Raw genomic sequence first — 43,690 nt, forward strand, 5'->3', positions numbered from 1 at the left:
TATTTCATTAAGACATTATGGTGACTATTGCGAGGGTGTCCACCTCTTCCCATTCCGAACAGAGAAGTTAAGCCCCTCAGCGCCGATGGTACTCCGGTAATACGTGGGAGAGTAGGTCGTTGCCAGTTTTTATCAAAACCTTGATTACAGTGTAGTCAAGGTTTTTTTTCGTCTATACTTTTTTGATCCATAAATATTAGCTCAAAGACTGGATCAGTCGGTAAAGTTGGAGGAATAAACTCGATAGACGGGTTCGATATTTTAGTCCAATCATTCAAATTAACCTCAAGGACTTATAAGAGATGGTTATTCACGAAAAAAATAATGAATTTCGAACAATGAATCTTGAATCACGAAGTGATCTACGACCTCTCCCCATGAATACGGAGAGATCTGTTTTATGTACGTTTATTAGCTATCTCATCAATGACATTCTCCAAACCCTGTTTTCATTCTTACCCGTGTCTTTATTGAGTCATTTCCTGCATTTTACCCTCAAGTAACATGGCTTACCACGGATTGGAAAATCCTGAATCGTAATCTCATCATAAAAGCCTATGGAGGTCAACTTATCCCCTTTAAACTGTTCGGGGTGAATATTCTTTTCTCTTCTAGGTAAATGAAATATTGCTTCTCCCTTAGCTTCATCGAAACCACTTCGAAATAATCCAACATACCCTCGGCAACAACAAACTCAATAACTCCTTTTCCAATGCTCATTTTTCTGGCAAAGAAAATTAATTATAACATCCCCCCAGAGATACAGACTGATCCGATACGAGCTGTACTGTCCTCCGAGATAGAATGCTAGGTTTTGTTTTGGTGTTAATTTCTGAGGTATACTATTTCGATATTTTCCATAGTCAAATAACTGGCTGGATACGCTGAAACACTGGTTTCTAAGTCGGATACACTAAAGTAAAAACCTACACTCCAGAGCGTCATTAGAAGGAAGGTTATATTGTGTTTTTTATTTTGTATTGGTGGTGCGAACCATTTCTTAACAAGAAGATCGTGTGTTTTTGATATTATTTTGTAAGAAGAGGTGTGCTAAATTAATCACGTGTCTCTTTAAGATAATTACATCTGTAGTCATTTGATCAGTCGTAGGGTAAAGTCGTTGAGGATATTCATGTAGATATTGTAGTAGTCGTAGGGGAGAAGGTGTTGGTCTTCGTCTTTGGACATCTGTAGGAAATACTGGATGTTGCCGAGTGACGCCCAGTCGTGGAGCATGTCTGGGTCTTTGGTTTTTTTGACAGGGTCTTCGAGTTTGTAGTATTCTTTGAGGGCGCGATTTTGTAAGGCATTGCTATGGAATGACTCTAGGCTAAGTCCTCTTACACTGCCCATGACGGGGGATTTGATATTGTAGGGAGTAGTGTCTTGGGTATTGATTACTTGCTCATCTAGGGAGAGGATTTTGGCTTTCTGTCTGGCTTTTTGCACGATGCTTTTCAGTCCACCGAAGGAACTAATTGTCTGCGGATCGAACTGTAGAAAATGTGTGTGTCTATCGGGATCAGAAAAGAGACTGTCTCCTCTGTCATTGTCCAGTAGGAAAACTGACTGTTCGGGCTGGTTCGTGGCATGGAAGAGGCGCATTTCTTTATTTTTCCATAGGTACCACTCTATCGTTCCTGCAAATAACCCTTTGTAACCTAGCTCATGGAGTGTGTCAGCGATATCGTTGCAGTATATGTTTTCGGTATTGTAAAAGTAGCTGGTATGGTAATCAAAGGTAGATTTGAGTAGTTTTTGGTGTGTTTTGATATCCGAGATGAACTCTTTAAAGGAGTAGATAGAAGCGAGGCTGTGATGGTAGGTGCCTCCCAGCAGGGATAGTTTGCCTTGTTTTAAGGCGTTTTTGATCAGGGTGATGGTTTCTGGATCGAATTTAGACATCAGCGTGATGAAAGAACCTGACAAGTAGAGTGAGATCGGCGTGTCATCCTGAGTAGTTAGCTGAACTGCCTCATGGAGAGTCTCACGATGTTGCCCCTGATAGGCAATCATGAAATTCTCTTCTGACTGGATGGGTTTGAAGTAGGGCTTTTGATGCCCTATATCAAAAAGGGTAAATGACTCCAGAGAGTAGGTGAAATCAAAAATCAGTGCTAGGGATAGTGTTTTGTTCATGAGGTGGTAGACTCAATGATACGCATTATTTTTTTGTTGGAGTTATCCCATGTCAGTGTATCAAGTAGAGATTTGTTTTCGCTAGCGATATGGTGCGCTACTTTTTCGTTTTTGAGCAGGGATACGATGTGTCTGGCGAACTTGTCACTGTCGTCGAAATCTGCTGTGAGCGCGCTGGTCAGTACCTCAGACGCACCAGAGTTTTTGGACAGTACCATGGGGACTTTGGCAGCAGCGGCTTCTAGTGCTGTGAGACCAAACGGTTCGGATACCGAAGGCATGCAGTATACGTCTGCCATGGCGTAGGTCTTGATCATATCTGGTTCCTGTAGGTAGCCTGTGATGTGAAATCGACTGGCGACCGCTGAGTGTGCGCCTGCTTCGATGAGAGATTTGTATAGGTCACCTTCTCCTGCCATGATAAAGCGGCTGTTAGGGTAGAGCTCATCTACTTTCTCGGCGATTTCTAAGAATTTAGTAGGTCCTTTTTGTCCGGTCAATCGACCAACGAATAGGACGATTTTTTCTTTGAATGGACTTTTGTATGATGGGTAGTCTTGCTGTTTGCATCCATTGTGTACTACTTCTATTTTGTTCTCAGGGATCCCATAGTGGCTATTGATGATGTCTTTGGAGTAGTGACTGACGCAGATGATCTTGTCTGCTTTTTGGAAGGCTTCTTTTTCCAAGTCAAAAACCCATGATCCTGCATTTCCGCAGTTACGGTCATAGTCCAAGGAGTGTACATGTAGGATGAGAGGTTTGCCGAGTTTACGTTTTATGTCTATGGCTGCTCGGAAGGTGATCCAGTCGTGTGCATAGACCGCATCATAGTCTACTTGGCCAGCAGCCTCTGCGATTTGATTCGAAAAATCATTGAGTTGGTTTTGCAGTTTAAGGGCTTCTTGTTTGTTGGGTGTACGACTGGTGTTTTGATCACTCCAGTAGGGAGAGATAGCCGTCTCGATGTTGACTTTAGAGATTTCGGAGATGACGTTGAAATCGCTGAAGTCCGCTAGGTTTACTCTTTGTTTGGAGAGGGAAATATTGTTCTCGATAGCGTCTAACGCTTCCATGTCATCTGGCTGTATAATGGTTAGCGTGCTGTGATGCGAGAGGTATTGGGAGATTTCATGAGCGGCGATACCGAGACCGCTATTTTTAGCGCTAGGCTCGCCAGGTCCTAGCATAAGGATTTTTAGTTTATTCATGAGATGGTTTGGTTGAAGGTGGATAACCTTGGCAGAAAAGTCCGTTGATCTGCCAAGGTTAGGATTAGTTTTTAGAGCGCTAAAACACAGTTTTGTTCATTGGAGACGCCATTGTCAACATAGCGATCTGCTTCTTCTTCGTTGACCCACTGTGTCCCGTTGACCAAATAGCGGTACTCGTAGCTAACGTCTTTAGGTAGTTCCATGACGAGTTTGAAGTCGCCATTTTTCATTTTTGTAAAAGGGTTCTCTTGTAGGCTCCAATTGTTGAAACTGCCAGAGAGTGAAATGTTCTCTATGTCTTTTGCTTCTTTTTTGTTGATCGTCCAAGTGACCTTGCATAGATCCTTGGATTTGAAAAATTGCTTTTTAATACTCATGATCGAAGAGGGTTTAGTTTATAAGTATTTCGTTGAAATTGATCGAAAGTTTCAGTTCTAGCACGCCGTTTACCATTTCGCTATCTGCGAGACATTCCTTGCCATCTACCATGATGGAGTTGGGTTTGTCATCCAGTCCATGGAACCTGCCAATGTACTGGTGGTATTCCGTATCAAACTGTCCTTCGCAGGATTGTTTGATTTTCCATTTGCTCATGTCCGATGGGGTAGAAACGAATGTCTTGACAGAGCACTGTCCGTCTTTATATTCATAGCCGTCGCCTTTGTCTTCGTAGAGTTTCGATATTGTTTCTACAAAAGGTTTGTAGAAGTTGAGCGTGAGCTCCTCGACGATAATCTCACCGACATATTGCATGGTAGGTTGTTCAGGAATCATGGCACCTGCACGTACAAATAGCGGGATCTGGTTAAGAGGGGCAGATACTTTGATTTCTCGCTGTCCTTCTTCGATCGCATCTGTCCAGTAGTTGTACCAGTGACTTTTAGGTAAGTACATGAGTCTACTGACAGCTTTCTCCTCAGAGATCGGACAGATCAAAAGATGATCACCCAGCATGAATTCTTCTTCCCTGTAGAAGGTCTCAGGATCGATGTGCGCCTCCATGTGTAGTGAGCGTAACATTGGTATGCCTGAAGTACTGTACTGCCAAAAGGTCGTGTATATGTAAGGCAAGATACGGTAGCGCATCTCGATGAACTGGCGGACGATATCTACATATTGCGCATCGAATTTCCAAGGCTCTTTGTCTCCATGGTCTCCAGAAGAGTGGGTACGAAAGAAAGGGTGGAAAACCGCCATCTGTATCCATCGCGTAAAGAGCTCGCCGTTGGGTGAGCCGATGAATCCGCCTACATCTGATCCCGCAAAAGAAATCCCTGATGAACTGAGTCGCTGACATTGAATGTTGGCTAGTTTGAGCTGTTCCCAGCTGGCAGAGTTGTCTCCTGTCCAGACCGACGCATACCGTTGTACACCCGCATAGGCTGATCTAGTGATGGTAAAGGCTCTTTTGTTGTCTAGGTAGCGTTGCTGTCCTTCGCAGGTAGCCTGTGCCATCAATGACCCATAAACGTTGTGTGCCTTGCGGTGGCTACATGGGTGTCCATCAAAGTCGAAGCGAACATCATTGGGAAAGGTGCCATCCTCGAAAGTTGCAGGTTCGTTCATATCGTTCCATACCCCGTCTACTCCGTCATGGATGAGCCCTTCGTAGAGCGTACCCCACCATTTTCGCGTGAGTTTTCTCGTGAAATCTGGGAAGTGACATGGTCCAGGCCATACACTCGCTTTGAGGAGCGCGCCATCCATGCGTTTGCAAAAGTGATTGCCTTTTCTACCTTGTTGGTAGACTTTGTATTTCTTGTCGATTTTGATACCTGGATCGATGATCACGACAGTTTTGAATCCATCTTTTTTCAGGTCCGCGATCATTTTTGTTGGCTTAGGAAATTTCTGCTTATCCCAAGTAAAGCACCTGAAGCCATCCATGTAGTCTATGTCTAGGTGAATGACATCACAGGGGATTTTGCGACTTCTGAATTCCTCGCCCAGTTTTCGCACGACGGATTCTGGATAATAGCTCCATTTACTCTGGTGGTAGCCTAGCGCCCATTTAGGTGGTAATGCTGCTGTACCTGTGAGGAGAGTGTACTTCTGCGCCACATCTATGAGTTTTGGTCCATAGATGAAGTAGTATCGCATCTCCCCACCCTGTGCCCAAAAGCTACAGGCATTGTCCCTTTCCTTACCGAAATCAAAAAAGCTGCGGAATGTATTGTCCATGAATATGCCATAACCTATTTGGCTATGCTGGCCCATATAGAAAGGGATGTTCTTGTAGACAGGGTCGGTATCATTGCCATAGCCATAGCAGTCCGTACCCCATAGTTCGCGTTTGGTACCGATCAAGTTTAGCTTGCCAGTCTTGTCTCCGAGTCCGTAGAATTTTTCTCCTTTGTGGAGCACTTTCGTGCAAATATTGATGGTGCCCCCGTGGTACTTGTGATCTTGCCAGTGGTAGCCTTTTTCGTCTTGGAAGACTACGGTACCTACTAGGTTGGTGATTTTGACGGAGAGGTTTTCTTTATTGATATAGCAGCGGAGCGTGGCAGTTTTGATAAGGAAACTTGCCTTGAGTTCCTCAAATTTGTATTCGGTACTACTAGGCTCGAATGCAGGATCTATCGCATAGGAAAAGTCATCTTCGAAATAGCCGTCATTGCCATGTCGAAACTTGATGATGTCCTGATGCACTACCGTGACCTCTAACGAAGCACCCGTGCCATGGATGATGAAAGCGTCATTCTTCTTTTCCCAAGAGGCGTATTTGCCTGAGTAAAACTCCTCTGCATCCTTGCCTTTGAAATTGTCAATATAGTTGCCTGAAAAATCACTTGATTTATCTACAGGTATGGTTCCCCCTGAAATTTCTTCCATTTTCAATTCATTTAATTGAAACAAATATACTTTTTCCTCAACTCTATCTCTTTGATTTAGTTGCCGCCCAGATTAATAATGTGTGAAATTTTCACTTCTCATAAAAAGAGCTTTTCTAATCCTCCATCTTGCATTAAAAAGATAGTAGATATAGGGTAACATTATTAAAATAATAATGGAATAAACAGGGATTGACAGAATAAGAAGAAGTGTCGGTGGTATTTTGATGCTTTGAAACTGTCAAACCGCATATAAATTACAAATAGTGCCAGTGCAGGGAAAAATGTAAGGCAAAGTTTCTGCCTGTCCGGGAAGACTTATTATCTTTCCCAAATCTCAAACAAAGAAGCATGAGCGGGAGAATCCAACAAAGCAAAGAACCAAAACTAGAAGATAAAATGCTCACCGAAGTGGCTTGGGAGGTGTGTAATCAAGTCGGAGGCATATATACGGTCATCCGATCCAAAGCACCTGTGATGGTCGATAAGTGGAAGGATAACTATCTCCTGCTGGGGCCAAAGATCAACTCTAACGTTAGTTCTGATTTCGAGCCAGATCCATACTCTAATAGCCCGATAGCACAGGTAGCGCGTGAACTCAGAGAGATGGGCTGGGATGTGGAGTTCGGGACATGGCTGGTGTCAGGTAGGCCACAGACTGTTTTGTTGAATCCGCATAGTGTTATGCACGAGTTGGGAAATATCAAATATTACTATTGGCAAAACCATCACATCGAGTTTTCTCATCACGATTCTTTGATAGATGAGGTGATGGCCTTTGGGTATATGGTGCATGAGTTCCTTTCCCGTTTTGCTAGAGTATGTTTGGAGCAAGGGGTGGAGTTGCTGGCACATTTTCACGAGTGGATGGCTGGGACTGCTATTCCTGATATTCGCCGAGAGCAGATTCCTATCAAAACGATTTTCACGACTCATGCAACTCTACTGGGGCGGTATTTGGCGATGAATGATCCGTATTTTTATGATCATTTGCCATATTTGAACTGGGAGACTGAAGCACGGAACTTTAATGTAGATACTATCGCTCGGCTGGAGCGAGCCTGTGCGCATGGTGCTAATGTGCTGACGACAGTGAGTGAAGTGACTGCCAAAGAATGTGTGCATTTGCTAGGCAGGAGTCCGGAAGCTATTTTGCCGAATGGCCTCAATATAGACCGCTTCTCAGTGGTTCATGAGGTGCAAAATCTACATCACCGTTACAAGGAACAGATCAACCATTTTGTAATGGGACACTTTTTTCAGTCCTATTCTTTTGATCTGGATAATGTCATTTACTTTTTTACTTCAGGACGTTTTGAGTTTAAAAATAAGGGATATGATCTAACCTTGGAGGCACTGGCTCGCCTCAATCATAAGATGAAAGAGCAAAACGTCAACAAGACGGTGGTTATGTTCTTTGTGACCAAGCAGCCTTTTCATAGTATTAATCAGGAAGTAATGACTTCTAGAGCAGTGATGGAGGAGATCGATCACAACTGTGAGTCCATCATGCAGCAGTTGAAAGAGCGTCTGTTCGAGGCGGCAGCCGTGAATCCTGACCATAGATTGCCAGTACTCAACGAGCTGGTGGATGACTACTGGAAGCTGCGCTATAGACGTACGATACAGTCGTGGAAGTCTGATCGACTGCCCAGTGTCGTGACGCATAATCTGATCAATGATGGAGATGATCAAGTACTTAGTTATCTCCGGAGTGCCAATCTACTCAACTATGAGTCTGACAAGGTGAAAATCGTCTACCATCCAGATTTTATATCATCGACGAGTCCACTGTTTGGGATGGATTATGGTCAGTTCGTGAGAGGGTGTCATCTGGGGATTTTTCCGAGCTATTACGAGCCATGGGGCTATACACCTGTCGAGTGTCTGGCACGGGGAGTATCTGCTGTGACCTCCGACCTATCTGGGTTCGGGGACTATGTCAAGGGACTACCGATGGGGGATGAGGAACATGGCCTCTATATGATAGAGCGTGCCAATCAAGACTATGATACTGCAGCGGAGCAACTGTCCGAAAAGATGCTCACTTTCGTGATGAGTAGTAGTAGAAAACGAATAGAAACAAGAAATAAAGCAGAGGATCTTTCTGAAGCGTTTGACTGGGTCAACCTGATCAAGCACTATGAGCATGCCTATGACCTGGCATGTGAGAAATTTCCAATAGAAAACTAATAAAACCAATAACCAACAATAACAATGTTGAACGAAGAAGATAAGATATTTATAGCGGAGAGAGGGAGTGATTTGAGCAATGTCGAGCGTCAAATCGAAAATTTCAAGAAAGGGTTTCCCTATCTGGATGTCCAACGAGCAGCTGCTGTGGGGGATGGAATTATTCATCTTTCGGAGGCGCAGGTCGAGGCGTTGACTAAGGAATATCAGGAAGCAAAGGCTGATAAAAAGGTACTAAAGTTCGTGCCAGCATCAGGTGCAGCGACACGTATGTTCAAAGATCTTTTTGCATTCGTGGCGGATCAAAACCTAGCAGAAAATAAGGCCGCTCAGGTTTTTATGGAAGGGTTGGCCGATTTTGCATTTTATGATAAGCTCTCATCGTATTTTGAAGATGTCAATGCCGCGCCAGCGCACGAAGTAGTAGACAAATTACTGTCTGATGAAGGAATGGAATATGGCTCTTTGCCCAAAGCACTTTTGCAATTTCATCCATACGAAAAAGGTGCTCGCACACCACTGGAAGAACATTTCGTGGAAGGCGTGCACTATGCACAGTCAGGAGATGGAGTGGTGCATTTGCATTTCACGGTATCGCCGCAGCATTTGCCCAAGTTTGAAGATTTGGTCGGAAAGGTAAAGCCTGGGTTTGAATCAGCGTTTGGGGTTACTTTCGACATTACGTTTTCACAGCAAAAAGCATCTACTGATACCATAGCTGTAGATCATGCCAATGCGCCATTCCGTGAGGAGAACGGCACGATACTGTTTCGTCCTGCGGGGCATGGAGCCTTGCTAGAGAATCTTAATGATCTGGATGCAGATATTATTTTCATTAAAAACATAGATAATGTAGTACCTGATCGTCTCAAGGCGGATACTTATGCATATAAGCAGGCCTTGGCAGGACTACTCGTAGGCTACCAAAACGAGGTTTTTGGTCTATTGAAAGATGGTATAAATGATCCTGTAGCAGTCGCCAAACAATTGGATGAAAAATACTTCTTGAAAACAAGTGTTGGGTTTGCCGATCTGTCAAAGGATGAGCAAGTTGCTGAATTGAAGACCAGACTCAATCGGCCGATTCGGATCTGTGGAATGGTCAAGAATACGGGAGAACCAGGCGGAGGGCCATTCTGGGTCAAAGAGGCCGACGGTAGTGCATCGCTACAAATCGCGGAGACTGCACAGATTGATTTGGAAAATGCAGAAAAGTCTGCCATGCTTAAGAATTCTACACATTTCAATCCTGTAGATCTTATCTGTGCGACCAAAGATTATCAAGGGAAGAAATTTGATTTGCTACAATACCGTGATGACGAAACGGGCTTTATTACGAGCAAGTCAAAGAACGGTAAAGATCTGAAAGCGATGGAGCTACCAGGTCTATGGAATGGAGCGATGGCGAAGTGGAATACGTTGTTTGTCGAGGTTCCGATCTCTACCTTTAACCCCGTCAAAACGGTCAATGATCTACTCAAAGAAACCCATCAATAAGATTTAACAATTTTTAACCGCCAGATGGAAGGGATGGTTTTTAGCTGATTGAGCCCTGTGGAGGGCTTTTTGTCGTGTTTTGAGATGAAGTCTATTGTCGTGTAGGGTGAAAGTCCTTGGTCAAGGCCGGTGATGTATTTCAAAAAATAGCCAAGTCTTTTACATTTGTTGAGTTTTGAAGAAAATAGTGAATAGCTAAATAATGGAAACAAGCGCAAGTACAGAAGAGAAGAAAGATCTACAGCAGAAAGTAAAACAAGTTTATGATGAGGTAGGTAAGGTCGTGGTAGGACAGCAGTACATGGTCAACCGCCTAATGATAGGACTGTTTACCCAAGGGCATATTTTGCTCGAAGGTGTGCCTGGTTTGGCCAAGACTCTTACAGTCAATACCCTCGCCAATGTCCTGCATTTGGACTTCAAAAGGATACAGTTTACGCCAGACTTGTTGCCAGCGGACTTGATCGGTACGATGATTTACAATCAGAAGGCGTCTAACTTCGAAGTGAAGAAAGGGCCAATTTTCTCAAATCTGATTTTGGCAGATGAGGTGAACCGGTCTCCTGCCAAAGTGCAATCTGCACTTCTAGAGGCGATGCAAGAGAAGCAAGTAACGATAGGTGAGACTACTTTTCAGTTAGATAGACCGTTTCTAGTGCTAGCGACTCAAAACCCAGTAGATCAGGAAGGGACGTATCCACTGCCAGAGGCACAGGTCGATAGATTCATGATGAAAGTCCATGTAGATTATCCATCCAAAGAAGATGAGCTAGAAATCATGCGTCGTATGTCGAATATGAAGTTTGATAATAAAGTAAACACCGTCCTATCGAAAGAAGATATTTTTGAAATCAGAAAGGCGATTAATGAAGTTAACCTTTCAGAGTCACTAGAGAAATATATCATCGAATTGATTTTTGCGACACGTGATCCTAAAGCGTATGGCATGGAGCAGGAGGCGAACTATATCCAGTTTGGTGCTTCACCACGTGCATCGATCAATTTGAATCTAGCTGCTAAAGCGGTAGCTTTTTTGGACGGGAGAGATTTTGTATTGCCAGAGGATATCAAAGAGGTAGCAGGTGATGTGCTTAATCACCGTATCATTCTCAACTACGAAGCAGAAGCAGATGGAGTCACGACTCAGGCGTTGATAAAAACACTACTGAATAAAATCAACGTTAATCGATAAAAATAAAGCAATATGGAGAGTTGATAATACTCTCGAATGATATGAAATAACGAAGCGCCTCCTTGGAGGCGCTTTTTTTATGATCGCTTCACAAATTCTTAACACACGTAAAGAAGCCGTCACAATGCATCAACCTTCTTTAACATAAACATAACTAGTTCGTGCATCATGGTCTGGTCGTCCTGATTCAGTTTTGCGAAACAAAATTGAAACTATACAATTGGAATATTTAAAAATTAAAACAATGAAAAAGTTATTATCTCTTTTAATGATGGCAGGTGTCATGGCTTCTATGATCTCATGTTCTGAAGATGACGGTGGGTCTATTGATGGCGATGGCGATGGTGATGGTGTCGATGGAAATGTATTGGTAGAAGCAAATATTTCTGCTGATGAGACTTGGACAAGTGATAATGTTTATGAGTTAGGTGGTAGAATTACTGTATTGGATGGTGCTACTTTGACTATCGAGGCTGGAACAATCATTAAAGGACAAGCAGGTACAGGGTCAAACGCTACTGCACTTATGGTAGCACGTGGCGGAATGTTGATGGCAGAAGGTACTGCTGATGCTCCAATTATCTTCACGTCTGTTGCAGATGAGATTACTCCTGAAGATGTTGCTGCTGGTAACACTGTGAGTCCGAATTTGAACTCGGATATTAATGGTTTGTGGGGTGGTGTTCTTGTTTTAGGACGTGCGCCTATTATTGCTTCTAACTGGGAGACAGGTGACAAAGATCAAAGTGAAGTTACTATGGAAGGTATTCCTTCAAGTGATACCAATGCAATTTATGGAGGTTCTGATCCAGAAGATAACTCTGGTGTTTTGAAATACATCTCTATTCGTAACGCAGGTAGTTTAATAGCTCCTGGTAACGAGATTAATGGCCTAAGCTTAGGTGGTGTAGGTTCTGGAACTACAATCGAGAATATTGAAGTAGTTGCTAATCAAGATGATGGAATTGAAATTTTCGGAGGTACTGTAGATATTACTAATGTATTGGTTTGGAACTCTTCTGATGATGCACTTGATACTGATCAGGACTGGACTGGTACTTTAAACAACTTTATCATTATAGATCCAAGAGATGGCGGTTCAGGTTTTGAGCTTGATGGTCCAGAAGGGGAATCTGCTAGCACAGGTTGTCATACTTTCATCAACGGAACAGTTTATGCAAGCAACACTGGTTTGGCTAGTTTGGTGGATTGGGATGATAATACCAATGCTCAGGTGAAAAATGTTTACTTCTATGGTATGGCTGCTGATTATGTAGATGGTATTGCTTCATACAATGGAAGTGGTTGTGGTACATCTGACGGATGGGAAGCCACTTTGGCTGATGGTGTAGAGGTTGCTGATGTATTCGGTGATGTTACGGTTTCAATCGTTGCTAAAAATGCAAACACTGTAGGAGCTGATGCTTCAAAATTTGGATGGACTTGGGCTGCTAAGGCTGGGAAATTAGCTGAAATTGGTCTTTAAGAACAAAGAAAACTTAATATAGATTTCTAAATCTGTATATAGAAAAATCATTTTCTGAATTAAGCTTCAGCCGAAAGGTTGGGGCTTTTTTGTTTTCATTGTTATCTAAATGTTAACTCTTTTGATAAGTAGTAGGGTACTTTTAAATATTTGATAAAACACTAAGTGCCAATGTCCCTTATGGAGAATCTAGTTTTGCGCAAGATTTTAAAGTGATTCAGAAAATGAAAAAAATTATTTTATCGGTACTCTTATTAGGTGCCATTTCCTCTGTCTTTGCCCAAACTGGGACGGTTCGAGGTACTGTGACTGATAGGTCAAATGGAGAACCTCTTTTTGGAGTAACAGCTATTGTAGCAGGTACATCCAAAGGAGCAGTGACCGACTTTGATGGGAAGTTTGAGTTTAATCTTGCACCAGGTGTTTATAACCTGCAATTCTCATTTATTTCTTTTGAAAAAGTCAATGTTACAGATGTAGTCATAGAGGCAGGTGAGACCACAGTGTTGCACAACATAATGATGGCTGAGTCTGCTGAGACCTTAGAGGCTGTAGTGGTGTCAGCTGAGATGATTAAAAATTCAGAAGTTGCTCTTCTTACGATGAAAAGGAAATCTCCTGCCGTGATGGATGGGATTTCTGCTGCTAGTTTTGATAAAATTGGTGATTCTAATGCAGGTGATGCGGTGAAACGTGTGACTGGTGTGTCTGTAGAAGGAGGTAAGTATGTCTTTGTTCGTGGGCTTGGTGATCGCTATACCAAAACAATGTTGAATAATGTAGATATACCAGGTTTGGATCCTGATAGAAATAGTCTACAGATCGACATTTTCCCAACCTCATTGTTGGATAATATGATGGTAGCCAAATCTTTCACTGCCGATATGCCCGCAGATTTTACTGGAGGACTGGTCAATATTGAAACCAAAGATTTTCCTGATGAGCGTATTTTTGATATTTCTGTAAGTACAGGTTTTAACCCGTCTATGCATTTTAATGATAACTATTTGACCTATGAAGGTAGTAGCACTGATTGGCTGGGGTTTGATAGTGGAAAGCGAAGCTTGCCAGCTTATGCTAGGGAATCAACTGTGCCAACGCCTATAAGTGGTCATTCTGAACAGGAAGTCAATAGTTTTGTTAAGAGTTTTGACCCATCTTTAGCTACTCAGCGATCGACAAGTTTCATGGATTATGGTTTGAGTGCTACTTATGCCGATCAGTCTTCTGTAGGTACTGGTAAACTGGGATACATGTTTTCCCTTTCGTATAAAAATTCAACCAAGTATTTTGATGACGTAGTATATGGTGAGTATCAACTTTCTCAAGACCAATCTAGAAACGAGCTACAGTATGCACTTATTCAAAATGGTGAAAGAGGAGAATCCAATGTATTGTTAGCTGGGCTGGCAGGTATTGCCTACAAAACTCAGCAGTCTAAGTATAAATTGATGGTGATGCATCTTCAAAATGGAGAATCGACAGCTCTTAAGCTTGATGTTGACAATGACGGAGACGGTGCTGTTGGTCAGTCTGGATATCTTGCAGGTTCTGACAACTTGGGCTATACTCAAAGAGGATTGACCAATTTGATGCTCAATGGGGAGCATAATAACTCCGACGGAAGTTGGAATGTAGATTGGAAATTGGCATCAACCTTTTCGAATATAAAGGATCCAGATATCAGAAGGACTACATTTACCTATATTGGTGACACACTATTTTCGCCAGGTGCTGGAGGGAACCCTAGTCGAACATGGAGATACTTAGATGAAGTTAATCTGGTAGGGAGGGTAGATATTACCCGTGAATATCAGATATTGGGTCAAGACGCAAAACTAAAGTTTGGTGTGAGTCATACCTACAAAAATAGGGACTATGAAATATTAATTTACAACCTACAGTTCTTTGGTTCACAGCCTGATTTTGATGCTAATCCTGATAACGTATTATTGGATGAAAATATTTACCCCAATGGTACAGTGTATTTCCAGACAGGAAACAATGAACCAAACCCGAATGCTTACAATTCAAATTTGAACAATACGGGTTTTTATATCTCCAATGAGTTTAACCCGCTGGATAACCTGAAAGCTATTGTAGGGATAAGAGCTGAGAAATTTGTTCAAAGACATACAGGTAGAGATATAGAGTATGCTAACTTCGGGGAAAATGGAGATGGCCGAAACCTCGATAATGAAGTAGTATTGGATGGGTTTGATTTCTTTCCAACAGTTAACTTGGTCTACAGTGTTACAGAATCGATGAATCTAAGAGGATCCTATTCGCGTACGATCGCTAGACCTTCTTTTAAGGAGCTTTCTTTTGCGCAGATTATTGATCCCCTGACCAATAGGATTTTTGACGGAGGTCTGTATGCTTTTGATGGTTCATGGGATGGAAATCTTCATGAAAGTAAGATTAATAACTTCGACTTGAGATGGGAAACTTATATGCAAAGAGATGAAATTCTCTCTGTGAGTGTGTTTTATAAGACTTTCCAAGATCCAATCGAATTGGTTAGAATTCCACTTCAGGCCACTAGTACGGAGTACCAACCAAGAAATGTTGGAGATGGAACTGTGTTGGGCGTAGAATTGGAGTTTAGAAAGAACTTAGGTTTTGCAGGAAGTTTTATGGAGAATTTTAGTTTGAATGGGAATTTGACGTTAGTTAAATCTCAAATTGAAATGACTGAAACGGAGTATAATTCGAGAGTTAATCAAGCCAGAGATGGTCAGACAATTGAGAATACAAGACCTATGTCAGGACAAGCGCCTTATATAGTGAATGGGGGTATTAGCTATAACAATTCCCTCCTAGGTATAGATGCGGGTATGTTTTACAATGTAAGAGGAGCCACGCTGACGATAGTAGGTGGAGGGATATTCCCAGATATTTATGAGCAGTCATTCCATAGCTTGAACTTTAACTTGAATAAGTCATTGGGCAAAGAAGAAAAATCAAGTATAAGTATAGGGATTGATAATATTTTAAATTCTGAAAGAAGAATAGATTATGTAGGCTATGAGGCAAGTAACCAGCCTTATACTAGATATAGCCCTGGTACAAGTTTTAATGTCTCTTATAAGCTGTCTATCTAATAAAGAAAGACGAATAACAATAACACCAAAAACCAATCTACCCTAAGATAGGCCGATTCATCTCTGATGGATCGGCTTTTATTTTATCTGCTTGAGAGAGGTTTTGAGTGCATCGAGTTGGCGCTGACCTGCTTCTAGCTGTGCGGCTAGCTTATCCGCATGAGGAGAGTTTCTACGCCTGAGGCGGTGGAGGTCTTTGCTAGTTTTGCGATTGGCTCGTTCCTGTTTGTCGATTTGATTCTGTAGGATAGTTGTGTAGTATTCTATTTTGAAATCAATCAAGAGGAACTTCAAATCCTTCTTTAAGGCAGTACTTTGTTGGGGATTCAAACTCTCGTCTGCTGGTGCGACCATGAGTAGTGGTCCGCGGTAGTCTCCCTTTTCCAGTTTGGAGACGAAGGTTACAGGTGTGTTTGCATCTCCTTTGGCAGGTAGTGTGAGGGTGTAGTGTGTCTTGTGGTTGTATATGTAGGTTTTTGCTTTAATATAGCGCCACCACACTTTTTTGACTTGCTTGTAGGGGAGGGTAAATCGAGTACTGTATCCTTGATAGTTTTGACCTCCTACTGTGAAGTGGCTCTCCGTGACATTGAGGGAGTAGTTTTGAGCATTCAGACTCGTCGAATGGGAGGCTATCAGTAAAAGAGTTAGCGATAATAAATATGTAGCTTTCATTCGTGAGATCATTACAGAAATCGTGCCTAGGTGTGGATTCAAATATAGAGTGCAATTGTATAATTCAAGTTCTATTGATCCATTTTATACGCGGTTGACTAATAAACTACTGCTGAGAGTGCATAAATATTGTCTTATTTCACTGTTAGCCAATATACTATTTTAGGATGTACAGATAGCTTTTGGTATAGGTGAAGCAAGGGATTAGAGTTAGATTAGAATGCAAAGATATAATTTGATTAAAGTCCTGATAATTCCAATATTGAACTATTTTTGCCACTTGTCAAACCTGCATTGCTTAGTGTATTTCTGCTTGGCTTTGAGTGGTTTATGGAAAATTATTTGATTTAAATATTTAGATACGTCTGAATACATGAGTAAAACAGCTCCCTTAACAGCTAGATTGAAATATGCTTTTGATAATTATATATCAAAAGGTACAGGTACATTGATAGGAGGATTAGCTCTTCTTACGTTGGTATTAGTATTTATTCTAGCCGTGATCCTCATTCTTTCGGGGATACATCCTGACCAATCTATTTCGTTCACCATCTTTGATTCCTTATGGGAAAACATGATACACATGCTGGACCCTGGTACACTAGGGGATACAGATAGTGACTGGGGTATGCGTAGTTATCTGCTCTTCGTGACACTGATTGGGGTAGTGGTATTGTCTACACTTATTGGTTTGGTATCCAATGGTATCCTGACCAAAATAGAGGAGTTAAGAAAGGGACGTTCATTTGTTATAGAAAGAAACCATACACTGATCTTAGGTTGGTCTTCTAAAATATTTACTATCATTTCGGAGCTGATTGAAGCAAACGAAAATTTGAAAGAAGGCGTCATTGTTATCCTTGCAGACAAGGATAAGGTGGAGATGGAAGATGAGATCAAATTGAAAGTCGGAGATACACGTAATACACGTGTGATCTGCAGAACGGGTGATCCTATTGATATAGATGATATTCATATTGCGAACCCGTTCGATTCTAAGTCTATCATCATCCTAGATAAGGATAACGAGAACTCTGATTCACAAATTATAAAAACGATCGTAGCGATCGTGACAAACCCTAGGAGAGAAGAGTTGCGTTCTGAGCCATACCACATTACTGCGGAGATTACTGATAGTAAAAACCTTGAGGTGGCTAAGATGGTAGGCAAGGATGAGGTCGAGTTGATTTTGTCAGATGATTTCATCTCTAGAATCATGGTACAGACTAGTAGGCAATCGGGACTGAGTGTAGTCTATATAGAGCTCATGGATTATGATGGTGACGAGATTTACTTCACAGACGAAAAGACAGAAGTGCTGGTAGGTAAGACCTTTAGAGACATCATATTTGCTTATGAGAAATCTGCCATCATGGGGATTCAGTTTGCAGATGGTACAGTGGCTATCAACCCACCGATGGATACGGTTTTTAACGATGGAGACAAAGTTATTGGTATCACTGAAGATGATGATACGCTAATTCCTTCTGGGCGAACTGACTATGAGATTGATGAGTCTCGTGTTGTACACCCTGATGACCCGAGCCAAGCAGATGAAAAAATTCTTATTATCGGATGGAATGATCGTGCAAAGAACATTATTAGTGAGCTCGATCAGTATGCACCGTTTGGTTCTACGCTGAAGATCGTGTCAAAATTTGAGGATCCTATTCCTGTCATAGAGAAGCTCAAATCAAATTTGAAAAATTTGTCTGTTGAGTTTGTCAAAGCAGAAACTACGGAAAGAGAGACGCTCGAAAACCTTAATATCCCTAGTTTCGATTATATCATGTTGCTATGTTATGAGCAGCACTTCCCTGTACAAGAGGCGGATGCACAGACGTTGATTACCCTGCTTCATATCAGAAGTATAGCAGAGCGTACGGAGAAACATTTGAATCTCGTGAGTGAGATGATCGATATGAAAAACCGTCAGCTCGCAGATATTACCAGTGCGGATGACTTTATTGTTAGTGATAAGCTACTTAGTCTATTGATGACTCAGGTGTCTGAGAACAAGTTTTTGATGCGTGTGTTCGAGGATTTATTCGATGCAGATGGTTCGGAGATATACATCAAGCCTGCCAAGGAGTATGTGACTCCTGGTAAGCCTGTCAATTTCTATACTGTGCTTGAATCTGCTGCCCAGCTCAATCAAGTAGCAATAGGCTACAGAATCTTGGCAAACAGCAGGAACGTCGAGAAGCAGTATGGTGTAGTTGTCAATCCTGACAAGGCAGAATATATCAACTTTACTGAGAAGGACGAAATAATAGTTCTATCCGAGGACTAATTCTCAGATAGAACTTAGTGCCCTTCTGATTTCTCTAATAGCCTTATTTCTATAGCTCTCCTTGGTAGTAGTACCTGCTATACGGTTGATGTATTGCATGATGTCTACTTTTTGATCTACATTCAACGTGTGGATCTTTTTTGCAATTTCTGATTCTAATGCCGGAAGATTCATCTTTTTAGTTGTTTTTGGTGGTCTTCAAAATAAACTAGAAATAAGGAAATTTGTCTGTCCACCGTGATTATCAATGTATTACAAAATAATGTTCAATATTAGGCTAAAGCGATGTTCAATTACATCAGTGAATTACCTAATTATAAGTTTACTGAATACCACTTATTTAGCAAGGTTTCATTCGTAATGATGAAATAATGATAGGTAGTTTCTTTGTCCAGATAAGGAATGGATATATCTTTGAAGCTCAACTAAAACACTACAGAGTTATGGCAATGTTAGGCTTAATCATCGTGTTGTTTGTGGCGGCAATTGTATGTGCATTTGTCCTGCCAAACGAAAAAGTAAGTAACCACGAAAAAGACTGGGACGTTTGATACTTTCCAGTCTTTTTTATTTCCCTTCCCTTTAGTCTTTCTAGTGTTTTCTCATATCTTTTTTTGGAGTAAATTCGTTTTACTTTCAAAATAGTATTCTATGAGTATCAAAAACACTACCTCCCAGATTCGTCTTCCTTTGTTATTATGTGTGGCCATTGCTGCAGGTATCTTTATAGGTGCTAATGTTACCGGGGGTAGTAATGATACGGTCAACTCTCGAAAGAGTGCTTTCAAGTTTCGAGAGATACTCAACTATATCGACGAGAACTATGTAGACGAGGTAGATCAAGATGAACTAGTCGATGATGCGATTGTTGCAATGCTCAAAGATCTCGACCCTCATACCGTTTATATCCCAGCAGAGGAGCAAGAGCTGAGCCACTCTCAGTTACAAGGTAACTTCGAAGGAATAGGGATTGAGTACAATATTTTTAGGGATACAATCTATGTCGTAGCACCCCTCAGTGGAGGTCCCTCAGAGGCTGTAGGGCTGATGACGGGAGATAAAATTATCAAGGTAAATGAAGAGCTCGTAGCAGGTATAGGTATTAGAACGAGAGGTGTGTTAGATAGGCTCAGAGGACCAAAAGGCTCTCTGGTAACTGTGACTGTGCTACGAAAGAATGTCGATGAGCTTTTAGATTTTGAAATTACGCGTGATAAGATACCTCAGTTTTCTGTGGATGCAGATTATATGATAGATGCGCAGACTGGATATATCAAGGTCAATCGATTTACGGCTACTACATTTGATGAGTTTCAGCTGGCTATGTCTCGACTGGAGGAGCAGGGTATGACACAGCTTATTTTGGACCTGACTGGTAACCCTGGGGGATACATGGATAGAGCGATCAAAATGGCGGATGAATTTTTGGCAGGTGATCCTATGATTGTGTTCACGAAAGGAAAGGAGTTTAGATACAATCAAGAACATAGAGCAGGTACAACAGGATCGTTCGAAAAGCAGCCTTTGATCGTAATGATAGACGAAGGGAGTGCGTCAGCTTCGGAGATCGTGTCAGGAGCTATTCAGGACAATGATAGAGGGCTGATCGTAGGTAGACGGTCTTTTGGTAAGGGACTCGTACAGATGCCGATCGATCTGAGTGATGGGTCGGAACTGAGGTTGACAATATCCCGCTATTACACCCCTAGTGGACGATCGATCCAAAAGGCATACACGGACGGGATCGATGATTACTACCACGATATCTACGGTCGCTATGAGTCTGGTGAGATGTATAACGCAGATAGTGTCAGTGTGATTGATTCTCTAAAATTTAAGACGGCCAAAGGGCGAATCGTGTACGGAGGCGGTGGTATCATTCCAGATGTCTACGTGCCATTGGATACGGTGGGTAATTCCCCGTATCTAAATAAGCTTTTTACCTCTAACTCTATAAGAGAGTATGCGCTACAGTATTCGGAAGATCACAAGGAGAGACTGACTGATATGGGATATGATTATTATTTTAAGTCTTTTGCTATTAACTCAGTGATGCTCAATGAACTGATCCAAGTAGCGGAAACCAACGATATTAAATACAATGCCAAGCAATTTGGACATTCTAAGGAACTGATAAAGCTCTATGTCAAAGCACAGATAGCTCGTGGTATTTGGAACAACAACGGGTTCTATCCTATTTGGAATCAAACGAGTGAAATATATAATGAAGCCCTTGGCTTGTTTGATAAGGCCAAAGCCATAGAGGCTATGTAGTCAGTATCATCTCAGTGATGAGTCTTTCTACTTGCGTTTCTAGCGGGTAAGATTTTTCTGTAAATAGCGTTTCCTTTTTGTTTCTCATGATGATGGTAGAGCAGCGTGTGCCATAGCCTGCTAGCTCTATAAATAGTGCAGAGAGCGCTTTCTCCATAACATAGGGCACTCCAGTTTTTGGAAGTAGGTTGTCAGCAGCTACTGCTTTGTTTTGGAGTATACTTAATAACTCATCTTGGGACGGCATGTTAAGTGCCTGTATAAACTCTTTTTTTCCTTCGGTTACTTTAGGCCAAGGGGCATCTAGGTACCCATTACTCAATCCATAAATTCCAGGTTCTAGGTGAATGATTTTTTTGGACATGTTGCTATAGTAGCAAAGGGTATCTTTATCTCCCACTAATAGGTTGTATGGATTGTGGTTGAGGTCTTCGCGTTGAATGTTAGCTAGGTAATCCTGAGGGCTGGTGGTGCTATTGAGAAAATCGCTGGTTAGGCCACCTCGTGAGGGGGCATTGTCGGAGATAGCATCCAAATTACGAAAGTTCGTGAGTGCTGCAAATCTTCTGTTCGTTGTGACGCCCATCCACGTGCCTCTACCTATGTCGTCTCGTCCGGCAAAGACATGTGGAGCATCTTGCCAGTAGTGTGCGGGTGTAGTGGGGCGTCTGTAGTATTCGTCACGATTGGCAGCTACTATGAGATCAAACTGCGGATGTTGCTGCCAAGAAAGGAAAATTGTGCACATGGAATGTTTTTTCTAAAACCAATAAAAAAGGCTCTGCGTTCCCACAGAGCCTAGTATCTAAATACCGCATGTGGTTATCTGAAATCGATTACCTCTACGTTTGGATTCTTTGCTTTGTTGAAAGTAAAGTCTGCGTCCGTAAGGGAACTGTCCTCTTGGAACGAAACGATGGTGTATACATATCTACTACCTGACTTGTCAAACACTTTGAATGTCTTGAGTTCTTTAGTAGCAGCATTGATTTGCATTCTGATTTTGAAATAGTTTTTGTTCAAATCTTCTGGTACGAGATCTACTACATCCGTTTTTCCACCATCTCTAGATTCTAGGTATAGGTACTTGAACCCGCTTTGGTAGAGTGTGAAGATGTTGGAAAGTGATATTTCTTCTTCTGACTCTTCGAATGGAGCAACAGTAACTTCTCCGTCTTCTTTGAGATAAGTCCAAACGTTCTCTCCATCGAACATAATGTCTTGGCCTTCCATACTGATTTTGTATTGCTCTCCTTTGACACTTACTTTTCCTTTGAAGCCTTCATTGATGTCCGCTTCTGGGTTTTCCATGTTGTAAGTGAAGTCAGCCTTGAAGGATGGGATGTTTTTATATTTGTTACTCATCTCGTCCAAAATGCTTTTGGCTTTAGGGTCTTTTTGTGCAGAAGCTTGCCCTATGAAGAGTACTGACAGCAGTAGGCTAGTGATGATAAATTTCATTGTTTTTTTGGTTTATTTTTTATTATCCGTTCAATTCATTCAATAACTGTTCCAAACTGTATTCGTCGCTAACGAGGACTTCTCGGGCTTTGCTACCTTCGAATGCTCCGACGATACCTGCTGCTTCTAATTGGTCTATTAGGCGGCCTGCTCGGTTGTAGCCTAGTTTGAGTTTTCTTTGGATCAAAGATGTGCTGCCTTGCTGATGCATGACGATTAGTCTGGCTGCATCGTCGAATAGTACGTCACGGTCTTTGAGGTCGACTTCTCCTACCGCACCGCTGTCACTGTCCTCGCCCACGAACTCTGGTAGCATATAGGCAGATTCGTATCCCTGCTGGTCACCGATGAACTCACAGATTCGTTCGACCTCTGGTGTATCAACAAACCCACACTGTAGACGGATCATATCAGAACCTAGTGATAGTAACATGTCTCCCATACCAATGAGTTGCTCTGCTCCACCTGCATCTAGAATCGTTCGTGAGTCAATCTTGGAGGTTACTCTAAAGGACAACCTTGCCGGGAAGTTGGCTTTGATAATACCCGTGATGACGTTGACAGATGGACGCTGTGTGGCTACTACTAGGTGTATGCCAATGGCACGCGCTAGCTGTGCGAGCCTAGCGATAGGGGTCTCCACTTCCTTACCGGCGGTCATCATGAGGTCTGCTAACTCATCGATGACGAGTACAATGTAGGGTAGAAATTTATGTCCTTTGTTAGGGTTTAGTCTCCGCTCGACGAATTTGTTATTGTATTCTTTGAGGTTTCTACATCCCGCATCTTTGAGCATGTCATAGCGGTTGTCCATCTCGATACAGAGAGAATTGAGCGTATGGATTACTTTTTTAGTGTCTGTAATGATGGCATCTTCTGTGTCTGGTAGCTTAGCCAAGAAGTGTTTCTCGATTTTGTTGAACAGTGTGAGTTCCACCTTTTTTGGGTCTACCAAAACAAACTTGAGTTGTGAAGGGTGTTTTTTATAGACTAGAGAGGTCAGTAGGATGTTCAATCCGACAGACTTACCTTGTCCAGTAGCCCCTGCCATCAATAGGTGAGGCATTTTGGCTAAATCCGTCACGAATACCTCATTGGAAATGGTTTTTCCTAACACTACAGGTAGCTCTGCTTTGCTCTTCATGAACTTTTCAGTGAAGAGTACGGATTTAACATCTACCATTTCGCGGTTAGTGTTTGGTACCTCGATACCTATTGTGCCCTTGCCAGGGATAGGTGCGATGATACGTATCCCTAACGCAGCTAAACTTAGTGCAATGTCATCTTCTAAGTTCTTGATCTTTGAGATTTTAACACCAGCCTCAGGTATGATCTCGTAAAGGGTTACAGTAGGGCCAATGGTCGCTTTGATACTGGAGATACCGATTTTGAAGTTGATCAGTGTCTCGACGATTTTGTCTTTGTTTTCCTCTAGCTCCTCTTTGGTGACTTGCACGCCGTTGTTAGGGTAGTCGGTGAGTAGGTCTGGAGTAGGGTATTGGTAGTTGCCTAGATCTAAGGTTGGGTCGTAGTTCTCTAGTTTGTCAGCAGACTTTTCAGGTGTTTTGTTAATCTCTGCCTCGAATGCTATTCCTTCTTCTTTTGGTTTTATAGGAGAGGGAGGTGTTTTGCTCTGAGGGGTTTCTGGAATATTGACATCTAGAACTAGTCCTGGCTTGTCCTCTTTCTTTGGAGGTGTTTTTGGTTTGTTTACGGACCAGCTTTCCTCATTTTCTTTTTTGAGTTGTGCTTCTTCTTCCTCTACTTCTTCTTTAATAGAGGCGACCATGGCAGCTATGTCGTCAGGATTGGTGTCGTCCTCTGATTTTTCCTCCTTTCTGATCAATACCATGTCATCGGACTCTTCGTCTGGTAACGTGTCGTAGTTTTCGTCATCCATGACCGAATCAAGCGCTTCCTCTTCGTCGTTCGATTCTTCTGCTGACTTCTCTTCCTTTATTGCGTGATCTTTGGGGAGTTTAATACTAGATAACCCCGTCATTTGCGTGATGTTCAAGAAGTAGATGGTGAATACGACAAAGGTTAAGATCAAGAATAGCAGTGTACCCCAGCCCATGAGGCTATCCATGAGTGCTGCGAGTTCGAATCCTATGCCACCTCCAAGAAAACCCCATTCATAGATGGATTCAGAGTTGATCATAAAGTAACCAATGAGGATACTGATCCAGATCAAGAAGAATAACACGAAATAAAATGACTGAGAGATAGGTAGAATCTCTCGTCTAAAGACGGTTTTGTATCCAATAAGGAAGAGAAATGGCGGGATGAGAAATGATGCAATCCCAAAGTAGTTGTATATAAAGTAATGAGAGGCATAGGCACCAAATAGTCCAAGCCAATTCTCGGCTTCTATACCAGATGCTTTGACCCCTGTATCGATGACATTGCCGATGATGCTCTGATCAGCTTTGCCAGTGAATAGATAAGAAAAGAATGCAGTTAGTAGAAATAAACTGGATACGAGTGCTAAGAAACCTAGAGATAAATGCAACCGTCGATCTTCCAAAAAACCAAGGTTTAGTTGAGGTAGATTGAGCTTAAAGGACTTTTTGTCTTCTTTCTGATTCTTAAATGTGTTCTTAGCCATTCAGTATTTTTTCAGAGCGTAAAATAAACAATTTGACAACAAAATTTTTCGGTATCTAGTCTGCTAGACGAGTCAATGCTCTACAGCTTTTGGCTAATGTCTTTGATCAGCTGAGGGCCTTCGTAGATGAAGCCGCTGTATAGTTGTACCATACAGGCGCCGGCTTGGATTTTTTCTTCAGCACGTGCTGCGGAGTTGATGCCACCTACGCCTATGATTGGGAACGCTCCTTGCGAATGTTCATATAGATAGCGGATGACAGCTGTGGATTTTTCATGGACTGGGCTTCCGCTGAGTCCCCCGTTTCCTATCGTCTCGATGGTGTCTGAGTCCGTCTTGAGGTTTGATCGATCGATTGTCGTATTAGCGGCGATGACACCAGCGATTTTGGTCTCTTTGATGATCTCGATGATATCGGTCAGCTGGCTATCTGTTAGATCTGGAGCGATCTTTAAGAGGATAGGTTTCTGTTCTTTCTTTTTCCGATTCTCGATCATCAGTCTTGATAGCAGATCTGTCAGTGGTTTTTTTTCTTGGAGTTCTCTCAGCCCAGGCGTGTTGGGTGAGCTTACATTGATGACAAAGTAATCTACGACTGGATATAGCTCTTTGAAGCAAATCAAGTAGTCATTGACCGCTTCTTCGTTCGGGGTGACCTTGTTTTTGCCAATGTTGCCCCCGACGATCACTTTGGATTTTCTTTTTTTGAGTCTCTCTTTGATGACAGCCACACCATCGTTGTTGAAGCCCATGCGGTTGATGAGTGCTTCGTCTTCCTTGAGTCTAAACAGTCGTGGTTTTGGGTTTCCTGCCTGTGGTTTTGGGGTGACCGTACCGATCTCTACAAATCCGAATCCAAGCGCAGCAAAAGCGTCAATAGCCTCAGCATTCTTGTCCAGTCCAGCGGCTAGGCCGATCCCGTTTGGAAACTTGAGACCAAAATGCTCCTGAGGGGTAGACCTCACTCTTGGGCTAAAGAGTTTGATCAAGCCAATCCCGAAAGGAATGTTTTTAGCCAGTTTGAGAAAGAAGAAGGTCAGATGATGAGCCTTTTCTGGATTGAAATTGAAAAGTAAGGGACGTAAAATGGACTTGTACATAGATATAAATATTGGATCGCAAAACTAATTTTTTATCCGCTATTCTCAGGGGTCAATTGTCCTTTTTACTAGAGGACGTCTACTTGACTAGCATTATGTTTTTTGTCCTAGTTTGTTGAGGCTGTCGATTCTTCTTTGGCAACTTCACTAATTCTGTATTCTGTTATCATTGAGCCTTTGTCTGCCTTAGGATGTCGCTTTTGGAATCATTTGTGAAGCCAGACTTTTCTGCTCTTTCAAGTTTCATGCGTATATAGTCAATCTCCTGTTGCTGGTTTCGTGCTTGTCTAACTAAGTCGTTAATAAGTTCACTTTTGCTTGAATACTCTTGTCTTTCAACTTGCGCCTTAATCCATTCGTCGTTTGGCTCTGTAAATGATATACTTTGTCGTCCCATAATTTTTCCTTCTGGTGCATATTTACACCAAGTATAGCAAGGGTTGAGAACATAAAGTATGTGATTGGAATTATTGGTGACGCCCGGAAAGCGCGAGTGGTCCTATATTGATAAAATTGTAGTTCGTGCTAGCACGGGTAGATGGGGCTTAGCGGATGCTACGACCAGTGGGAAATGTTTAATCTACTGGATTTTGTCAATAAGTTCCAGCTCGGTCGCATTTCCGAATGCGACTGAAAATTTTAGAGGCATTTAAAATGCCAGAAAGACGCAATCGCAATCGAGATGATTAGAAAGGAAGTCCATCATCTTCTTCAACTTCATCCGGATGTTCGTAGAAATTATCTTTTACAATAGCTTCAATTTTTAGATTTACGTCATTCGGCAAATCCAAAATTTTAGATGCAATTTCATTTTTGATAGTTATCTCTTTTGGGTTGCCATAATTCGTAACTGCAGAAACTTCAGTAAATCCTCTTAACTCAAATCTGTTTAATACCCCAGCGTAGTTTTTGGATAAAACGTCTTTAATATCGTTGATTTTTTCCCATTCAGTAATGTTAGAAACTTCATGTTCTTTTTGCCAGCCTGTCATTAGCTTTACTTTACTAGTATCTATGATATAGTGTAGAAGTAATAATTCATCAACTTTTAATCTATTGGCTCTTATTAAGCCTAAAAATTTAGAATATAAATCTCCTTTTTCGATTTGTACAGGTTCAGTTTTGGATATAGTTTCTGCTACTGCAGTCTCAATTTTTTCTCTTTTAGGAGTAATTGGAATTCTAGAAGGTTGCTGATTAAGTTTTGATTCCGATTTAACCTTGCCAATTTCAGTAATGAATTTTTTCACACTTTGTGAAATCAAAATTGTATTGTTAGAAAGTTTGAAACTATTTGATAACAATTGGATAAATGATAAAACTCTCTCTTCATCATTTATATAAAATCCAATCTCTCTAGGGTCTAAGGCACCACTTTGAAATTCCTCACTTGATAAGTCGAAATCTGGAGTAAATATAGCAGCATGGTCATTTTCAATTATCCATGCAGCTCCCATTTCATTGAGGCAGGCTATACTTTCATAATACTGCTCAGAGAGTAAATATATAACGAACGGTTTTTCCTCAATTTGGGATTTTAGCCAATGAAAAATGTTTTGACCAACAGGTATACCGTATGCGACATTACTTGTGAATATTATCTCGTCTTCTTTGATGCCAAGATTTCTAAGAAGTTCCACAAGTAAAATCCCATAATCTTTATTTCTTGAAGAATGTGATATAAATATTTTCATACTCTTTATTCCTGCTTACAACACTCAACCAAGTATCGCTTTGTGCAACATACCTGCTTATATTCCTCTCTAATCTAATGGATTTTTAATTGGGTTCCTTCCTTTACTGCCACTTAGGCTTTTTCAAGTGTTCTGAATTTGCTCCTGCAGCCTACGAGAAGGAATCCACAGTGCTAAATATCGTCCTGCAGCCTACGAGAAGGAATCCACGGTGCTCAATATCTCCCTGCAGCCTACGAGAGGGAATCCACGACGCTAAATACCTTCCTGCAGCCTACGAGAAGGAATCCATGGCGCTAAATACCTCCCTGCAGCCTACGAGAAGGCTAAAACTTACTTTTAGTCATGTAAACACTTGTATCACAGCGTGTATTGAGATATTTTTAGTCATAAACTAAAACCAATCTTAAACCAATCACATGTATGCAACCTTTATTTAATCATTTCAAAAATGCTGAAACAGTACAGTTCAGCGACAATGTCCTCACGATCCTTGCTGCTAACGACCCCACCGCGCTCAATGTAGCGCCGCAGGTCAGTCTGCTCGATGAGCGGTTCCAAGGGCTCAAAAAACTGTTTATCCTCGATCAAGGCAATGCCATCACAGCGGAGATCCAAGACTTGGATGGCCGTAGAGACGATGCCCTGATCGGTATCAATACCAACGTGGACTCCTATCAAAAGCACTATGCTGAGACCAGCAGAACTGCCTGTGAGGCACTGCGCAAACTACTCGACAAGCATGGCCGTGACCTGTATCGAAAGAGCTACCCTGAGGAGACGGCGGGTATCCGTAGCATGATCGATGAGATAGAGGCTCAGACCAGTCTGACCGAGGCTGCTGCGGCGCTCCATCTCACGGAGTGGTTTGCCGAGCTCAAGACGGCCAACGACCTATTCGATACCAAGTATCTGGAACGAAACGAGGCGTATGCCGATGCGCCCAAAGAGAAATTTGCCGAGGTGCGTGAGCAGACCGAGGCGGCCTACCTCACACTGACAAAGCATCTCTCTGCCTACGCAGTGATCAACCCCAGTGAGGCCTACGATCGGGTGATCTCCCAGATCGAACAACTGGTGGAGAGCTACAACCAGACCGTGAAAAACCGCCAAAGCGCCCCTGCCCCAGAAGAAGAGGTTTAGTAGTCTAGTAGTCGATTCTCAAGTACACGCTGACGAGGTAGATGACGCTGCCTCGTCGTTTTACTCCCGCTCACAGCACTGCCGGTGCGGGCTCATTGTTGTTAAGTTAAGCCTTCGCTTTTTGGTCAACTCGTCTTTCCCCTTACTTGATAGGAGAATCTCCCTGCCACCAGAACTGGAGATGCCCCGGTCTAGCCGGAGCATGACGCTTAACTTAGCGACATTGGGTGTGGGCTTGCAGCGCGTACCTTTCACGTACTCATATTGATAGAGAACCCAAATGATCAGAGTCGTCAATGACGGATGGAATAGAAAACCTCAATGAGGAGCATCGATTTCTTATTATTATATAAATTAGGGTTAATCAACCCAAGACAACCTATGACTGTACCTGAAATTAACCACCAAGTTGAAAATCAATATCCTTGGTTATTAAGGCGAACATCACTATACATTTCTTATGCCACTTTTGCAGTAGGTGCGTTAGTTATGTTAGGCTGGATATTTGATGTGGAGTTTTTGAAGCGGCCTATTTCTGGGCTGGTGGCAATGAACCCTTTGACTGCTTTTTGTTTTATGCTATCAGGTATAGGTCACTCTCGTTTGTGCAAGAGACAAGTGCCTGACCAGTCCAAGGATTTAGGAGTCATACTCATCGTAGGTCTCATGATCTCGATAAGTGTAGCAAAGTTGATAAGTGGTTTTCTGAATTCTGATTTTCAAATAGATCAGGTGTTGTTTGCACGAGAACTAACCACAGATATGGTAGGTAATGTTTCTAACAGTATGGCGCCCAATACTGCTGTGGGGTTTCTTTTACTTGGGATTTCTATTTATTTGTCAGGAATCGAGAAATATAAGAAAATAGCCAATGCCTTGCTGCTCGGGGTGTTTATTGTAGGTTTTTTCTCAGTTCTGGGGTATTTGTATGGAGTAGGAGAGTTTTTTGGAGTATTGACAGAGCTGCCTATGTCACTGCACACAGCAGTAGGCTTTATATTGGCAGCAGTGGGTATACTGTTGCTCAATTCTGAGAGCGGTTTCATGAAAGTCATTGTGAGCCGACATTCGGGTGGTAGAGTAGCCAAGATTATGATTCCTCTAGTCATAATTATTCCAGTCTTCTTTGGTTACTTACGATTAATGCTAGCACCGAGAACAACGATGAGTTCGGAGCTAGGTATTTCTATTCTGATTACTGGGATCATCATTGCTTTCTTGATCACGACTTGGTTCTTAGTGCGCACACTCAATAGAAATGATGAGGTAAAAGAAAATCTGGAACAAAGCCAAGGACAATTTCAGCAAGCATTCGAATATTCAGCCATAGGAATGGCGTTGGTCTCTACTTCAGGAAAATGGCTTAGTACCAACAGACAGTTGTGTGAGATGCTAGGCTATAGTAAAGAAGAATTAGAACTATTGACCTTTCAGGATGTTACTCACCCAGACGATCTAGAAAGAGATATTAATCAGTTACATGAATTAATAGATGGCGTTATTGATAGCTATCAAATGGAGAAGCGGTATTTCCGCAAGGACGGAAAGATTTTGTGGGTCTTGCTGAGTGTCTCTTTAGTCAAAAGTAGTAATGGGCAGCCACTACATTTTGTGTCTCAGATTGAGAATATAACGCAAAGGAAAGAAGTAGAAGACGCATTGAAAAACGCCTCAGATAGACTAACGCTCGCAACTCAGGCCGCTAAGGTGGGGATTTGGGAGTATGAAATAGCAGATAATGAGCTGATATGGGATAGTATTATGCACGATCTCTATGGTTTGAAGGAAGGACAATTTACTAATCAATATGAAGACTGGCGAAAAACACTGCACCCAGATGATGTAGTGCGCCTAGATGAGGAGGTAGCAAATGCCATATCGGGGACGGAAAAATTTGATATAGAATTCAGAGTAATATGGCCAGACCAATCTGTTCGTCACATTAGAGCGTTGGCTTTGGTAGAGCGTAACGATAAAGGGCAGCCGCTACGGATGATAGGGACTAATTGGGATATTACCGTGGATAAAAATTACAAAGAAGCGCTTAGAGAAACCACCGAGTTGGCTGAGGTAGCTAAGCAGGAAGCGATAGCTTCGGCGAAGGCCAAGGAGAATTTTCTTTCCAATATGAGCCATGAAATCAGAACTCCACTCAATGCCATACTGGGAGTTACTAATCTCTTATTATCCGAGGATATGAAAAGGGAACATATGGAGCATATAGAGCTATTGAAGTTTTCTGGAGAAAACCTCCTTGGACTGATCAATGATATCCTTGATTACAATAAGATTGATGCAGGGAAAATAGAGTTTGAGGAAGTTAATTTTGATCTTAAAGAACTATTGATCCGTATAAAACAAACTTTGTCCACCAAAATAGAAGGGAAGGAATTAGAGCTAATATTGAGGTATGATGAGTCATTGCCATACGTCTTTGTAGGGGATTCGGTCAGAGTTGCTCAGGTGATCAACAACCTGATGAGCAATGCCATCAAGTTTACCGAAGAGGGTTTTGTCAAGCTTGATGTGTCATTGGTATCGCGCGATGATGAACAAGCAACAATTCATTTCGAAGTGCAGGATACGGGGATTGGTATCCAAAAGTCCAATCAATCGATGATTTTTGAGAATTTTTCGCAAGCGAGTAGTGATACCACTAGAAAGTTTGGAGGGACAGGGTTAGGGCTGGCTATTACCCAAAAACTACTTGAGCTGATGGGAAGTGAGATTCGACTTGATAGTGATTTGGGCTTAGGATCTGTATTCTCTTTTGATGTGACTTTTCCTATCGGGAACAATGAGTCCATCTCATCCCAGAATCGACCTACCGAAATGATATTTACCAATGTAGCAGATAAAAACATCAAAGTATTAGTTGCGGAGGACAATCGAGCCAATCAAATTGTATTGCAGAAATTTTTGGATAAATGGGGGGTTAAAACTGATTTCGCTGAAAATGGAATGGTAGCCATGGAAAAGGCTAAGTCCGAAGCATACAATTTGATTTTGATGGATTTGCAAATGCCGGAAATGGATGGCTATCAAGCAACAACAGCTATTAGAGATATGGACACTGTCTATGCCAAGCAGGTGCCTATTGTTGCGCTTAGTGCTTCAGCGATGATGGAAGTGAGAAAAAAGGTGAAGGAACTAGGTATGACAGATTTTATAACCAAACCCTTCAATCCAGAAGAACTGTACAAGAAGATTATTAAATATCATCATGTGGTGAATGTCAAAAACCTTATAAACTTACCTGAGAATGCTATTTATCAGCAATTGATGAATTATGCTGAGGGGGATGCGAGTTTTGTAAGCGAACTGGTAGGGCATTATTTGGGCCACTATAAGGCATTTCGAATTCAGTTTTCAGAAGCCGTGATCCGTGACAATATACCCCAACTAAAAGAAGCTTGCGAAAAAATCAGTAAGAGCAATGAGGCACTGTCCATTACTAGTATGGATGCCTTTTTTGATAAAATTGACACCTTGGAATCTACCAAAACGGAGGAGCGAAAGATGTTCGACGAGATCAAAGTTACTTGTCACGAAATCCTCGAAGATTTGAATGCCATAAAAGCGGCCTTGAATTGATGTGAATTTCACCTTAAATAAGAACGCATTCGACTACAAAGAGAGGGCTTTGACCGAGAAAATAAATATGAAGTGTAATCATTTGATACCTTGTAGCCTTAGTGAATTTCAATAGGATCAAGAGCAGTACAGTTTAGAATAGATAACATGGAATATTCCCAATACAAATCGGAGCTTGTAGCTAATGAGACGCAATTGGTGGTCTTAGACCAAGATGGAAGTTTTATTGGCTCATGTGATACATTGGAAAAACTCTCTGGTTTTGAAGGACTCATATTCAAGGAAAGCCAATTTTTAAATAGTAAAAGAGAGCAAATATTGGCTTTACAACAGGGAGAGATTATTAATTACTTCCGTGTTTCAGATTCCTTTTTTAAAGGAGCCCTCATTAATGATTACCGCATAGAAAAGGTACTTGTTGAGGGGCAACTCCAATTGCATTGGCTGATATATGATCGCACACAGATGTACGAAAAGATGACGGAACGAGAATTAGACGAAAAGGGAGTGATGAAGCAGAACAGTGACTTGCGTCAACTGGTGCGAGTACTCGAGAAAGAGAAGGATACAAATCAGACTGTTAATAGCAGGTTACATCACGAGATTAAAACGCCGATTTCAGGGCTAAAATTTTTGTCTAAATCAAGTAGTGAGCATTTAGATCCCGAGACTAAAAAGAGGCACCAGTTGAGCATGGGTATCATTACAGGGTATCTGGAGTATGCCGTCAACCAACTGGTAGCTACTGAGTTCAAAGAAACAAATATACCTTTCAAGATAGACCAAATTATAGCGGCGGTAGAGGACACTTTTCTTGGTGAGTCAGATGCTCATTTGGTTTTTGAGAAAGAGTTCGAATCATCTATCGTGATTGGAAACAAGCATAAGTTTTATATCGGTATTGTTCGTCTACTCAGTATTATCAACGATGGGCAACCTGATGGTCGAGTACGAGTGACTTTTGCTTATGACGAGCCTGCCAGATCAATTAGGCTTACTTTTAAGTCTAATCACCTGCCTGATGCACTACAGCGGATAGTACGCAAATACATAGGAATAAATGGTGCTTTTGATCTTAAGATCGAAGGTGGTGTATTGGTAATGATATGTCCTATCGAAGAGATAAAAATGCTCGAACCTATACCTACGAAAAAAAAGTCGAATGCTGAGGTGAAGCAAATCTCCAGAGCACAATTTCCATATTTGTATCAGATAACCAATCAGGATGATGAAATGGTGCGGGACATCATCGAAGGAGTGTTGGATGTGGTACCTTTTGAATTGGAAAAAATGATGAAGCAATACCAAGCCAGAGACTATGATGCTCTAGCACGTACTTCGCACAAGGTCAAACCTAATTTTGAAAACCTAGAACAAAAGCAGTTTATCTCCAAAATATTTGAGATAGAAGCAGCAGCGATCAACAAGGATGTTGATTTTCTTCAAGCACATTTGGAGCCATTTGTCACCGAAGCGAGTGCCAAAATAGAAGAATTGAAAAGAATCTATACCTAGATAGGGTGTAGACGAGAGGTGTTATTTTGAATTACTTTGAAAAGTCAATTGATTTAACTGTGGTTTTAGTAACTTTTAGAAATATGATCAATCTTGATTTTAAAGACTAAAAGAAGAAATTTAACTAACCAAAACAACAACCATGCTTAAGAAGTTAACATGTGTCGCTATTGATGATGAATTTATTGCATTAAAAATCATTACATCACTCATAGATCAAACAGGTTTTTTGACCTTACTGGGGTCATATCAGAGTGCCGTAGAGGGGACCAATGCCATCATAGAATTGGAGCCAGATATTGTTTTTCTAGATGTGCAAATGCCAGAGATTAGTGGTTTGGACATTATCAAGTCATTGAACAAAAAGCCAGAAATTATTCTCATCACATCGCAGGTAAAGTATGCAGTGGAAGCATTCGAATTTAACGTTACAGATTATTTGGTGAAGCCGATTGAAAGTTATGCGCGCTTTATGAATGCCGTAACCAAGGCGAAGGACAACATAGCGCTGAAGGAGAAAAATGTAACGGGTAGTGATGCAGTTTTCATGAAAATAGATTTTCTACTTACAAAGGTGCAATTTGAGTCTATTTTGTATGTAGAAGGGTATGGAGACTATATCAAAGTACATACCGCAGATAAGACCCACGTCGTGTATTACAAGTTGAGTAGTATAGAGGATAAGTTACCAAAGGATCTGTTTATGAGAGTGCATCGGTCTTACCTTGTTCAGATTAATAAAATTGATAATATCGATCAAAATAGTCTGGTTATAGGAGATAATGTAGTACCCGTAAGTGCTAAATACAAACCAGAACTACTGAGTAAAATCGAAATGCTCTAAAACGGGAATATGGGAGGTTTTAGATAGATCGCACCGTTTATTAAAGTCAGAAAATGAATTCATGATATCGCCAAAAAAACCAACTAATGAGAAACAAAGGCTGGATGAGTTATACTCGTATCAGATTCTCGACACGGCCATAGAGCAGAGTTTTGACGATATTACGAAGATTGCAGCCCAGATATGTGACTCGCCGATTTCATTGGTGAGTTTGATCGATCAAGATCGGCAGTGGTTCAAGTCGCATCACGGATTAGATGTGTCAGAGACACCGAGAGATTTGGCTTACTGTGCACATGCGATTCATTCACCTCAGGATTTGCTCGAAGTGTCAGACGCTTTCAAAGATGAGCGATTTCATGACAACCCATTGGCGACAGGAGAGCCTCATGTAAGGTTTTATGCGGGTGCGCCACTGGTATCATCCAGTGGCTATGCGCTAGGGACTCTTTGTGTAATAGATCATCAGCCTAAATCTCTAACTGAGGGACAAAAAGAAGCACTTTGGGCTTTGTCTCGACAGGTGAGTGCGCTTTTGGAATTAAAGAAATCTAATAGAATACTCGAAGAAACTAGAGTCGCTCAGTCTCAAACGGAGCAGACTTTTAGAGATCGACTGGAGAGAATTGGAGACATGGTATATGAGCTTGATCCGAAGGGTAAGTTTATTTATGTCAATCCTGTACTGATACGTATTTCTGGTTTCCCAGAGGATGAGCTACTCAATATGCATTTTTCAGAATTGGTTTACGAATCTGATATTGAGCGAGTGACGGAGTATTACATTCGAATACTTAAGAACAAAGAAGTTTCTTCCTATTTGGAGTTTAAAATGAAAGGTGTCAATGGGCCTGTTTGGGTAGGACAAACTGTAGAAATAGAGTTTGATGATTGGCAAGGTATACACATATATGGTGTAGCTAGAAATATCCAAGAACTGGTGGAAGCCAGAGACCGGATGGAAAAAAGTGAGGAAAAGTATAGATGGCTCTCAGAGTACTCCGCAGATATGATTTGTCTGCATGAGCCCGATGGTAGATATAAATATTTATCGTCATCAGTCAAAGACTTGTTAGGTTATGAACAAGATGAATTGATAGGGGTAAGTCTCTACGATCTGATTCATCCAGATTTGTTTCACACGTTTAAGAGTCAGGTAGATGTTAAATCATTGAATGAGTATGGTTTTTCGGGCATAGAATCGAGGTTACGTAAGAAGGACGGCAGTTATGTTTGGGTGGAATTTTATGCTAAGCCTATTTATAATGAGAAACAAGAAGTCGTCTCGATACAGTCCTCCACCCGAGATATCTCTAAACGGAGGAAGTTTGATGAAGCCATCCAACGAGCCATGCGGCTTGCAGAAAATGCCAAGCAAGAAGCGATAGCATCAGCTAAAGCGAAGGAGAATTTTCTCTCGACTATGAGTCATGAAATTAGAACACCACTGAATGCTATTCTGGGTGTAACAAATCTTTTGCTCATGGAAGAATTGGAGCAAAAACATCTTGACCATCTCAATTTATTGAAATTTTCTGGTGAAAACCTCCTTTCGTTGATTAACGATATTTTAGATTATAACAAGATAGAGTCTGGCAAGATTGATTTTGAAAAGGTAGATTTTAACCTGAGAGAAGTGTTGATAAATCTGAAGCAGTCGGTCATGCCAGAGGTGGACAAAAAAGGCCTAGAATTAGTCCTGAACTATGATGAGCAGTTGCCAAATATGTTTGTAGGAGACTCAGTTCGAATCACTCAAATTATCAATAATCTACTCAGCAATGCCGTCAAGTTTACGGAAGAAGGGTTTATCAAGTTGGATATATCCTTGATAGAAAGGAAAGGGAGTGTGGCGCAAATCCGATTTGAAATACATGATACAGGTATCGGTGTAGCGTCAGCCAATCAGTCCGTGATTTTTGAAAATTTTGCACAAGCCAGTGATGACACTACCAGAAAATTTGGTGGAACAGGTTTAGGGCTTGCTATTACCAAAAAGCTCCTGTTGCTTATGGGGAGTAAGATCAGTTTAGACAGTGAGCTAGGGTATGGTTCTATATTCTATTTCGATATTGAACTGCCGATAGGCAATGAGTTAGACGTTCTCCCTGATACTAAAAGTGGGTCGTCTGTTTTTGAAAACGTAGCAGATCGAGACATTCATATACTTGTCGCAGAAGACAACCGAGCCAATCAAATCGTACTCGAAAAATTCTTGCAAAAATGGGGGATGAAGGTGGAATTTGTAGAAAACGGACGATTGGCACTGGAGAGATCAAAGATCGAGTGCTATGATCTCATATTGATGGATCTTCAAATGCCGGAAATGGATGGGTATCAAGCGACACAAGAGATCAGAAAGCTGTCTACTACCTATGGACAAAACCTGCCTATCATCGCACTGACGGCATCTGCACTGTTGGATGTACGAAAAAAAGTGAAGGAGTTAGGGATGACAGATTATATAACTAAGCCTTTTAATCCAGAAGAATTATATAAGAAAATTCTGAAAAATACTGGTAAAGTCCTTAAGCGACTAGTAAGTCCTATTAATGATCCAATTAGTCTTCGTCTACACGAGTTGTCAGAAGGAGACCTTGATTTTAAAAAGGAACTGACTCAGCATTACCTAGATCAGTATGAGGGTTTTATGAGCAGTTTCTCAAAGGCAATGAAGGAACTTGACGAAAAAATGTTGAAGGAGGCTTGTTATGGAATCAAAACGAGCAATGAAGTTTTGGAATATACAGCTTTGGATCAAGTGATCGAAAGTGCACAGCAAGCCATGCTCGGTCAGGGCATATCTAAAGAGCAAAGTATCGAAGAAGCGACTAGAGCATACGAATCGATTACAGCTACACTTAGGGATATACTATCCCATGAACTTTGATTTTCTAAGAGTCAGTTAGAGTCACGTAGCAATTAAATGTAGGGATAGTCCGATCTGGAGGGTGTTTGATCTCACCGAGTAATCCTCATCGTTCAACGAGTCCTCCCATATAAGGGGTGTCCCTATGCTAATATTGATTGTTCATAAATACGAAGACTATGAAAACTCATTTCTCTACCAAAGAAAATCATTCAAAAATTAATAAGAGGGCATTTTTTGCGAAGTGGTCATTTTGCATGTTCCTATTGTATGCCGGACTCAGACTCAATGTGATGGCTCAAGCCACTATTGATGATGGAAGCGCAGGTGCTAACGCTCTGATGAGCCGCATAGAAGGTACAGGTGTTACTTTGGCTAACGGAACTTTCCCTAATCCTGGTGATGCGGGAGCCCAATATGGTACCTTCTCTAATGGTATTAGCGGAGCTAATCTGAGTGTAGATTCGGGGATAATTCTAGCTACTGGAAGTGTCACGACAGCTCTGTCGTCCAATGATGCAGCGAACTCGTCTGAGAATACGGGTAATACCTATAGTGATTCGGATTTGGTAGCGATAAATGCGAATGGCATATATGATGCAGCGATTTTTCAGTTTGAAATTACTACTGGGATCGATGTGGACGCTATTATTATTTCGTATCAGTTTGGGTCAGAAGAATATCCGGATTATGTATGTTCTCAATACAATGATGTCTTTGGTTTTTTCGTCTCAGGACCAGGAATTACAGGTACCCAGAATATTGCGCTTGTACCAGAGTCTGGCAATGTCGTAGCAGTCAATTCTGTAAATGGGGGAGTCTGTGGGAGTGCCCAGGATGGCACTGCGGCTGATTTGACTAAATCCAATTATTATATAGATAATAATGAAGGTGTACCAGGACCATTGTATATAGAGTTTAATGGAATGACCACTTTACTCAATGGTCGTATAGATAACCTGACGCCAAACACGACTTATACTTTCAAAATTGCAATTGCGGATGTTGGTGACGGCACTTATGATTCGGGGGTTATTATCAACCAAGTAGTTGGTTATAAATCAAACTCTGATAGTGATGGGCTTGACGATACAGCAGATTTGGATGATGATAATGATGGAATAGATGACATAGTCGAGGCAGGAGGTAATGAACCTAATGGAGATGAGGATGGTGATGGATTAGAAAATTGGAGAGATGCATTGGACAACAATGGTTTAGGGGATGGATCTACAACTGTCTATACTGATAGTGATAACAATGGATTTCCAGATGTGTATGATACTGACGGTGATGGGATTCCTAACCACCAAGATTTAGACAGTGATGATGATGGCTGTTATGATGTCGTCGAAGCAGGACATGCAGATTCGGATAATGACGGTATTTTGGGCAGTTCGCCTGTAGCATCAGATGGTGACGGTAGGGTAGATGGTCAGGGAGGTTATACCGGCACCAATAGTTACGTAACTACTGCTGGTGTAGCTGGTAACATTACTGGAGAGCCTGTAGCAGAGAGTACGACGCGGGATGGAGATGCTACATTTTCAGTATCAGCTACTGGCGATGACTTGGTCTATCAATGGCAAGAATTTAATGGCTCTGTATGGAATGATATAACCAACGGCGGATCTGCTCCTGGTTACTCTGGTGCGACTACCAGTAGTCTGTCTATTACCAATTTGCCACTGACGTACAATGGATATGATTATCGAGTAGTAATTACTAGTACGTCGTATGCTTGTACAGACCTGACGTCTGATGAAGTGAATTTGGAAGTATTGGCGCCTCCTTCAGATGCACCGGTAATTACAGATGATTTTTGTATAGAGGCAGCAGGTGCCGTTACTGAAGTGAGCGGATCTACTACTGAAAGCACAACTAACCTCGTCATAAGAATTTATGTAGCAAGTACCGAAACAGGTACTAAAAGTGAAGTCACTCCTAGTCAAGTAGTTTTCTCTTCAGGGTCTTGGACGGCCGAAGGACTATCTATCAGTGCAGGTCAGTGGGTATTTGCCACGGCAGAAAATGTAGACTTAAGTGAGCCAGAAGGAGATTTTTCGGCAGGCGTGATGGTACGTACAAAAACACCTGACCCTACTAACTCATTAGTAATCACATCTGACCCTGTTGCAGGCGATGCTACGCTAGAAGGTGAAGTCCTTGTTTCTACTACGTCTGCCTATGTCATTCAACTGTATATAGATGGAGTGAAAATTCCAGGAGCAGTAGCTTCTGTTCCTCAGGGTGCAGTAGCAGCTATTGGTTCTTGGATTATTGAGGATTTGGATGTGCCTTCGGCAGTATTATATGCCAATGGGATAGCTACTGTCACCATGGATAATCCTGACATAGCATTTTGTGAAAGTGATCCCTCTGCAGGTGTGCTTATCGCTTGTAACCCTACTAATACCATTGCATTGGATATGAATCAAAACCCAAGCGGGTGTGATTTGACTGATGGTTCTATTCAGATTAGTGGTTTGGGAGCTTCTCAAGCCTATACGATTAAGTACAAAAAAGACAATGTGGATGTGTCTACTAATGTGAATTCAAATGCGAGTGGAGAAGCAATCATTTCAGGACTCAATGATGGATCTTATACGGATATCTATGCAGACTTGCCTTCATGTCCATCCAATGTACTAGCCGGGCCTGTAGTGCTTAGTGAACCTACACCTGTTACTATTTCTCATCAGCTAACCTTTAGCCCTACCACATGCGGAGGGACAGAGGGATACATTAGATTGGGAGGGTTGTCAGGATCTTCTTCTTATACTGTTGACTATGAGAAAGACGGTACACCTGTTAGCCGTACTATTGCTGCCTCTGGCGGTCAGTTGACAATCAATAGTTTATCAGCGGGTAGTTATACAGATATTTCAGTAACCTCATCTAGTTGTACATCTAACGTGCTAGAGGGACCATATAACCTGAGTGATCCTTTGGCTCCTACTATTATATATGATACTGAAGAATCCCCGTCATCATGTTCTTCTACGGATGGCTATATTCGTTTGAGTGGTTTAGTTTTTAACAATGACTATGATTATCAATATACCAAAGAAGGGAGCTTGGTTAGTTCTGCTACCCCTTTGACGGCTGACGCGACAGGAGCTGTTCAAATCAACAATCTGGGTGCCGGCACATATGTCAATATTAGTGTCACTGAAACAGGTAATAATTGTCAATCGAATACCATAGCAAGCATAACACTGAACCCACCAGATATAGAGTTGGGTACAGTAGCATCGCCTACGACATGTAGTGGTGTAGATGGTTCTATCGAAATTATTAATTTGGCTGAAAACACTACGTATGACTTGGATTATCAAATAGGAGGATCTCCAGTCACAACGTTAACTTTTACAGCGAATAGTTCGGGAGATTATACTATCTCTGGATTAGCAGAGGGAGTATATACAGATATCACCGTTACGAACAGTACTTGTGTGTCCAATGCTTTGTCCACGACCTTGACGGATCCTACCAATCCAGTTATAGCTGAAGGAACTTTAGTAAATCCTAGTACCTGTGGAGGGGCAAATGGTAGTATTCAGTTGACAGGTTTGAATGTCTCAACTACCTACACGGTGGACTACACTTTGGGTAGTTTGGTCTCCCAAACATTGGCTTCTGATGGGAGTGGGAACTTAACAATTTCAAATCTTGCAGCAGGTGCTTATACTGACATTAGCGTCACGTTAAATAACTGTTCTTCTAATCAGTTGGCTTCTGTTACTCTGAGTGATCCTGCTAGTCCTACGATCACATTAGGGCAAAACCCAGAGGTGTGTGCAGGAGCTGCATCTGGAGACTTGGTATACAGTGCTACGACTAACTCTCCAGATACTTATAGCATTGATTTTGATGGGACAGCTGAGGCTTTTGGTTTTGTGGATGTATTAGGTGCTTCACTTTCAAGTAGTCCTATTACGATTGACATACCAACAGGTGCTGATCCTGATGTTTACAATGCAACCATTACTGTCACAAATTCATCAACATCTTGCTCAAGTATTGGCGAGGGTTTTACAATTTCAGTGATTGGGTTTCCTTCGGTACCTACTGTTCAAAACATAGTGACTAATGATCCAACACCTATCATTTCTGGCAGTGCAGATGCAGGCGTGTCTCTTGAAGTAGAGGTGGCAGGTGCTACATACAACTTGTCAGCAGACGGAAGTGGCAATTGGAGTATTGATACAGAGTCAGTGACTCCCGATGCTGGTACTTTTAATCCAGACGTGAATGGAGTCAATGAAGTGTTGGTTACTGCAGGAGTCTCTGGGTGTGAAGTGTCAGATGTTACTTCTAACGAACTGACTATAGATACTACACCTCCTACGGTAGATATTCAAAATGAACCATCAGTGATTTCTAGTTCTTCAGCTTTTACAGTCACAATTAGTTTTGACGAGGATGTTTCCAATTTTGTGCTGACTGATGTAGTCATTAGCAATGGGTTTGGGTCCAATTTTCAAGTCGTTGATGGGAGTACTTATACCCTTGATATTACACCAGATATGTCTGATGATGTAACGATTGATGTACCAGTTTCAGTAGCCAATGATGAAGCAACTAATGATAATACTGCAGCTATTCAGGCTGTGGTGCCTTTAGCACCAACGTCACCTACAGTTTCGAGCCAAATAACCAATGATCTGACACCTGTTATCACAGGTACGACTGGTACTGGTGTAGAACTTGACGCTGACGAATCTATGACTGTTGAAATCAATGGTGCGACTTACGCAGTGATCCCAGACGCAAGTGGCAACTGGAGTGTAGACACAGAGACGGCAACTCCATCGAGTGGTACTTTGGGTACATTTTCTAATGGAAACAGTTATGAAGTGATAGCTATTGTAGAAGATGGAGGAGGAAATCAAGCAACGGACATAAGTTCCAATGAGATAATAATAGATACAGTAGCTCCCACTGTACCAACCGTAGTTAGTCAAGTTACTAGTGACACGACACCTGTTATCAGTGGAACGACAGGCACAGGCGCAGCTTTGTCTGGAGATGAAAATATGAGAGTGACTGTTAATGGCGCAACGTATAATGTAACTCCTGATGCAAGTGGTAACTGGAGTATAGATACAGAAACGGCTCCTGCTATATCTGGTACTTTGGGAACATTCACAGATGGCAACACTTACCCAGTAGTAGCGACTGTGACTGATGTAGCAGGTAACACAGCAACAGATGCGAGCACCGATGAGTTAGTGATAGACACGACGGATCCAACCGTACCCACGGTAGTAAGCCAAACAACCTCAGACACAACACCAGTGATCACAGGAACGACAGGCACAGGGGCAGCATTGCCATCCGGCGAGACGATGACAGTAACGATCAACGGCGCAACGTATGCAGTCACTCCTGACGCAAGTGGTAACTGGAGTGTAGATACAGAAACTGCTACGCCAGCGATCAGCGGAACAACAGGCACCGGCGCAGCATTGCCATCCGGCGAGACGATGACAGTAACGATCAACGGCGCAACGTATGCAGTCACTCCTGACGCAAGTGGTAACTGGAGTGTAGATACAGAAACTGCTACGCCAGCGAGTGGTACTTTGGGAACATTCACAGATGGCAACACTTATCAAGTAGTAGCAACTGTGACAGACGGAGCAGGTAACACTGCCACAGATGCGAGCACCGACGAGTTAGTGATAGACACGACGGATCCAACCGTACCCACGGTAGTAAGCCAAACAACCTCAGACACAACACCAGTGATCACAGGAACAACAGGCACAGGGGCAGCTTTGCCTGGAGATGAAAATATGACAGTAACGATCAACGGCGCAACGTATGCGGTAACCCCTGACGCAAGTGGTAACTGGAGTGTAGACACAGAGACCGCTACGCCAGCGAGTGGTACTTTGGGAACATTCACAGATGGCAACACTTATCAAGTAGTAGCAACTGTGACAGACGGAGCAG

Annotated in this window: 25 protein-coding genes and 1 rRNA gene; 14 read left to right on the top strand and 12 right to left on the bottom strand. The window is 41.9% G+C overall.

Going from position 1 to position 43,690, the window contains the following annotated elements:
* Nucleotides 1-16 precede the first annotated feature (16 nt).
* A 5S ribosomal RNA gene (rrf, locus tag BGP76_RS00005) occupies nt 17-128 on the top strand.
* Nucleotides 129-1,092: 964 nt separating this feature from the next.
* On the opposite strand, the gene BGP76_RS00010 is transcribed toward rrf, so the two are convergent.
* The 4 genes from BGP76_RS00010 to BGP76_RS00025 form a co-directional block, all read right to left on the bottom strand.
* Complete coding sequence (locus BGP76_RS00010; RefSeq protein ID WP_119843152.1) at nt 1,093-2,139, bottom strand: hypothetical protein; 1,047 nt, start codon at nt 2,137-2,139, stop codon at nt 1,093-1,095.
* Nucleotides 2,136-3,350, bottom strand: coding sequence for a glycosyltransferase family 4 protein (locus BGP76_RS00015; RefSeq protein ID WP_119843153.1), 1,215 nt, complete (start codon nt 3,348-3,350; stop codon nt 2,136-2,138). The genes BGP76_RS00010 and BGP76_RS00015 overlap by 4 nt, the downstream gene beginning before the upstream one ends.
* A 71-nt stretch (nt 3,351-3,421) precedes the next feature.
* On the bottom strand, nt 3,422-3,730 hold the full coding sequence (locus BGP76_RS00020) for an isoamylase early set domain-containing protein (RefSeq protein WP_119843154.1): 309 nt from the start codon (nt 3,728-3,730) through the stop codon (nt 3,422-3,424).
* Between the two features lie 13 nt (nt 3,731-3,743).
* Entirely contained in the window at nt 3,744-6,188 is a 2,445-nt protein-coding gene (locus BGP76_RS00025) for a glycoside hydrolase family 31 protein (RefSeq protein WP_119843155.1), read from the bottom strand.
* A gap of 350 nt (nt 6,189-6,538) precedes the next feature.
* On the opposite strand from BGP76_RS00025, the gene BGP76_RS00030 reads away from it, so the two are divergent.
* The 5 genes from BGP76_RS00030 (at nt 6,539) to BGP76_RS00050 (ending at nt 15,659) form a co-directional block, all read left to right on the top strand.
* The gene (locus tag BGP76_RS00030; RefSeq protein ID WP_119843156.1) at nt 6,539-8,380 is read left to right on the top strand and encodes a glycosyltransferase; all 1,842 of its coding nucleotides are present in this window, start codon (nt 6,539-6,541) and stop codon (nt 8,378-8,380) included.
* A gap of 24 nt (nt 8,381-8,404) precedes the next feature.
* Entirely contained in the window at nt 8,405-9,877 is a 1,473-nt protein-coding gene (locus BGP76_RS00035) for a DUF4301 family protein (protein ID WP_119843157.1), read from the top strand.
* Between the two features lie 202 nt (nt 9,878-10,079).
* Nucleotides 10,080-11,069 (top strand): MoxR family ATPase, encoded by a 990-nt coding sequence (locus BGP76_RS00040; RefSeq protein WP_073125711.1) that lies wholly within the window; start codon nt 10,080-10,082, stop codon nt 11,067-11,069.
* A 244-nt stretch (nt 11,070-11,313) separates the two neighbouring features.
* Nucleotides 11,314-12,555, top strand: coding sequence for a hypothetical protein (locus tag BGP76_RS00045; RefSeq protein WP_119843158.1), 1,242 nt, complete (start codon nt 11,314-11,316; stop codon nt 12,553-12,555).
* 224 nt (nt 12,556-12,779) lie between these two features.
* Nucleotides 12,780-15,659, top strand: coding sequence for a TonB-dependent receptor (locus tag BGP76_RS00050; protein ID WP_119843159.1), 2,880 nt, complete (start codon nt 12,780-12,782; stop codon nt 15,657-15,659).
* Between the two features lie 78 nt (nt 15,660-15,737).
* Here BGP76_RS00050 and BGP76_RS00055 read toward each other — a convergent pair whose 3' ends face one another.
* Nucleotides 15,738-16,334, bottom strand: a complete 597-nt coding sequence (locus BGP76_RS00055) for a hypothetical protein (RefSeq protein ID WP_139281128.1) — start codon at nt 16,332-16,334, stop codon at nt 15,738-15,740.
* Nucleotides 16,335-16,707: 373 nt separating this feature from the next.
* On the opposite strand from BGP76_RS00055, the gene BGP76_RS00060 reads away from it, so the two are divergent.
* Complete coding sequence (locus BGP76_RS00060) at nt 16,708-18,627, top strand: NAD-binding protein (RefSeq protein WP_073125722.1); 1,920 nt, start codon at nt 16,708-16,710, stop codon at nt 18,625-18,627.
* Nucleotides 18,628-18,630: 3 nt separating this feature from the next.
* On the opposite strand, the gene BGP76_RS20195 is transcribed toward BGP76_RS00060, so the two are convergent.
* Nucleotides 18,631-18,801, bottom strand: coding sequence for a hypothetical protein (locus BGP76_RS20195; RefSeq protein WP_158583964.1), 171 nt, complete (start codon nt 18,799-18,801; stop codon nt 18,631-18,633).
* Between the two features lie 477 nt (nt 18,802-19,278).
* On the opposite strand from BGP76_RS20195, the gene BGP76_RS00070 reads away from it, so the two are divergent.
* Nucleotides 19,279-20,901, top strand: a complete 1,623-nt coding sequence (locus BGP76_RS00070) for a S41 family peptidase (protein WP_119843160.1) — start codon at nt 19,279-19,281, stop codon at nt 20,899-20,901.
* Here the strand turns inward: BGP76_RS00070 and BGP76_RS00075 are convergent.
* The 6 genes from BGP76_RS00075 to BGP76_RS00100 form a co-directional block, all read right to left on the bottom strand.
* Nucleotides 20,894-21,649, bottom strand: coding sequence for an NRDE family protein (locus BGP76_RS00075; protein ID WP_119843161.1), 756 nt, complete (start codon nt 21,647-21,649; stop codon nt 20,894-20,896). The two genes, BGP76_RS00070 and BGP76_RS00075, sit on opposite strands and share 8 nt — an antisense overlap.
* A gap of 74 nt (nt 21,650-21,723) precedes the next feature.
* Nucleotides 21,724-22,362 carry an outer membrane lipoprotein carrier protein LolA gene (locus BGP76_RS00080; protein WP_073125733.1) on the bottom strand — a complete coding sequence of 213 codons (639 nt, stop codon included), beginning with the start codon at nt 22,360-22,362 and terminating at the stop codon, nt 21,724-21,726.
* Between the two features lie 22 nt (nt 22,363-22,384).
* A complete protein-coding gene (locus BGP76_RS00085) occupies nt 22,385-24,970 on the bottom strand; it encodes a DNA translocase FtsK (RefSeq protein ID WP_119843162.1) in 2,586 nt (861 codons plus the stop codon).
* 80 nt (nt 24,971-25,050) lie between these two features.
* Complete coding sequence (locus tag BGP76_RS00090) at nt 25,051-26,070, bottom strand: quinone-dependent dihydroorotate dehydrogenase (protein ID WP_119843163.1); 1,020 nt, start codon at nt 26,068-26,070, stop codon at nt 25,051-25,053.
* 166 nt (nt 26,071-26,236) lie between these two features.
* The gene (locus tag BGP76_RS00095; RefSeq protein ID WP_119843164.1) at nt 26,237-26,467 is read right to left on the bottom strand and encodes a type II toxin-antitoxin system ParD family antitoxin; all 231 of its coding nucleotides are present in this window, start codon (nt 26,465-26,467) and stop codon (nt 26,237-26,239) included.
* 289 nt (nt 26,468-26,756) lie between these two features.
* A complete protein-coding gene (locus BGP76_RS00100; RefSeq protein WP_119843165.1) occupies nt 26,757-27,764 on the bottom strand; it encodes a toll/interleukin-1 receptor domain-containing protein in 1,008 nt (335 codons plus the stop codon).
* Nucleotides 27,765-28,187: 423 nt separating this feature from the next.
* Between BGP76_RS00100 and BGP76_RS00105 the strand changes: the two genes are divergently transcribed.
* From BGP76_RS00105 to BGP76_RS00130, 6 genes are all read left to right on the top strand, one after another.
* The gene (locus BGP76_RS00105; protein ID WP_119843166.1) at nt 28,188-28,907 is read left to right on the top strand and encodes a DUF6261 family protein; all 720 of its coding nucleotides are present in this window, start codon (nt 28,188-28,190) and stop codon (nt 28,905-28,907) included.
* 381 nt (nt 28,908-29,288) lie between these two features.
* Nucleotides 29,289-32,501, top strand: coding sequence for a PAS domain-containing protein (locus tag BGP76_RS00110; RefSeq protein WP_158583966.1), 3,213 nt, complete (start codon nt 29,289-29,291; stop codon nt 32,499-32,501).
* 147 nt (nt 32,502-32,648) lie between these two features.
* Nucleotides 32,649-34,016 (top strand): hypothetical protein, encoded by a 1,368-nt coding sequence (locus BGP76_RS00115; RefSeq protein WP_119843168.1) that lies wholly within the window; start codon nt 32,649-32,651, stop codon nt 34,014-34,016.
* 142 nt (nt 34,017-34,158) lie between these two features.
* Nucleotides 34,159-34,860: a LytTR family DNA-binding domain-containing protein gene (locus BGP76_RS00120; RefSeq protein WP_119843169.1), complete on the top strand. Its 702-nt coding sequence runs from the start codon at nt 34,159-34,161 to the stop codon at nt 34,858-34,860.
* A gap of 61 nt (nt 34,861-34,921) precedes the next feature.
* The gene (locus BGP76_RS00125) at nt 34,922-37,750 is read left to right on the top strand and encodes a PAS domain S-box protein (RefSeq protein ID WP_119843170.1); all 2,829 of its coding nucleotides are present in this window, start codon (nt 34,922-34,924) and stop codon (nt 37,748-37,750) included.
* A gap of 158 nt (nt 37,751-37,908) precedes the next feature.
* A partial coding sequence (locus tag BGP76_RS00130; protein ID WP_147407335.1) for a choice-of-anchor L domain-containing protein occupies nt 37,909-43,690 on the top strand: 5,782 nt, incomplete at its 3' end.

This window comes from Reichenbachiella sp. MSK19-1, assembly GCF_003590315.1.
Lineage (GTDB): Bacteria > Bacteroidota > Bacteroidia > Cytophagales > Cyclobacteriaceae > Reichenbachiella > Reichenbachiella agariperforans.

Excerpts from the sequence above, each read along its gene's own strand:
- BGP76_RS00125 (WP_119843170.1), top strand. The coding sequence starts at position 34,922 with ATGATATCGCCAAAAAAACCAACTAATGAGAAACAAAGGCTGGATGAG.
- BGP76_RS00035 (WP_119843157.1), top strand. The coding sequence starts at position 8,405 with ATGTTGAACGAAGAAGATAAGATATTTATAGCGGAGAGAGGGAGTGAT.
- BGP76_RS00100 (WP_119843165.1), bottom strand. The coding sequence starts at position 27,764 with ATGAAAATATTTATATCACATTCTTCAAGAAATAAAGATTATGGGATT.
- BGP76_RS00110 (WP_158583966.1), top strand. The coding sequence starts at position 29,289 with ATGACTGTACCTGAAATTAACCACCAAGTTGAAAATCAATATCCTTGG.
- BGP76_RS00070 (WP_119843160.1), top strand. The coding sequence starts at position 19,279 with ATGAGTATCAAAAACACTACCTCCCAGATTCGTCTTCCTTTGTTATTA.
- BGP76_RS00020 (WP_119843154.1), bottom strand. The coding sequence starts at position 3,730 with ATGAGTATTAAAAAGCAATTTTTCAAATCCAAGGATCTATGCAAGGTC.
- BGP76_RS00025 (WP_119843155.1), bottom strand. The coding sequence starts at position 6,188 with ATGGAAGAAATTTCAGGGGGAACCATACCTGTAGATAAATCAAGTGAT.
- BGP76_RS00040 (WP_073125711.1), top strand. The coding sequence starts at position 10,080 with ATGGAAACAAGCGCAAGTACAGAAGAGAAGAAAGATCTACAGCAGAAA.
- BGP76_RS00045 (WP_119843158.1), top strand. The coding sequence starts at position 11,314 with ATGAAAAAGTTATTATCTCTTTTAATGATGGCAGGTGTCATGGCTTCT.
- BGP76_RS00095 (WP_119843164.1), bottom strand. The coding sequence starts at position 26,467 with ATGGGACGACAAAGTATATCATTTACAGAGCCAAACGACGAATGGATT.
- BGP76_RS00060 (WP_073125722.1), top strand. The coding sequence starts at position 16,708 with ATGAGTAAAACAGCTCCCTTAACAGCTAGATTGAAATATGCTTTTGAT.
- BGP76_RS00010 (WP_119843152.1), bottom strand. The coding sequence starts at position 2,139 with ATGAACAAAACACTATCCCTAGCACTGATTTTTGATTTCACCTACTCT.
- BGP76_RS00030 (WP_119843156.1), top strand. The coding sequence starts at position 6,539 with ATGAGCGGGAGAATCCAACAAAGCAAAGAACCAAAACTAGAAGATAAA.
- BGP76_RS00115 (WP_119843168.1), top strand. The coding sequence starts at position 32,649 with ATGGAATATTCCCAATACAAATCGGAGCTTGTAGCTAATGAGACGCAA.
- BGP76_RS00085 (WP_119843162.1), bottom strand. The coding sequence starts at position 24,970 with ATGGCTAAGAACACATTTAAGAATCAGAAAGAAGACAAAAAGTCCTTT.
- BGP76_RS00120 (WP_119843169.1), top strand. The coding sequence starts at position 34,159 with ATGCTTAAGAAGTTAACATGTGTCGCTATTGATGATGAATTTATTGCA.
- BGP76_RS00055 (WP_139281128.1), bottom strand. The coding sequence starts at position 16,334 with ATGAAAGCTACATATTTATTATCGCTAACTCTTTTACTGATAGCCTCC.
- BGP76_RS00050 (WP_119843159.1), top strand. The coding sequence starts at position 12,780 with ATGAAAAAAATTATTTTATCGGTACTCTTATTAGGTGCCATTTCCTCT.
- BGP76_RS00015 (WP_119843153.1), bottom strand. The coding sequence starts at position 3,350 with ATGAATAAACTAAAAATCCTTATGCTAGGACCTGGCGAGCCTAGCGCT.
- BGP76_RS00105 (WP_119843166.1), top strand. The coding sequence starts at position 28,188 with ATGCAACCTTTATTTAATCATTTCAAAAATGCTGAAACAGTACAGTTC.
- BGP76_RS00080 (WP_073125733.1), bottom strand. The coding sequence starts at position 22,362 with ATGAAATTTATCATCACTAGCCTACTGCTGTCAGTACTCTTCATAGGG.
- BGP76_RS20195 (WP_158583964.1), bottom strand. The coding sequence starts at position 18,801 with ATGAATCTTCCGGCATTAGAATCAGAAATTGCAAAAAAGATCCACACG.
- BGP76_RS00090 (WP_119843163.1), bottom strand. The coding sequence starts at position 26,070 with ATGTACAAGTCCATTTTACGTCCCTTACTTTTCAATTTCAATCCAGAA.
- BGP76_RS00075 (WP_119843161.1), bottom strand. The coding sequence starts at position 21,649 with ATGTGCACAATTTTCCTTTCTTGGCAGCAACATCCGCAGTTTGATCTC.